Origin of the sequence: Pseudescherichia sp. (assembly GCF_031998825.1) — a bacterium.
Lineage (GTDB): Bacteria > Pseudomonadota > Gammaproteobacteria > Enterobacterales > Enterobacteriaceae > Pseudescherichia.
In genome coordinates this window covers 57672-100005 of the sequence record NZ_DAMACX010000012.1, presented here as the reverse complement: position 1 = coordinate 100005, position 42334 = coordinate 57672, and the positions used below count along the sequence as shown (strand labels likewise).

Genomic DNA, 42334 nt, shown 5'->3' with positions numbered 1-42334 from the left:
TCACCGGTAGTCCCTACCGATACAATCGCCGAGGTTCCGCTGGCGACATGATAATCAATCAGTTTCTTCAGGCTTGACCGGCAGACATTACCTTTTTCATCCATCGGTGTAACAAGCGCGACAATACTTCCCGTGAACATGGGCCATCCTCTGTGCAAACAAGATTCTCAATGGTACGTTTGGTGCTGTAATAAAAGCAAGCGACGCGAGGCGTTCCAGCGGTTGTATGCCGGTTTTTTTTATGCTTTCCTTAGGATTACCGAAACAGTTAGCGAAGCATCTACAGGAAGAACAGGTTTGGCCCCTTCATCACAACATTATCTGGTTATCACCGCGCTAGGTGTCGACAGACCTGGTATCGTAAATACGATCACCCGTCACGTGAGCAGCTGCGGCTGTAATATTGAAGATAGCCGGCTGGCGATGCTCGGGGAAGAGTTCACCTTTATCATGCTGCTTTCCGGTTCCTGGAACGCCATTAACCTGATTGAATCCACGCTGCCAATAAAGGGCGCAGAGCTGGATCTGCTGATCGTCATGAAACGCACCACCGCCCGGCCCGGCGCGGCCCTGCCCGCCACGGTGTGGGTGCAGGTTGAGGTGGCGGACTCCCCGCACCTGATCGAGCGCTTCACCGCCCTGTTCGATGCCCACCAGATGAATATTGCTGAACTGGTCTCCCGTACGCAGCCTGCCCAGGCTGACGCGGCCGCGCAGCTCTTTATTCAAATTACCGCCCACAGCCCGGCGCTGGAAGATGCGGCAAAAATTGAACAAGCTTTCAAAGTACTATGTACAGAATTAAATGCGCAGGGCAGTATAAATGTCGTCAACTATTCCCAGAACGATGAACAGGATGGAGTGAAGTGATGAATCCACTGAAAGCCGGTGATACCGCACCGAAATTTAGCTTGCCGGATCAAGACGGAGAACAAGTTAATTTGGCCGACTTCCAGGGACAGCGTGTATTGGTCTATTTCTACCCGAAAGCCATGACCCCAGGCTGTACCGTCCAGGCCTGCGGCCTACGCGATAACATGGATGACCTGAAGAAAATCGGTGTGGAGGTGCTGGGCATCAGTACCGACAAGCCGGAAAAGCTCTCCCGCTTTGCTGAAAAAGAGCTGCTGAACTTTACGCTACTCTCCGATGAAGACCATCAGGTCTGTGAGCAGTTTGGCATCTGGGGTGAGAAGACGTTTATGGGCAAAACCTACGACGGCATTCACCGCATCAGCTTCTTGATTGGCCCTGACGGGGTCGTTGAACACGTGTTTAACGATTTTAAAACCAGCAACCACCACGATATCGTGCTTGGCTGGCTGCAGGAAAACGCGTAATTTGTTAATGCCCGGCGGCGCTACGCCTGCCGGGCTTATACGCTATTCGTCTACCACCGGCACATCCGGCCAGGCATGCACCACGGCCTTGATCAGCGTGGCGAGCGGGATAGCAAAGAACACGCCCCAGAAGCCCCACAGCCCACCGAAGATCACCACCGACAGAATAATCACCAGCGGATGCAGGTTCACCGCCTCCGAGAAGAGCACCGGCACCAACAGGTTGCCGTCCAGCCCCTGAATGATCAGGTAGACCGCAAAGCAGCTCCAGAACTCCGTTCCCAGGCCAAACTGGAACAGCGCCACGCCGATCACCGGCAGGGTTACCACAAACGCGCCGATGTAGGGGATGAGCACCGAGAAGCCCACCAGCACCGCCAGCAGCAGCGAGTAGTTGAGGCCAAAGAGAATAAAGCCAATCCACGTCGCTACGCCGACGACGATCATCTCCAGCACCTTGCCGCGAATATAGTTGGTGATCTGCTGGTTCATCTCCTCCCACACCTGGCCTGCCAGGCCACGGTTGCGCGGCAGAATACGGCGCACGGCGTTGAGCATCTGCTCTTTGTCCTTCACCAGGAAGAAGACCATCAGCGGGACCAGCACCAGGTAGACCGCCAGGGTCAGCAGCCCCACCAGCGAGGCGACGGAGTACTTCACCACCGAATCACCCAAACTTTGCATACGGGCGCGCATGTTCTCCGCCATGGCATCGATAATGCCCGCGTCCATCAGCGCCGGATAGCGCTCCGGCAGTCTGGCCGCAAAATCAGAGAGCTTGTTGAGCATGCCGGGCATGTCATGAATCAGGTTGATCCCCTGCTGCCAGGCGACGGGCATCACCACGAAGGCCATCAACAGTAGGATACCGACAAACAGCACCAGTACGATGCTGGCGGCGACGGTGCGCGAGCAGCCGATGCGCTCCAGCCGGGCGGTAGGCCACTCCAGCAGGTAGGCCAATACGATAGCGACCAGCAGCGGGGCTAATAAACCGCTAAAAAAGAACAGGATACTAAACCCTGCCAGCAGAATGACCAGCAGCGCAATCGCCTCCGGATCGCTAAAGCGACGGCGATACCACTGCATTAACATTTCGAGCATAACTTACCTTACCTGTAGGTCCCTGGTGGGTTTTCCGGAGGAATTGTATCGAAGTGAAACAAAAAAGACTTCGCTTTTCGACGCTGCCACAGGAAACTAGCGCATCAATTGATTAAGATGTTCATCACGCTCGCCACACAGGATTGAGGTTATGTTCAGGACGTTGAGAAAAACTCTGATTGCCACCCTGATTGCTACCCTGACGCTGGGCCAGGCCGCACCAGCCTTTGCTGATTCCGCGGATACTCTGCCGGATATGGGCACCTCGGCGGGCAGTACGCTGTCGATTGCCCAGGAGCTGCAGATGGGTGACTACTACGTTCGCCAGCTGCGTGGCAGCGCGCCGCTGATTAACGATCCCCTGTTGGTACAGTATGTTAATGGCTTAGGGATGCGCCTTGTCGCCCACGCCAACTCGGTGCGCACGCCGTTCCACTTCTACTTAATCAATAACGACGAAATCAACGCCTTCGCCTTCTTTGGCGGCAACGTGGTGCTGCACTCGGCCCTCTTCCGCTACGCCGATAACGAGAGCCAGCTCGCTTCAGTGATGGCGCACGAAATCTCCCACGTTACCCAGCGCCACCTTGCGCGGGCGATGGAGGATCAGAAAAACAGCGCGCCGCTGACCTGGGCGGGGGCGTTAGGCTCTATTCTGTTGGCGATGGCCAGCCCGCAGGCGGGGATGGCAGCCCTGACCGGTACCCTGGCGGGCACGCGTCAGGGGATGATCTCCTTTACCCAGCAGAACGAGCAGGAGGCGGACCGCATCGGCATTCAGGTGCTGCAGCGCTCGGGGTTCGATCCGCAGGCGATGCCAACCTTCCTCGAAAAGCTGCTGGATCAGGCCCGCTACTCCTCACGGCCACCGGAGATTTTACTCACCCACCCGCTGCCGGAGAGCCGTCTCTCTGACACCCGCAACCGCGCCAACCAGATGCGGTCGGTGGTGGTCCAGTCCTCAGAGGATTTTTACCTGGCGAAGGCGCGTACGCTGGGGATGTACAACAGCGGGCGTAACCAGCTTACCAACGATCTGCTGGATGCCTGGGCCAAGGGCAACGTGCGCGAGCAGCGTGCTGCCCAGTATGGCCGGGCATTGCAGGCGATGGAGGGCGCTAACTACCCCACCGCCAGCCAGGCTTTGCAGCCGCTGCTGAGCGCCGAGCCGGGCAACAGCTGGTATCTCGATTTAGCGACCGATATCGATCTCGGGCAGAAGAAGTTTGATCAGGCGATTAATCGGCTGAAAAATGCCCCGAGGCTAAAAACCGACCCGGTGTTGCAGCTCAACCTGGCCAACGCCTATTTGCAGAGCGGCCAGGCAAGCGAGGCAGAGAAGATCCTCAACCGCTACACCTTTAACTATAAAGATGATACCAACGGCTGGGAGCTGCTGGCCCAGACCGAGGGCACGCTCGGCAACCGCGATCAGGAGCTGGCTGCCCGTGCCGAAGGCCTCGCGCTCAACGGTCAGCTGGACCAGGCCATCACCCTGCTGGGCAGCGCCAGCGCGCAGGTGAAGTTGGGCAGCATGCAGCAGGCGCGCTATGACGCCCGCATCGATCAGCTCCGGCAGATGCAGGAACGCTTTAAGCCCTATACGAAGATGTAATCAGGAGAATGTATGTCCGACGCGGTCACTATCTACCATAACCCCCGCTGCTCGAAGAGCCGTGAGACGTTGAGCCTGCTGAAATCCCACGGCGTCGAGCCGCAGGTGGTGCTCTATCTGGAGACGCCGCCGGATGCGGCCACGCTGCGCGACCTGGTGCAGATGCTCAATTTAAGCAGCGCCCGGGATCTGATGCGCCAGAAAGAGGAGCTCTACCGCACGCTCAACCTGGCGGACAGCGTTCTTTCGGAGGAAGCATTAATTCAGGCGATGGTAGAGAACCCGAAGCTTATTGAGCGCCCTGTCGTGGTGAAGCAAGGCCAGGCGCGTATTGGCCGTCCACCTGAACAGGTGTTAGAGCTTCTGTAGGCCGGATAAGCGTAGCGCCATCCGGCGATTTCAGAGCTTCAGGATCTCCTTCACAAACGGGATCGTCAGCTTGCGCTGGGCGGTAATGGAGGCGCGATCCAGCTGATCCAGCGTCTCAAACAGGGTGCGCATCTCGCGATCCAGCCTTTTTAGCAGAAAACGACACACGTCCTCCGGCAGCTCAAAGCCGCGCTGGCGGGCGCGCAGCTGCAACGCCAGCAGCTTATCCTCATCCGACAGCGGCTGAAGCCGGTAGATCTGCCCCCAGTCGAGGCGCGAAGCAAGATCCGCAAGGTGCAGATTGAGCTGGCGCGGCGGGCGATCGCCGGTGATCAGCAGGCGCGTGCGGCCCGATTCCAGAATGCGGTTGTAGAGATTGAAGATGGCCATCTCCCAGGGATCGTCCCCGGCGATGCACTCGATATTGTCGATGCAGACCAGCGACAGCTGCTCCATACCGTCCAGCACCTCCGGCACAAACCAGGTACGCTTATCGAGTGGCACATAGCCGACGGCGTCTCCGCGCGCGGAGAGTTCAGCGCAGGCGGCATGCAGCAGATGGCTGCGCCCCGCGCCTTCCCGCGACCAGAAGTAGATGTATCCGCTATGATCCTGACGCAGCACGTTTTGTACAGCCGCCAACAGAGAGGGGTTATCACCCGGCCAGAAACTGGCAAAGGTTTCATCGTCGGGAAGATAGAGTGGCAGAGAGAGCTGCGCCGGTGCGTTCAGAGATACCTCAACAGGGCTTACGTTAAACGCAGCGAGTTTAACACAAAACGATGCGCGGTTTGAACCGGGCACGACGCCCGGTTCAATTTCCGGATTAGTGCGGAGTGACGTCGTCCTCTTTGGCGTCAATCACCTCTTCTTCCGGGCGCAGGACGCTGATGAGTTTGAAGATCAGCGCCAGGCCGATGCCGACAATGGTCGCCAGCGCCATGCCCTTCAGCTCTGCTGCACCAATGTGCACCTTCGCCCCGCTGACGCCGATGATCAGGATCACCGAGGTGAGGATCAGGTTCTGCGCTTTGCTGTAGTCCACTTTGGACTCAATCAGCACGCGAATACCGGACGCGCCGATCACGCCGTAGAGCAGCAGCGACACGCCGCCCATCACCGGAACCGGGATGATCTGGATAGCCGCCGCCAGCTTGCCGACGCAGGAGAGCAGAATGGCAATGATCGCCGCCCCGCCGATCACCCAGGTGCTGTAGACGCGGGTAATCGCCATCACGCCGATGTTCTCGCCGTAGGTGGTGTTCGGCGTAGAGCCGAAGAAGCCGGAGATGATAGTGGAGAAGCCGTTGGCAAACATTGAGCGGTGCAGGCCCGGGTCGCGGATCAGGTCGCGCTTGACGATATTGGCCGTGACCACCAGATGACCGACGTGCTCGGCGATGACTACCAGCGCGGCAGGCAGAATGGTGAAGATAGCGAACCACTCAAAGCGCGGGGTGTAGAAGGTCGGCAGAGCAAACCAGTGCGCCTGGGCAATCGGGGTGGTATCTACCACGCCCATGGCGAACGACAGCGCATAGCCCGCCAGCACGCCGATCAGGATCGGGATAATGGCGAGGAAACCACGGAACAGCACCGAGCCAAACACGGTGACTGCCAGCGTCACCAGAGAGATGATCACCGTTTTGCTGTCCGCTGGCTGCCCTTCCGCCGGCAGCAGGCCCGCCATGTTAGCGGCAACGCCCGCCAGCTCCAGGCCGATAACGGCGACGATCGCCCCCATCGCCGCCGGGGGGAACATCACGTCCAGCCAGCCGGTGCCCGCTTTCTTAACGATAAACGACACCAGGCAGAACAGCACGCCGCACATAATAAAACCGCCGAGCGCAACCTCATAACCGAGCGGCAGCAGAAGCAGCACCGGGGAGATAAACGCAAAGCTGGAACCCAGATAGGCAGGAATTTTACCCTTACAGATAAAGAGATAGAGCAGCGTACCGATGCCGTTAAACAGCAGTACGGTAGCCGGGTTAATGTGAAACAGGATTGGCACCAGCACGGTTGCGCCAAACATGGCGAACAGGTGCTGCAAACTAAGCGGGATTGTCTGTAAAAGCGGCGGTCTTTCACTCACCCCGATAGCACGGCGCGTCATAGTGTTTTCCTCTGAGTTGTGTTTTGTATAAGGCGAACTGCGTCTTTTATTCAAAAAAAAGCCGACTATCAAAGTCGGCTCTTTTTCATTTATTCAATTACTTGGTACCAAAAATCTTGTCACCGGCATCGCCGAGACCAGGAATAATGTACCCGTGCTCGTTAAGGCCCTGATCGACCGATGCGGTATAGAGTTCGATATCCGGATGCGCCTTCTCCAGCGCGGCCACGCCTTCCGGCGCAGCGACCAGTACCAGCACCTTGATGCTGGTGCAGCCCGCTTTTTTCAGCAGGTCGATAGTAGCGATCATTGAGCCACCGGTTGCCAGCATCGGGTCAACCACCAGCGCCATACGCTCGTCGATGTTCGATACCAGCTTCTGGAAGTAAGGTACCGGCTCCAGGGTTGTTTCGTCGCGGTAGATACCGACCACGCTGATGCGTGCGCTCGGCACGTGCTCCAGCACCCCTTCCATCATGCCCAGACCGGCGCGCAGGATCGGCACCACGGTAATTTTTTTACCTTTGATCTGCTCTACTTCTACCGGACCGTTCCAGCCCTCAATAGTCACCTTCTCGGTTTCCAGATCGGCGGTCGCTTCATAGGTCAGCAGGCTGCCTACTTCAGAGGCGAGTTCACGAAAGCGTTTGGTGCTGATGTCATGCTCACGCATCAGTCCCAGCTTGTGTTTGACGAGTGGGTGTTTTACTTCCACGATCTTCATACTCTTCTCCTTCCCCAGACAGTTGGCAGCCACAAAAAAAATCGCCGGATTATACCGCTTTTTTTCCGTTGCGCTATAGGTAGAGGGTTGATCCCGATCAATCAGACTGAAAATCAGTATATCGCAACGATCTCTGAGAGCCATGAATAATGGACTCGCAAACGTTTGCCTTGACTGTTAGAATTGCGCCGAATTTTATTTCTATCGCCATGTGGGGATCCAAGCAGTGACCGATAAAACCTCTCTCAGCTACAAAGATGCCGGTGTTGATATTGACGCAGGTAATGCACTGGTTGACCGAATCAAAGGCGTAGTGAAGAAAACCCGCCGCCCGGAAGTGATGGGTGGACTGGGTGGCTTCGGTGCGCTGTGCGCGCTGCCGCAAAAATATCGTGAGCCGGTGCTGGTTTCCGGTACTGACGGCGTGGGCACCAAGCTGCGCCTGGCGATGGACCTCAAGCGTCATGACACTATCGGCATTGACCTGGTGGCCATGTGCGTTAACGACCTGGTGGTTCAGGGCGCTGAGCCGCTCTTCTTCCTCGACTACTACGCCACCGGCAAGCTGGACGTCGACACCGCTGCCAGCGTGATCAACGGCATCGCGGAAGGCTGCCTGCAGTCCGGCTGTGCGCTGGTCGGCGGCGAAACCGCTGAGATGCCGGGCATGTATCACGGCGAAGATTATGACGTCGCAGGCTTCTGCGTGGGCGTGGTGGAGAAATCGGAAATCATTGACGGCTCCAAGGTTGCCGACGGCGACGTGCTGATCGCCCTTGGCTCCAGCGGCCCGCACTCTAACGGCTACTCGCTGGTGCGTAAAATCGTTGAGGTGAGCGGCTGCGATCCAGAAACCACCCAGCTCGACGGTCAGTCACTGGCGGATCACCTCCTGGCCCCGACCCGCATCTACGTGAAGAACATTCTTGAGCTGATTGCCAGCGTTGACGTCCACGCCATCGCCCACCTCACCGGCGGCGGCTTCTGGGAGAACATTCCGCGCGTGCTGCCGGACAACACGCAGGCGGTGATCGACGAGTCCAGCTGGCAGTGGCCTTCCATCTTCAACTGGCTACAGCAGGCGGGCAACGTCAGCCAGCATGAGATGTACCGCACCTTTAACTGCGGCGTCGGTATGGTCATCGCCCTCTCTGCACAGGATGCAGATAAAGCGATCGAACTGATGAACGCGAAAGGTGAAAAGGCATGGAAAATCGGTATGATTAAAGCCTCTGATTCCAGCGAGCGCGTGGTCATCGAATGAAAAACATAGTGGTGCTCATTTCCGGTAACGGAAGCAATCTGCAGGCAATTATCGACGCCTGCTCGCAGAAGAGAATTAACGCCACTATCCGTGCGGTATTCAGTAACAAGGCCGACGCGTTCGGCCTGCAACGCGCGCGTGAGGCCGAGATTGCGGCCCACGCCATCACGGCTGACCAGTTTGCCAGCCGTGAAGCTTTTGACCGTGAGCTGATGATGGAGATCGACGCCTACGCCCCGGATCTGGTGGTGCTGGCGGGCTATATGCGTATTCTCAGCCCTGAGTTTGTCGCCCACTATCAGGGACGCCTGCTGAATATCCACCCCTCCCTGCTGCCGAAATACCCTGGCCTGCATACCCACCGTCAGGCGCTGGCCAACGGCGATGAAGAGCACGGCACCTCCGTGCACTTTGTTACCGACGAGCTGGACGGCGGACCGGTGATCCTGCAAGCCAAAGTGCCGGTATTCCCAGGCGATACTGAAGAGGACGTGACCGATCGCGTCCAGACCCAGGAGCATGCGATCTACCCGCTGGTGGTCAGCTGGTTTATTGATGACCGTCTGGCGATGCGCGACGGTGCCGCGTGGCTCGATGGCGCCCAGCTCCCCCCGCAAGGACACGCCGCCGAGTAGACTATCTGTTGCCGGACTGCCTGCACCGTCCGGCAATAAACGCTGCATTATCAGATTACTGTCATACTTATCTGTCACAATTGGACAAGCTGTGGTAATTCTCACCATAATAAAGGCTGAGATGGATTTGCCACGTCCCGAGATTGAACCGGAGTGTGAGTTGTAATGGGTCAGGAAAAGCTATACATCGAAAAAGAATTAAGCTGGTTAGCGTTTAACGAACGCGTGCTTCAGGAAGCCGCCGACAAGAGTAACCCTCTTATCGAGCGAATGCGTTTCCTGGGCATCTACTCCAACAACCTTGATGAGTTCTACAAGGTGCGCTTTGCTGAGCTAAAGCGCCGGATCATCATCAGCGAAGAGCAAGGCTCCAACGCCCACTCCCGACATCTGCTCGGTAAGATCCAGACCCGCGTATTGAAAGCCGACCAGGAGTTTAACGGCCTGTACAACGATCTGCTGCTGGAGATGGCCCGTAACCAGATCTTCTTGATCAACGAACGCCAGCTCTCCGAGAACCAGCAAACCTGGCTGCGGCACTACTTTAAACACTACCTGCGCCAGCACATCACGCCGATCCTCATCAACCGCGAAACCGACCTGGTGCAGTTCCTGAAGGATGACTACACCTATCTGGCTGTAGAGATCATTCGCGGAGAGACCATTCGCTACGCGTTGCTGGAGATCCCGTCGGATAAGGTGCCGCGCTTCGTCAACCTGCCGCCGGAGACGCCGCGCCGCCGTAAGCCGATGATCCTGCTGGATAACATCCTGCGCTACTGTCTGGATGATATCTTCTACGGTTTCTTTGACTACGATGCGCTGAATGCCTATTCGATGAAGATGACCCGTGACGCCGAGTACGACCTGGTGCACGAGATGGAGTCGAGCCTGATGGAGCTGATGTCATCCAGCCTCAAGCAGCGCCTTACCGCTGAGCCGGTGCGCTTTGTCTACCAACGCGATATGCCGGACGCGATGGTGGAGATGCTGCGTGAGAAGCTGACTATCTCGCGCTATGACTCCATCGTACCGGGCGGCCGCTACCACAACTTTAAAGACTTCATCAGCTTCCCGAACGTAGGCAAAGCCAACCTGGTGAACAAGCCGCTGCCGCGCCTGCGCCACGTCTGGTTCGATAACTTCCGCAACGGCTTCGACGCCATTCGCGAGCGGGACGTGCTGCTCTACTATCCGTATCACACCTTTGAGCACGTGCTGGAGCTGCTGCGTCAGGCCTCGTTTGACCCTAACGTGCTGGCGATCAAGATCAACATCTACCGCGTGGCGAAAGATTCACGCATCATCGATGCGATGATCCACGCCGCGCACAACGGCAAGAAAGTGACCGTGGTGGTGGAACTCCAGGCGCGCTTCGATGAAGAGGCCAACATCCACTGGGCGAAACGCCTGACGGAGGCCGGGGCGCATGTGATCTTCTCCGCGCCGGGGCTGAAAATTCACGCCAAGCTGTTCCTCATCTCGCGTAAAGAGAACGATGAGGTAGTGCGCTACGCCCACATCGGTACCGGTAACTTTAACGAGAAGACCGCCCGGCTCTATACCGACTACTCCCTGCTCACCGCCGACGCGCGCATCACTAACGAGGTGCGCCGGGTGTTTAACTTTATCGAAAACCCCTACCGCCCGGTACACTTCGAGTACCTGCTGGTGTCGCCACAAAACTCGCGCCGTCTGCTGTATGACATGATCGACCGTGAAATCGCCAATGCGCAAAACGGTCAGCCGTCGGGGATCACTCTGAAGCTCAACAACCTGGTGGACAAAGGCCTGGTGGATCGGCTCTATGCCGCATCCGGCTCCGGCGTGCCGGTTAACCTGCTGATACGTGGCATGTGTTCGCTCATCCCGGAGTTGGAAGGTCTGAGCGACAACATCCGGGTGATCAGCATCGTGGACCGCTATCTGGAGCACGATCGCATCTATATTTTCGAAAACGGCGGCGATAAGCAGGTTTACCTCTCGTCTGCCGACTGGATGACGCGTAATATTGATTACCGTATTGAGGTTGCGGCCCCGTTGCTCGATCCGCGCCTTAAGCAACGCGTACTGGATATCATTGAGCTTCTGCTCAGCGACACCGTAAAGGCGCGGTATATCGACAAGGAATTGAGTAATCGCTATGTGCAACGGGGCAACCGCCGCAAGGTTCGCGCGCAGCTGGCGATTTACGACTACATCAAATCACTCGAACAACCAGACTAATCTATGCCGATAAATGACAATACCCCACGCCCGCAGGAGTTTGCTGCGGTCGATCTCGGTTCGAACAGTTTCCACATGGTCATCGCCCGCGTGGTGGATGGTGCCATGCAGATCATTGGCCGCCTGAAGCAACGCGTGCATCTGGCCGACGGCCTGGATGAGAACAGCGTCCTCAGCGAAGAGGCGATTGAGCGCGGGCTGAGCTGCCTGTCGCTGTTTGCCGAACGTCTGCAGGGCTTCGACCCGGCCAACGTCTGCATTGTCGGGACGCACACCCTGCGCCAGGCCGCCAACGCCGCTGATTTCCTCAAGCGTGCGGAGCAGGTGATCCCCTACCCCATTGAGATCATCTCTGGCAACGAAGAGGCCCGGCTGATCTTTATGGGCGTCGAGCACACGCAGCCGGAGAAAGGCCGCAAGCTGGTGATTGATATTGGCGGTGGCTCTACGGAGCTGGTGATCGGCGAAGACTTCCAGCCTATCCTGGTTGAGAGCCGCCGTATGGGCTGCGTCAGCTTCGCGCAAACCTACTTCCCGGGCCGCACCATCAACCGGGAAAACTTCCACCGTGCACGCATGGCGGCGGTGCAGAAGCTGGAGAGCCTCACCTGGCAGTATCGCATTCAGGGCTGGAACGTGGCGCTGGGCGCGTCGGGCAGCATCAAGGCTGCCCATGAAGTGCTGCTGGCGATGGGCGAGAAAGATGGTTTCATCACTCCCGAACGGCTGGATAAGCTAGTAACCGAGGTGCTGAAGCACACCAGCTTTGACGCACTGGATCTGCCTGGCCTTTCCGACGAACGCAAGGCGGTCTTCGTGCCTGGCCTGGCGATCCTGTGCGGCGTGTTTGACGCGCTGGCTATTCGCGAGCTGCGTCTCTCCGACGGCGCACTGCGTGAGGGGGTGCTGTACGAGATGGAGGGTCGCTTCCGCCATCAGGATATCCGCAGCCGCACGGCGCAGAGCCTTGCCAACCAGTACAACATCGACCGGGAGCAGGCTCGGCGCGTGCTGGAGACCACCACTCACATGTACGAGCAGTGGGAAGCGCAGAATCCGAAGCTGGCGAATCCGCAGCTGGCGGCCCTGCTGAAGTGGGCGGCGATGCTGCACGAGGTCGGGCTGAACATCAACCACAGCGGAATGCACCGCCACTCGGCCTATATCCTGCAGAACAGCGATTTGCCAGGCTTTAACCAGGAGCAGCAGTCGATGATGGCTACCCTGGTGCGCTTCCACCGTAAAGGGATCAAGCTCGACGACCTGCCGCGCTTTACTCTGTTCAAGAAGAAGCAGTTCTTACCGTTGATCCAGCTTCTGCGCCTCGGCGTGCTGCTGAACAACCAGCGCCAGGCGACCACTACCCCCCCGACCCTGCGTCTGACCACCGACGATAATCACTGGACCCTTAGCTTCCCTCGCGACTGGTTTACCCAGAACGCGCTAGTGCTGCTGGATCTGGAGAAGGAGCAGGACTACTGGGGAGGCGTCACCGGCTGGCTGCTGAAGATTGAAGAGGAGCACTCCTCGGGCGTCGCGGCCTGATCCGCATCGCCCTGCCCCTCTGACGCTCAGGCACGCTTTAGCAGTGCCTGGGCATCACCCGCCAGCGCCTCAAGCGGCTCGGGTTTGCCAATCAGGAACCCTTGCAGATAGTCGATTCCCAGCGAAACGGCAGCGCTGCGAACCTCCTCGCTTTCGACATACTCCGCTACCACCTGCATCTTTTTCATCCGCGCCAGGTGGCAAATAGAGGCCACGATCTGATAGTCGAGGCTGTTTGAAGTCAGGTTGCGGATAAAGCTGCCGTCGATCTTCAGGATGTCGGCGTTAACGTTTTTAAGCCGCGCATAGCTGGCATAGCCGGTACCAAAATCGTCGATGGCCACCCGGCAGCCCATCTGCTGAAGCTGGCCCAGGGTCTGGTTCGCCTGGTTGATATTGGTCAGCGAGTTGCTCTCGGTCACCTCAAAGATGAGCTGCCAGGCCTCAATGTCATAGCGCTCAAGCAGCTTTGCGACCTCCCGGGCGAAGTTGCTCCGGCAGACGGAGGTCGGCGACAGGTTGATGGAGAAGCGCGCCCCCGGCTCGGTTTGGCGATAGTGCGTCATAAAGCGCAGGGTATGCTCGATAACCCACAGGTCGATACGCGACGCGAGACCAAACTCATGGGCCACCGGCAGGAACGCATCCGGGCCGATAAGCTCGCCGTCGTCGCTGAGCATCCGCAGCAGGATCTCGTGGTAATCATCGCCGCGCACGCCGGCGATCGGCTGGGCCATCAGGCGGAACCGATCCTCCTCCAGCGCCCGTTGCAGGCGGTTCATCATCTCCACCTTACCTTTCAGGCTGCGTTGCAGATTTACCGACCCGCGATGCTGGAGACTCTCCGGGCTTTGGGTCTCAAGAGAGAGATCCGCCGTGGTACTCAGCTCTCCGAGCAGCAGATAGAGATGCGCCACCGGCGAGCGTACGTAGCAGTAGCTCATCCCCACCTGCGGCTGGAGCGGCATGCCATCCCAGGCGAAGCGGAACTGTTTGATTAGTGTATCCAGCTCGGCGATGCGCAGCGCGTGGGATTCGGTATTCAGCCGGATCACGATGTCGTACCCCGACAGATGGTAGACGCACTCGCCGCTGTGCAGGCTCTGCTTCAGCCACTCCGACAGCATCTGCTTGTACTGGATGCGCAGCATCACGCCGTAGTGCCGCCCCAACAGCTCCAGATCGGGAATGCGTAAAAAGCAGAGCACCGACCAGGGGGTATCCGCCAGGGCGCGGTTAAGCGCCCGCAGGTTGGGCATATTGAGCACCGGATCGAGCCACGCCAGGCGGCTGGCCCGCTCGTGCATCACCCGCTGGCGCGTTGCCAGCATCGACATCCAGGTGATGATAAACGAGAACACCAGGTAGCTAGCCGAGAGGATTGTCAGCTGGATATCGTAGCCCGGCGAGAGCGACGTATAGCGGTAGAAGTAGTGAATGCTTACCATCAGGAACGGCGTCCAGACGATAGACATAAAGCGATAGCCATAGCGCATCGATCCCCACAGCATCACCGGGAGCAGCAGCGCCAGCGTATAGTTAGTTCTGAAGATGCTGGAACTTTCATCCCACGGCGAGAGCATCATCATCATTAGCAGCGCGATGACGGCAAACCAGGCGGCCACTTCCAGCCGGGTCACCTTTGGGTCAAAATCCTGACGCAGACGGGAGAGATAGCCCTTCAGATGGCGCGGATGGTGGATCACCCTGATCAGCAGATAGCAGAACGGCGTACCGGTCAGGCCGCTGACCAGCAGCGCCTGATAGTTAATTAGCGTGCGCAGGCTGAACGGCGTCACCCCAGTCAGGGCCTGATAGTTCTCATACAGGCCAAGCCAGGTGATGGTATGAAAAATCAGCAGGAACAGGGAGGCCGGGCAGAAGACCTGCCAGAACATGCGCTGTGCGGTGAGCTGCGCATCGCCGTAGGAGACGTTGTGCCGCCGGGTAACGAAGACGCGATATCCGCCCCAGCTCACCACGACAGGCACCACAAAGTGAAGAATTTTGGTCAAGGTCTCCGGGGCGCTGGTCTCGGGATAGTAGTGCCAGGCCAGGGAGAGAACAATGCCGGGCAGCGCCGCCCACCCGTAGAAGAGCATCAGGCTCAAAAAGAGCGGCAGCGGCAGATAGTAGAGCACCACGCTGCCATCAACGGCCCAGGTAAAGGTATCAACCATGCGGGCCAGAGGCAGCATCAGGAAAGGCAAGACGAGCGGCAGCGCCCACCATTTAGCTTTATAGAGATTATAAATTTTCGTGTAGCTCATCGATGTTCAGTGTAAAACCCAGCGTCTTGAGGGGCGTGTCAGGCAGGGTTCCAGGCCAACCATGAAGATTATAGAGACGGTCAGACTGTGACATTTGTGAAGAGTTTAGTGCCGCAAAAACGGCTGCGATTGACCAGGATCAAGCAACCGTGTGCCTTTCAAAACATCGCACTCTCTTACCAGCGCAATTTTTCGAGAAAATTCATGCGCTTTATCATTATTTCATTATTATGGCTTTAGTAAATGCTTTCTTTGACGAAATTTTACATAACGGCCGATTGATCTGCGCTTCGCTCTGTGCATTAATACACCAATCGCCCGCCCGTCGGGTTAACCCTTAGGAACCTCTTGTGAGTCAGTCACACAGTATGCGAAAACGACAGCGATTTGACAGTCGCATGACCCGTATCGTATTGCTTATCAGCTTTATCTTCTTCTTTGGACGCTTCGTCTACTCCTCTATCGGTGCCTGGTACCATCATCAGGACAAAGCCCAGTCACAGCAGATTAGCCAGCCTATCGACACGACAGCGTCACAACGCTGACGAGCCTAAACACGTATCGCGTTAATGACTTGTATTTACTATGCCTAAAGCTTGAGCTATGCGCGTTCGCACGATCGGCAAAAAATCTGCTGGCGTTGTTCCCCAATTCTCTGGCACAAACGTCCGCAGATAACGATCTCTGAAATCAGAGTCCAGATCGTCGCATTCGCGCAGAAACAGATCGATGTCGTCGATAATGGTATATTGCAAACCTTTGTGTGAAGCTGACAGAAAGGCGGTTATAACCCTATCGCCTGTGTTCACCTCTGGCCTTCCCTAATAAATAACTCGCAATATAAGCAATAGCAAACGATCCGACAAAACCCGCGACCTTCATGGCAATATTATCGAAAACAAATAGAGAATAAAGAGCCATAAAACTCATCGCTACTGTTATAGTTCCTTGTAATGCATGAGTAAAAAACCAACCAAGGAATTTACCTGGCCAACTTACAAATTTCATTATTAATCCTTTTACACACCTCTGGATGATTAGTGATAAATTCAAGATATGGTATAAGCTGATCTTCAACTACAAAGTATACCATATCAAGACCTTCACGCTGCACTTTCCAATAGATGTAGGGATAATGGCTCTTCATCCTACGGCTTGCTAATGCTGCTTCTTCAATTAATCCCTGCCACATCCCGGCACTGAAAGTGAAGCTGGCCCCTAACCCATATAATGTTTTCCATGCATAGGAACCTCTTGCATATTTTATAATTGTTGCTGAGATTATCTGAGAAGCTAGAATTTGCCCGCCAACTCTGCCCGCTAATCTACCAGCATCATATCCAATCTGGTTAAGAACAACTTCTTTACCCTGCGCATCAAGCTTATTGTAGAATTCTGTGATAACGATAGTAATCAGTCGGCGAATCGGCTCTTCGTTTTTAGCTAATGTTTTAATTACTTTGTAAAAACGTTCATTTTCTTTTTCATTACGTAACTTTCGGTCATAACCTAATGAACCCGTGCTAATATAGGTACGCCTTACGCCATAGTAGAAGCTGTTAGGCAATCCTTTAATACTGTTCCAGATACCTTCTGCGATTTTAGATACTTCCATGGTTAAAATCCTTAGCTGCTTATCTAAGGTCAATGATAACTAAAAAAAATTTTAAAATACAAAATTCTCATCAAAGATGAATAACACCTAACTCATTGAAAAAAAATTCATTTCTCTAATAAAAACTTTTAATTACAAATTTACCCTGCTTTTAAAAGGGAGTACACTTCTATTTTTTCTTATTAATTCGATAAACTATAGCATGGATTGAACACAGGTCTACCTCCCCAATCCATCTCATTAATGATACAAAAAACAGATAATTTAATTTAAAATCATTTATCACAAAAATATAATAAATCTGATTAACAAAGGATTGACCAATGAAAAAAAACAGCATTTTAGGGATCGTCATAGCGGCTTTAGCTTTAGGATTTTTCTTTGTTAAAAAATCTATCCCCGTTGAGGTAATGGCCGTGGATGCAACGCCCAACACGGTATTGATTGCGGTGAAAGGGCTGCCCCACTCTGCAAAAAGCAAACTGAGCTGGTGGCTTGATAACAAAAGCCTCTTAATATCAGAGTATAAACTTGATTTTACTGAACCTGATGAGCAACCCAGCGTCTACATCTATGACTTTAGCGATGGCTTTAAAAAAGAAGAGATGAAAGACAGGTTATGCTTTGACAGCGTATCGCCGCCTAATAACTGCATAGATAAAAACATCGATATGGTTATTTCTCAGCTCAGGAACGGAGAGATAAAGCTCGCCGTTGATGATGACGTTTTCATTGAGGATAAAAGCGGCAAGATAGTAAAACAAAGCCCGCGTTAAAGCGGGCTTAGAGTACTTAGAAAATAACAGCGCCTGGCAAGCGGTTACTCCCACTAGATTGTTGATAAGAATATTAACACCTTACTTATCAGTAAGTTATAAAAAATTAGTCACCAACCCCATGTTTAGTACCATACCTGGAGCTAAGGACCCGTCAGCGCTTCCTATCGTGAAACAAAACAAATTAGCCACGACTACAATCGGACGTTGGAAGCATGACTGGGTCTGGGACATTTCAGGCGTGCCCTCGCGATTTGTCGAACGGCACATCAGACCAGTAGCGGGTATTCGACATCTCACCGAACGAGGACACGGAAAGATTTTCTAAGCACCGAACGTCGATAGCCTTTCTGATAGGACGGTAGGCCTGTAACAGACTAGGGCGCGGCAAGATTGATCACGTCCTGAGTGGGGAAGAGACCCGACGCGACGATGGCAGCGTGAGCCTGCGCAGGATAATCCGCAAAAAACACGACTCCCAGATCCTCGCCAGCTCTAGAACAGCAGACATACAGAAGTCGACGGGTGCGTATAATCGTCGTTTCGTTGCCATCCCGGATATTCTGCTCGTCCGTGTCGGAGAGAGGCGTTATTCCGAAATACTTACCGTAATGGAACTGGTTATGGCGACCTTCTTCGTCATCGAGGATCGCGAGGACCCGGTTGAACTCCGCCCCCTTTACCCCCTGATGCGTTTCAAACGGCGACTGCTCCTCGATGTAGCGACGATAGCCCCATAGTTGCCGGATCGGCGTGTGAAGGAGCTTTACCAAAGCGGCATGGTTGCCGCTCTCAGCCGATGGAACCGCAACATCGTATTCGGCCATTGCCGCCAGGATGCGTTCATCCAGTTTAAACATGCCTCCATCTCGCAGGTGTTCGAACGCAGCGAATGCAGGAGTTGCTGAAGACTCTCCGCAGATCTGCGCGAGCGCCTTCACTCGAGTGTCCATATCCTTCAAAATGTCGGGCACGGCGTTCGCCTGCATGTACTCGCGCTGCAAAAAAGGCGCATGGCGACGCAGAAGGCTCATAACCTCGAATTGATCGTCATCGACATTGGCCAGCATCAATGGGGCCAGCAGCTTCAACAAAGGGGCGACAGACCAATGTGTGCCGTCATCGAACCCGTCTTTGAAACCGTCAGACGTTTTGTCGTGGAAGGCTTCGTAAAGGGAACCGAAGCCAAGGCGGTTGGCTGCCATTCGATGGGCAATCACCAAGACCTTTACGTCAGCGTCAGCTTCATCGCTAAGCCAAAGGGGGTCGTTGTTGTGATGGGCTAGCCACTGTCGCGCCTCGGCAAGGCTCTGGGTACGGTCGGCCTTGGACACCACGAGCAGCTTCGCGGAACCTTGGACCGGAACGCGTGCGCCTCCGACCTCTTTCGTTTTGCCTCCGGTCTGAGCAAGACCGTCAGCGCCCGCGCGGATTTGATTGATCACATCGAGGACTGCGACGGGGCAGCGAAAATTTTCAGGCTTCTCAATAAGTTTCCAACCGTCTAGAGGGATTATGACTCCGGCACCGGACATGTAGATTTTTTGCATCGGATCGCCAATGAACCCGAGGCAAAACTTATTACCAAGCAAGGCTGAGATCGCCTTTAATGCCGCAACAACATCCGGATCGGTGTCCTGACTCTCATCGACAAAGATGAAGGGATACTTCTGCCCAACGACCTTGGCGATAACCGGCAAGTCCCGGATCAGCTCGGTCGAAAGCTTGATAACGTCGCCATGCCCCAGAATGCCCTTTGGGTAGTCGCTCCCGACACCGTAGGTGAAGCGCTTCACATCACCGATCGAGAGCTTTTGGGCTCGATACCGCTCTAGATCGGCCTGTTTACGTTCTCGCGTCGGTGCCCGCGTCCTGTTCGTGAAGCCTTCAATCTCAGTTTCAGTGTCGGTGATTTTCTTGTCGAGCCGACGTCCGACCCAGTCTGCGATGTCGCTCTGAAACGGCTTCACGGCCGACCAGAGGAAGCTGTGGATTGTGGACACATGGAACAACTGGTTGTTGCCGACATCCCCCCAAATCTCGCCGACAGCGACTTCTGTGTAAGTAATGCAGGCGATCTTTTTGGACTGCGCTCGCAGAGCGGGGCCTCGTGTTTTGAGAAGATGATCGAGCGCTTTGACGATCGAGGTCGTTTTTCCCGACCCGGCACCTGAAACCATCACGAACCCGGTAGACTCATCATCGTCTAGCAAGTTTCTCAGTTCGATATCAGCCGGCGTATCCGGCTTTCCCGCACGGCTGGTCATTGATCCACCTGAACATCTTGGGGTTGGGCAAGAACTTCATCGACACCGACGACTTCAGCCGTGCCGTCCGTCTCCTCTTCTACTTCTACTTCTACTTCTACTTCTACTTCTACTTCTACTTCTACTTTTACTTCTACTTTTGCTTCTACGATTGTGACGTGCTGCGTCAGCCAATCTAAGCCCTGCTGGATGTAAGTAGGGACGACCCACGTCGCATCGCTGCTAGCCAACAGGCCCAAGGCGAAGTTGGTTTTCTTGAAATGCTGACCTTTGACGCGAGTATGGATTTTCGAAGCGAGGTCGGCCAGCGGCATCGTTCTCGCCTTGCTCCATCTCAGCTTCAGATCGTGGTGCTCTTTCTTCTGGCACCACTCAAGGTTTTCATAGGCGAAGGCCTCTTCGAGGGTTCGGCTCTTCAGCTCAGCAGTCTCCTCTCCCCACTTCACGGTTACAGGGCACTGATACGTTACCATCACATGCGCACCAGAGCCATTCTGCGGCGCTTGCAGCTTACTTTCAGGCGTCGCGACCAGAAGGTCTTCAATCAATATCTTGCCGGGGAGCCACTGGCGAAGGGTCTGGTTTGCCGTCACAGCTCCAGCCGTTCCTGCAGGGCATTTTGAACTTGGCTTCGGCTCATCCCCTCCAGCCGCGGCTTCATCGTCGAGATCATCGTCCTCGTCTTCATCTTCATCTTCACCAGCTTCATTATCGCCTTGGGCAACGGCGTCTGCAGCCTTCTTAGGCTTGGGCGGGTACACGCTGTCGAGGTCCGTCACGATCAGGGTCGGCAAACCGAGAAACTCAATCAGCTTCTGGAAACGAAAGGCGAAAGCACCACCAACCTCAAGAATGCTGAGATAAGCCGCGTTCAGCTTCTTAGCACCGTGACCAATCATCAATGGAAGTACGAGGCGCTCGACGTTACCCTCAACAAGGATTGCGCCGTCAGCAAAGAAGAGGTCGCAATGCATCAGCTTCATATATCGCTGGAGGAAATCCCGGTCGTCCTTGTTACTCTCGTAGAATGCTGAGAGGTTGAAAACAGAAGAGCATTGCTTGGAACCGATTTCGGCCGAACGGCGGAAATAGCGGATCGGTTTGAAGCCCCGCTCGTACAAGATGTGCGGGGAATGCGTCGTGATCACGAACTGCGTGTCGAAACCATCCGCCCCTTCGGGCGGGATGAGTTCGGTGAGCTTGCGAACGAAGGCTTGCTGGAGTTGCGCGTGCATGTGCGCCTCCGGCTCCTCGATAAACATCAGGTGGATTGGCTGGCGTTTTCCTTCCTCACCTTCCTCTGTGACCGACCACGCTGCGTGGAGGTCGAGGAGTTCGACGCCCATGTAGATAAGGTTTTTAAAACCCAACCCGTTGTAACTGTCTGGGAGAGACAGGGCTTCTACGCCACCGGTCGCTTCTTCGAGCAGGTAATGAACTTTGGCCTGTTGATCGCCCATCAGTCGATCTAGACGTAGGGCTGCGCGGATCTCCAATGCAGGATTGGAAAGGCCGGGATACCCGAGCTTGCGCAGCGATATGAACGTGTCCTTGAACACGTCCGAAAAATGCTTCGTCAATTGTTCTTCAGAGAGCGCCAACGCGCGCAGGGCGTTGTGGTCGTCTTCGCGCTTGCTCTGGTTGCGAGTGTAGAAACGGCTCAGCCGCTTGGACAAGTCCTCGGTTCGAGCTTGTGCGTTACCGTCGCTCAGGTGTCGTTGAGCGCTCAGGAAGTCCACCTTAATCAGCGAATTGATAATTGAGTGCCCCGTTCGCTCGGCATCTCCCAAGATCTCTCTCGGCGTGTATGTCTCGTCAGCGTTAGCAGGGGATAGCGACGCTTCGTCGAGAATGAAATAGCGCAGGCCGTATTCATTCTTCAACGCGCGCGCGAGGTAGTCGCGCATGTTGCGAGGCCAAGGCTTATAATCTGCGCCATGCTCAGCCTTAGTCTGGGCGAACTTCGCAGCCTCGGTCGCCATCTTCCGGTAGCTAACCAGCGTTTGCGCCGCATCCTTCACGGCAAACTCAATCCGGACACCGACGAGTGCACCTTCCCATGCGGCTCTGGGCAGGAGATCCACGACCCGGTAGAGATTGTCCGGATCAACGCTTATCCACACGTCAAGAGCTATTGCCGGAAATTCGTGGGCTTGCTCAGCCACATCTTCCGCCGGGAAATTTTCAAAGGCCGGCCAGCAATCTGCGCTGAAATCATTGACAGTGAACTTGTCCTTAGAGCCTGACAAGAACAGGTCTACTGCGTGAGTTGCTGATGTCTTTCCGCTATTGTTAGCTCCAACAAAGATGGTCAGGTCGTTCGCAAACTCGATACGAGCATCTTTCAACCTACGAAAATTCTTAAACGCCAGAGAGTGAAGATGCATATAATTTGCCCCCGCCTGAATATGCAACATCTTGTTATTATGGAAAGACTCATTATCGCTTAATCTGCACCATAGCATATGACCAACCGTAAAGGGAGTTGATTCAAGAGCAATCCTGGCATTATATCCATATCAAAAGACGGGGCGAAATGTGAGATTGGCGGTTGTGAATGGAAAGCGCGTAAAGGCTCAACCAAGGCTCAAGGGAACCTGCCTGAGCTGTGGCGGCGGCATGGCCGCCAAATGTAGGTGCGTAATTGCAAGTGACTTGACTACCCGTTTGCATTTTACTTGACCATCGCCAACAAAAATGCGGCCAGGTTGACAGGCAGCTATGAGCGAGGAGCGGAAGTTAGTACTTATCTACCGTCAATCAAAAAAGATTACGAAAGCAATAGCTATTGAGTTCTAACCAATACTACAGCACGTGGAGTTGACGGCCCAACTATCCTGGAGGGTTCTTCTCGTGTCAATTCAAACCCTTCGACCAACTCATTTGGTAGATCAGAGTCAGGGTGCATTTCCTGGAGTGACGATAATATACTTCCCAACCAAATTCGCATTTCTGTGGATCCAGTCGAATGATACAAAACCTGCTGAAGAGGTGTCCCTATCAAGCCCAACTCAAGTGACTTTCCAAAGGTATACATACAGCAAGTTGCAGTTATTTCATCATAATGGCCAATTTTGCGAACTTGTCCTAATTGAGTTTTCCACTGGAGTGTACCTGACGGCTTATAGTTGTTTTTCAAGGGACTAAGTTCGTTCGCAACAAAGTAAGCAAAATCAAACTCCTTACCTTTAGGATAAAAAACTCCAAATGTACCCACTGATGGTAGTAGGGCGCTAGAAAGTAGATCGGCGGGGAGATTAATTTTTGCTGTAGTAGTACTTATTGAAGGTCGATTTGATAGCAAGTCCCACTGCTCTAAATTTGCACGAAATTTGTATGGTGCAAACACTGCTGGAGCACACTGTAATGGGTTAGAAGAGACCTTTGCTTGATTAAAAGTAACGCGCGCTTCTCTAGGGTTTCCCGCTGGGTAATGGATGATCATCACGTCACATAATTCACAGCGTGGGACTGGTCGCCCTGAACCTCGATTAGCACTAAATTTCACTTGGTAACGATTGCCATGATATTCTTGCGCCAGTGCATTTGAACCTAGTGAATTGAAAGCGCGGATGAATGCACGGAACAGTGCTATTTCACCACGAGCACCCAATGACTCTATGCGAAAGGCATTCTGAAGAGTTAATCCAATCATTAAATTCGTAGCCTCCTTATTTATGAAATTCTTAAAGATAGTGATAATACTAATCAGTGAGTCATTAAATGTTAACTACTTTTTCGCTCATTTTAATCTTACTTCTTAGGTATCATTACATTTTTCCTGTAACACTTTCGTTTTTTCATAGCGTCGAAGAAAATCGACTAATAAGAACCCTTAAATGAAATCCAAAAAAGGAATCACTCATTTAATACGCTTAATTGAAGAATGTCCGCTTCTGGCACACAGTCGACGTAGCGTAACCATCAGCTATTTCTACGTCTCAGATCCGAGTTGTAGCGTGTCCCCGACATCCCGGCCACGCAGAGGCTTCCGGCATTGCTCAAACTCTAGCCGCGAGGCATTCTTCCCACGCGTAGCCGATCCGCTGTTTCATTGACACAATCGAAGCATTAAAAACTTGACGAAAGTATTCACTCGCCACGGGGCTTCAGAAGGCCTCACATGAAAATTTTTAACGTGTCCAGAAAGCCACCGTTTTGTGGAGAGATTTTGAAAAACCTCCAGTTCCTAACGAAAACTTTACTCTGAGGAAAGGCTTCGCAAAATGTTCGAATTTAGTGACAAGTGGGGGGGAAGACATGCTCCCCTTTGGTTACTTACGACGTTGTTCTGGGCGCTCTTGCAGCACCTGCAAATTGCACCAGAAGTCCTCATCAGTCCCGAATATGTCAGCAAGAACCCGAGCCTCATCATCTGTAAGACGACGCAAACCACAGATAATATCGTCAATATACTGCTTGCAGATACCCATAGCCTCCGCCAGTTCATCATGAGACATGTTTAGCGGTTTTAAGAATTCTTCTGCCAGCATTTCTCCCACGGTCACAGGCCCGGCGGTATCTGATTTTGTGTAGTATGCAAAAATCTCAGAACGCCCCTGCTCATACGTCAGCTCGCCTGAAATAATACGTGCCTTAACGGACTCGTACAGTGGCGTACCACTGGGGTCCATTCCTTCAAGTCTCAGGGAAGCCTCTGCTTTGCGGAAGCCCTCAATGCGTAACCGTGTATAGGGAGTCCTGGACATGTTTTTCCTTTGAGTTGCAGAAGTAAAGTTCACTCAGTGAAAGCGTCAGCTCGCACTTCCCCGTAAACTGACGCGCGAGATTTAAGATTTACTATTGCCAGATAAGCTATCTCCAGCAAAATCATCATGTTCGCGGTTATCCCGACGAGTAGCTGTTTGTTTACGTATATGTGTCGCAACTCCCCTCCAATAGTTTGTTGGGCTCGGGAAGAGTTGCTACTTCGCTTCATTGCCTGGTACTCAGCAGCCCCGTTAGCCATACTGCTTCCCATATGACTTGCCATGCGGCCAGAGCGAGAGAATGATGCAGCAAAACCTTCGCTTCCCCACTGGAACTACTTTTACCAGATGGTTGCTCTCCCGACGTGTCTATAGAACCGGTATCCTCCTCATCGCCAAATCCGCCGCCTGAACCACCGGCAGACCGGGATTCTTCGGTCATTGCCGTTTGTGCTGATTCGAATGCAGCTTTTAATGCTAAGGCCCCACCTCTGACTTGAGCTGTAGCGCTCATTGCCATCATTCCAGCGCCACTAATTGCAGTAGCAGCAGCCCTGGTAATCATAGCCGCCCCAAACCCACCAATCCCTTGTAAAGACGCTCCTCCTACAACACCAGATAACCGTATAGACAACTTATTCGTCAATACTAATAGTATAATTGACGCCAGAAGCAAAAAAGTAAGACTATTAAGATCAGGGACATCACTACCAAAACGATTATCGCGAATATTATCATAGTGGTGGGTATCATTGGCGACCAAATTGATGCGGCTGAACTGACTTTGGTTAATATCACAAACACCATATCAACTATGCTTGATGGTGAAATACCATTACTTATTCCTAACGCGTTTGCTGCAAGTTGTCTCATTGATTTAGTTATGGACTGCTATATGGCTGGGCCATTGATTAAAAGATAATAAAAAAAAACCAAAAAACTCATTTAGCTATCTGTTTTTAATTGAGTTATAAAAAATAGCATAACTGAACCGAAATTTATCACATGGTACTTTTTTAAGCCTGAATTCTAAACCAGAGAGTACCATCAAAAATCCCATTGAAAAAACCGTGCTTCCCGTGGCTAACAGCTGCCAGAAAGTGCCAGATACAAAAACAAAAAAGCCCGCAGTTACGCGGGCTTAGAGGTACTTTACTGCTTTTACGTGCAGGCTGTTGCCAAACGCTAAATCATTCCCACTCAATCGTAGCCGGTGGCTTCCCGCTGATATCATAAACTACACGCGAGATCCCATTCACCTCATTAATAATCCGGTTAGAGACGCGCCCCAGGAAGTCGTACGGCAGGTGCGCCCAGTGTGCGGTCATAAAGTCGATGGTCTCAACTGCACGCAGGGAGACAACCCAGTCGTACTTACGGCCATCGCCCATTACGCCTACGGAGCGTACCGGCAGGAACACGGTGAAGGCTTGGCTCACTTTGTTATACAGGTCAGCTTTACGCAGCTCTTCAATGAAGATAGCGTCAGCGCGACGCAGCAGGTCGCAGTACTCTTTCTTCACTTCGCCCAGAACACGGACGCCCAGACCCGGACCCGGGAACGGGTGACGGTAGAGCATATCGTACGGCAGGCCCAGCTCGAGACCAATCTTACGCACTTCGTCTTTAAACAGCTCACGCAGCGGTTCAACCAAGCCCATCTTCATCTCTTTCGGCAGGCCGCCCACGTTGTGGTGAGATTTGATGACGTGTGCTTTACCGGTCGCGGACGCAGCGGACTCGATGACGTCAGGGTAGATAGTGCCCTGCGCCAGCCACTTAACGTCTTCCAGCTTCAGCGCCTCTTCGTCGAATACTTCAACGAATACGCGGCCGATGATTTTACGTTTCGCTTCCGGATCGTTCTCACCGGCCAGCGCGTCGAGGAAGCGCTGCTCGCCTTCAACGTGAACAATGTTGAGACCGAAGTGGTCGCCAAACATGTCCATTACCTGCTCGGCTTCGTTCAGGCGTAGCAGGCCGTTGTCCACGAATACGCAGGTCAGGCGATCGCCAATGGCGCGGTGCAGCAGCATCGCGGTAACGGAGGAGTCTACGCCGCCGGAGAGACCAAGGATCACCTTGTCATTGCCAACCTGCTGGCGGATACGCTCAATGGCGTCCTCGATAATTTTAGCCGGGGTCCACAGCGCTTCGCACTCGCAGATGTCGCGCACAAAGCGCTCCAGCATACGCAGGCCCTGACGGGTGTGGGTCACTTCCGGGTGGAACTGCACGCCGTAGAAGCGCTTCTCTTCGTTAGCCATAATGGCAAACGGGCAGGTCTCGGTGCTGGCAACGGTCACAAAGTCTTCCGGGATAGCGGTAACTTTGTCGCCGTGGCTCATCCACACGTCCAGCAGCGGGTTGCCCTCTGCGCTCAGGGAGTCCTCAATGCCACGCACCAGCGCGCTCTGAGTTTTTACTTCAACCTGGGCGTAGCCAAACTCACGTTCGTTGGAGCCTTCAACGTGGCCGCCAAGCTGCATCGCCATCGTTTGCATACCGTAGCAAACGCCGAATACCGGTACGCCTGCCTCAAATACATACTGCGGCGCACGCGGGCTGTTGTGTTCAGTGGTGCTCTCCGGGCCGCCGGACAGGATGATCCCGTTCGGGTTGAACTCACGGATTTGGGCTTCGGTGACGTCCCAGGCCCACAGCTCACAGTAGACGCCCAGCTCACGCACACGGCGGGCAACAAGCTGAGTGTACTGCGAACCAAAGTCGAGGATAAGAATGCGATGCTTATGAATATTGTCGGTCATTGACGATTGTTCCGAGGCAGAAACAGATAGAGAAGATAAGTGCCGGGCAGCGTTAACCTACCCGGCCTACAAATTAAATCAGGAACCCATGCGGTAGTTCGGGGACTCTTTGGTGATCGTCACGTCGTGAACGTGGCTCTCCTGAATGCCCGCCCCGCTGATGCGTACAAATTCAGCCTGCGTACGCAGCGCGTCGATAGTACCACAGCCGGTCAGACCCATACAGGAGCGCAGGCCGCCCATCTGCTGGTGAATGATCTCTTTGAGGTAACCTTTGTACGCCACGCGGCCTTCGATACCTTCCGGCACCAGCTTGTCAGCAGCGTTATCGGTCTGGAAGTAGCGATCGGAGGAGCCTTTGGACATCGCGCCCAGCGAGCCCATGCCACGGTAGGATTTGTAAGAGCGGCCCTGGAAGAGTTCGATCTCGCCCGGGGACTCTTCTGTACCGGCCAGCATGGAGCCAACCATTACCGCCGCCGCGCCTGCGGCAATCGCTTTAGCGATATCGCCGGAGAAGCGGATACCGCCATCGGCGATAACCGGAATGCCAGTGCCTTCAAGGGCTGCAACCGCGTCGGAAACCGCGGTGATCTGCGGAACGCCCACGCCGGTAACGATACGGGTAGTACAGATAGAGCCTGGGCCGATACCCACTTTCACCGCGCTGACGCCAGCGTCGGCCAGGGCACGTGCGCCTGCACCGGTAGCCACGTTGCCGCCAACGATCTGCAGGTCAGGATATTTAGCACGGGTCTCACGAATACGCTGCAGCACGCCTTCGGAGTGGCCGTGGGAGGAGTCGATCAGCAGCACGTCAACGCCCGCGGCAACCAGCGCATCAACGCGCTCTTCGTTGCCCGCGCCCGCGCCTACCGCAGCACCCACGCGCAGACGGCCATGCTCGTCTTTACAGGCGTTCGGTTTACGTTCGGCTTTCTGGAAATCTTTTACGGTGATCATGCCGCGCAGGTGGAAGCTCTCGTCTACGACCAGCGCCTTCTCAACGCGTTTTTCATGCATTTTGGCAAACACGGCGTCGCGGGCTTCACCTTCACGCACGGTGACCAGACGCTCTTTCGGCGTCATATAAACGCTTACCGGCTGGCTCAGGTCAGTAACAAAGCGCACGTCACGACCGGTGATGATGCCCACCAGCTCGTAGTCAGCGGTCACGACCGGGTAACCGGCAAAGCCGTTGCGCTCGGTCAGCTCTTTCACTTCACGCAGGGTGGTGGTCGGCAGCACGGTCTGCGGATCGGTTACCACGCCGGACTCATGTTTCTTCACGCGGCGTACTTCTTCCGCCTGGCGTTCGATGGACATGTTTTTATGGATAAAACCGATGCCCCCTTCCTGCGCCAGGGCGATAGCCAGGCGTGCTTCCGTCACGGTGTCCATTGCTGCGGAGAGCATAGGAATATTCAGGCGAATGGTTTTGGTAAGCTGGGTGCTGAGGTCGGCAGTATTCGGCAGAACGGTAGAATGAGCGGGAACGAGGAGGACGTCGTCAAACGTCAGGGCTTCTTTAGCGATACGTAGCATGGGCAATATCTCTGACCGGGTGGTTAAATATTGCCGTGGCATTATACAGAGCGTAACCGATTGCATCTACACTTTTTTCGAAAAATAGTTGCGATTGCGGCCCATCGGGTTACTATCGATTAATTAACCTTCTGATTTAAAATTTGATCTGGCTCACATGTCATCGATGCAATCCCCCGCAATTTTTACCGTTAGCCGCCTGAATCAGACGGTGCGCCTGCTGCTGGAACGAGAAGTTGGCCAGGTCTGGATCAGCGGTGAGATCTCAAACTTTACCCAGCCTGCTTCCGGTCACTGGTACTTCACGCTGAAGGATGATACTGCCCAGGTGCGCTGCGCGATGTTCCGCAACAGCAACCGTCGGGTGACCTTCCGTCCCCAGCACGGCCAGCAGATCCTGGTGCGCGCCAGCATTACGCTCTACGAGCCGCGCGGCGAATATCAGATCATTGTCGAGAGCATGCAGCCGGCAGGCGAAGGCCTGTTACAGCAGAAGTATGAGCAGCTAAAGGCCAAGCTGGCGGCAGAGGGACTGTTCGATCAGCAGAGCAAGCAGCCGCTCCCCTCCCCCGCTCACTGCGTGGGGGTGATCACCTCGAAAACCGGGGCCGCGCTGCACGATATTCTGCACGTGCTTAAACGTCGCGATCCCTCCCTGCCGGTGGTGATCTACCCTACCGCCGTACAAGGTGAAGACGCACCGGGACAGATCGTTCGCGCTATCGAGCTGGCGAACAGCCGTCAGGAGTGTGACGTGCTGATCGTCGGGCGCGGCGGCGGCTCGCTGGAGGATCTCTGGAGCTTCAACGACGAGCGCGTGGCGCGGGCGATTTTCACCAGCCGCATCCCCATCGTCAGCGCCGTCGGCCATGAAACCGACGTCACCATCGCCGATTTTGTGGCTGACCTGCGTGCGCCGACGCCGTCCGCCGCCGCAGAGATGGTCAGCCGCAACCAGCTTGAACTGCTGCGTCAGCTGCAAAGCGGCCAGCAGCGGCTGGAGATGGCGATGGATTACTATCTCGCGAATCGCACCCGTCGCTTTACCCAGCTGGAGCACCGCCTGCAACAGCAGCACCCGCAGCTGCGGCTGGCGCGTCAGCAAACCGTGCTTGAGCGCCTGCGCCAGCGGATAACCTACGCAATGGATAATCAGCTTAAGCGTTCAGGCCAGCGCCAGCAGCGGATGACCCAACGTCTGAACCAGCACTCTCCGCAGCCACGTATTCATCGCGCCCAGAACCGGGTGCAGCAGCTGGAGTACCGTCTGGCCCAGTTGATGAGCGCCAGACTCAGCGCTACCCGGGAACGCTTCGGTAATACGGTCACGCATCTGGAAGCGGTGAGCCCCCTCTCTACGCTGGCTCGCGGCTACAGCGTGACCACCGCAAAAGACGGCAACGTGTTGAAGCAGACCAAACAGGTGAAGGCCGGGGATCTCCTCACTACCCGCCTGGCTGATGGCTGGGTAGAAAGCGAAGTGAAAGGCGTGACCGTTGCTAAAAAAACCCGGGCACGCAAAAAACCTGACGCTAGCTAGCTCGCCTGATGCTTGCCGTCAGGCGTAACGGCAAGCATCACCCAGGACAGGCCAGAAAAAACAGCCAGTGCGCCAGCCGCACCGATGGTGCCATAGAGCTGTCCAAAGAGAACCGAGCCTGCTACCTGCCCAGCGGCCAGCATCAGAAAAGCAATACTGACGCCAGCCGCCGGTGAAGGTTGGGCAATAGCAGCGCCCTGTACCAGCAGCACGCCGGACAAAATGACATATCCTGCGCCACTCATCGCCACCACCGGAAAAAGCCACCCGCTAAAACCGTGGCTCACGGCCAGCGCGGCTAAAGACGCTGCCATAAAGAACTGCGATCCCCAGTAAACGCCCCGCATGCCGATACGTCTCGCTGCGGTACCGGTAAACACGGCAATAACGCCAGCCCCACCGCTCACCAGCCACAGGACGTTTGTCATCGCGCTATCCACGTTGGTGTGACGGTGAAGTAACTCAGGTCCGAAGCTCCACCATGCCGCGCTGGCAATGCCGCTAACAAAAGCAATAACCAACAGCCGAAACATGCCCGGCTTACGAAAGAGGATGCCCCAGCGCAGCGCTCCCTCTGTCGATGTAGACGCACTTTTAGGAAGAGTACGCCATGCCGCGATCAGGCATACCAGCGCCAGTAAAGCGAACGCTATACAAGCCACGCGCCATCCGCCCGGCATGAAAAACAGGATAGGGACAGAGAGGATGATGCCTCCGCTGGTCCCGGCATTAATCACCGTATTTACCTGCGTCTGCCGCTCAGGGGGAACCCTGTCGTTCACGGCTCCGGCAAGAGATGGGGAGGCCAGTCCAGAGCTAAGACCCGCAATAAACAGGCCGATCGCCAGCCAGAGCGGTGCCGCCGATAAGGCCAGGATAAGTAACCCGGCGGCGGCCACAATGGCGGCCAGCATGGCCGGGACGCGTGGACCGAAGTGGCTGGTCAAAGAGGAGGCGATGAAGACGGATAAGCAATATGCTACGTAGCTGCAGGCGGCAATTAACCCGGCAACCTCGGGCGTGAAAGGGATCTCCTGCCGAATATCGGGCAGCATGATCCCCCATGAAAATCTCGCCATCCCATAGGTTACGGCGATCAAAGCAAAGCCGGTTATTCCCAGCGCCACGTCTCTTTTCATTACGTTTCTCTTTTTATGAGTCGTTAAAAAACGTAAGTGCAAAGAGCCGATTGCGCAAATTTTGTGATTAGGCGTCAGACCTGACGAACTCGACGCGCTTTTTAGAGATCAGCCCGTGGCCGTGCTGGCAGAAGTAGTCCACGGCACCGCAGGCTTTGAGCACTTCTAATGGCTGATGGCAATCGGGGCAATGGGCTTCTAACGCCACATCCAGATTACAGTTTTCGCAATGTGCATGGGTGCCAACAAGTTCCATCGGCTTATCGCAGTTCGGACAGGTGAGTTGCATAACGCCTCCAGGTGTAGAGCAGTTAGCTCAGCGTTGGGGTTTAAAACTATGTCCCGTATAGGATATCACTTTCTACAACCTGTGATTCTGTAATCAGTAAGGTGCAGCATCAAGATGGATCCTAACGCTGTAGCCTACATTCCTGAAGGAATAGACATTTCCGCGAACGCGTAAATAGATCTGCCCATCTTTCACTTCTGCGTTAGCCTTATAGTCGTCAGCGATCATAATAGGCTCCACATCTTTTACATGCGCCATGAAATCATCAGGACTCTTCCTGGCATCATAGAGATAGTAACGGTATGTATCCTTTGAAAGTGAACTGGACGCCGCCTGGGTGATATACAGGGTCAGCTCATCGTTTACATTCATATTACCTTTCAGCTGTTCATATACGGTAAACAAATCGCGGAATTGATACGCCCAGAACCCAAAGATAAGCAAAATAAAGACAGCCCCTGTACGCCAGTTAAAACCCACACCTTCTCGCATAGTCGATCCCTGCTCGTATCCACGTTTGATCAACCGGATCATCACCATATGAGTCAACACTGTGGTATTTAGCAAATTCTACCGGGTCGCTTGTTCCAGCGACTATCTGCGCAGCGCCAGCCCCACGCAATAACACCCCGTTAGGGATACCTGCTGCCGCGCCGATAGCACCATAATGAAAGTTGCCGAAGTTAGCGTATTTCCTGTTGCCTTGCTTGTAATCCCATGGACCATGATTACGAACCATCATAAAAAACCATGTATAGGTCATTAGGTTAGCTCCACCATGGAACCGCGCAATCATCATATGACTTATAACGTCCACTCCGGGTGGCGAAAACGAAGATATATCATAAGGCGGTATGTAAGTTGGGATACGCATAATTAACGCTCAGCCCAACTGTCTGCGAATTGCAAATTGCCGTCGCAGTATTTCCAGATAATCTTATCGTAGCGTAGCTCCACCAACTCAAGATGGTTGTGCCTCTCTTTGGATGGGTCTTTAATGTCATGCATCAGCGGAGACACGGAGACAACCTTCACATTATACAACGTTATATTGTAATACTCCGCTTCCTGCCCAGCATAGTTGATTGCGTAGAACTTGAACTCTGCAGATTTTAGCGTTTGTCCAGTCGCCACAGCTTTCATCAGATATAGGGAAGATGAATCTATCTCTTTTTGAAATAATACCGGGGCATGCTGGCGGGTGCCTGTCACTTTTCCGGTAAAAGCATCGGTAGGCAAACGCAAGTTATGAGTAAAGCCAGTTACTTCAATACTGCCTTCCCGATCCTTTATGTCAGCAGACCCTTTGATATCTGCACCACCATCGTCTTTAAGCCATAAATAAATTGGAATAGCCATATCTAAAATATCCATATAGTTTAAAAGGGAAACTGAAATCACATGCTATATATAAGGATATTTCAAATGATGATGAGTGTGTTACTGGTTGTTAATTGTCCAAAAATGGAGTTGTGCTTCATTTTGAGTTTTACGGATACGAAAAAGCCCGCAGGATGCGGGCTGAATGGTAGTAATATGCGACACGATGTTACCGGAGCATAGCGCCTGCCCCGGTAACGTTGAGGTATTACCCGGCGTTAGTGGCCGGTTTAGCCTGCGCATTTTCCAGCATGCGACGGACCGGAATAATCAGAACGATCAGCACTGCGGCGCAGATCAGGAGGGCAACGGAGCAACGGGCGAAGAGATCCGGCAGCATATCAAGCTGGTCGGCCTTCACGTGACCGCCAATCAGGCCTGCCGCCAGGTTACCCAGTGCGCTTGCGCAGAACCACAGCCCCATCATCTGACCGCGCATCCTTTCCGGTGCCAGCAGGGTCATAGTTGCCAGACCAATCGGGCTGAGGCACAGCTCGCCGAGCGTCAGCATCAGAATGCTGCCCACCAGCCAGAACGGAGAGACGCCTGCCCCGCCGCTGTTCAGTACGTTCTGTGCCGCCAGCATCATCAGGCCAAAGCCTGCCGCCGCAAAGAGAATACCGATCACGAACTTGGTAATGCTGCTCGGGCGAATGTTCATGCTCGCCAGCTTCGGCCACGCCCAGCTGAATACCGGGGCCAGCAGAATGATGAACAGGGCGTTGATTGACTGGAACCACACGGCAGGGATTTCGAAATCACCGATCATGCGATTCGTATAGTCATTGGCGAACAGGTTGAACGAAGTCGGCTTCTGCTCAAACGCAGACCAGAAGAACGCCGCGGAGACCAGCAGGATAAAGCAGACCAGTAGTCGAGCGCGCTCTTTACGGTTCAGGCCAGCAAAGACAAACAGGTAGACGAAGTAGAGCGCTACCGATGCCGCAATCACGTAGACCAGCATGCTGGCGACCGCGACCGGGTTGATGACAATCACACCTTGGGCGATCAGCGTCACGACCACCGCCACCCCGAGTGCCAGCGCCAGCAGCCACATCCCCACGCCCTTTCTCTTTACTACCGGGCTATTCCAGGTGGAGTCCAGACCCACTTCGCTGTCGTAGCGTTTCATGGCCGGAACGGCAAACACGCGGAAGATAATCAACGCCACCAGCATCCCGATGCCGCCGATACCGAAGCCCCAGTGCCAGCCGTGGCTTTTAATCAGCCAACCCGAGATCAGCGGCGCAATGAAGGAGCCCATATTGATGCCCATGTAGAACAGCGAGAAACCGCCGTCGCGACGTGCATCGCCTTTCTTATACAGTGTGCCGACCATGACCGAGATACAGGTCTTGAACAGACCAGAGCCGAGCACGATGAACATCAGGCCAATAAAGAACAGGTTGTCGCCCATAAAGGCGGAGAGCGCAATCGACAGGTGGCCGAGGGCAATCAGGATCGAGCCATACCAGACCGCGCGCTGCTGGCCAAGCCAGTTATCTGCCAGCCAGCCACCCGGCAGCGCGGCAAGATACATAGTACCGGCAAAGATACCGACAATCGCGGAGGCGTTCTCACGTGCCAGCCCCATCCCGCCGTCATACACGGTGGCCGCCATAAACAGGATCAGCAGCGGACGAATGCCGTAAAACGAGAAACGCTCCCACATCTCGGTGAAGAACAGCGAGCCGAGCGGATAAGGATGGCCGAAGAACGTTCGGCTCTCTTGGTGATTAACAGAGGATTGCATATTTCTCCCGAAAGGTATGTCGTTGTGCAGGCAAACGCCGCGATATACGCCGATCAGTTACGTATCTGACCGATTATTTTACATGCGGCGAAGAGTTATATAACCATTTGATAATCTGGCGCTAGTTTTGTCTAGTACCAACCCCGGGACTTTAAGATGAAAACTCGACGTTTGTCTACTTTCTTAGATTTTAAGTTGGGCAGGAACGAATAGTGTTTGACACAGCGCAGGAAAATTTATGCTTTGAACAGACGTAAAACGCGTATTAGCTGGCAGGATAGAGTTGATGATCGGGATCGAGCCATACAATGTGGAATACATCACCGATGAAAAAGCCATGTACGCGCCCGTGTACATTACGTGACACCGCAAACTGATAGGGGGTATAGCTCTGAAACTGCTCGTTCAGGTGTGCAAATCCGTCAGGTTCAGAAGTCCTTACCCAATCTATACAATGCGATTTGAGTGCTGCGTTACGATTGGTGGTGAACTCCAACAATGTAAGGCTGGATATACCCTGAAGCCGCTCAATCACCTTACAGAAATAGGCAGCACTCTGCTTTGCAAAGCCAAACTTAGCATGGGCTGAATCAATATATTGAAAAGAGAAGCTTAAAGCCGCTCGGGCGTTTTATGGTTTTCTAACAACAATCCTGTCGCCTGAAGAGGGGATCTTTCCCGCTTTAATCCTCCCTCTGCTCACTGTTAAGCTTCCATCATGCTGCGATAAAACTCAGCGGTCTCTTTTTTATCCAGAACATGAGTACAAACGGCGCTGACGGCTAAATCTCCTCGAGCGCTAATCCACGGTTGCTCCTGATGCGTTAGCTGCTCCAGCTCATAAGCGGTATAGCCGCCGAACACCTGATAAATCTCATTCAGATGTTCAACGATGTTAACAGGAAGGTCCGGAAGCGCTATTTCAGCAGTGATAGGTTGCCATTTGTAGTCGGCAAAACGGGCATATAAATCTCTGGCTACCGGGCCATGTACCCAGGCTTCAAACCGTTCAGGCACTAATTCAGCCCCATCGTTCAAAGCCATGTACCAGGCATCGGCATAGTAAACCATTTTCTGCAGCTTAAGCGGCGTTATGACATCTCCGTGCTCTTGAGCAAAGCACAGCAGATAGTCCGCTACACTGTTTAGGGTTGTCACCGCCATGATTGCATCTCCTTTTGTAAGTCATTGATGACACATAGTTATTAGCTGCAACGATCGCATACTCGCAAAAATATCGCGAGTGAAACAGTGCTATCTCACCACCCAAAACCTTTATCTGCGAGCCAGGCCGAAAAATAAAAAAGCCCGCAATATGCGGGCTTAAAGATAGCGTTACGCTCAGGCCTGTTACTTGCCTTTCTTAATATGCTTGATCAAACGCTTACGCTTACGCATCTGGTTCGGGGTCAGGGTGTTGCGCTTGTTAGCGAACGGGTTATCCCCCTCTTTGAACTGGATACGGATCGGCGTACCCATGACGTCCAGCGATTTGCGGAAGTAGTTCATCAGGTAGCGCTTGTAGGAGTCCGGCAGGTCTTTCACCTGGTTGCCGTGGATCACCACGATTGGCGGGTTGTAACCACCGGCGTGGGCGTATTTCAGCTTCACACGGCGACCACGTACCAGCGGCGGCTGGTGATCTTCCGCAGCCATGTTCATGATGCGGGTCAGCATCGCGGTGCTCTGGCGGCGGGTCGAGCTGTCGTAAGCTTCACGCACGGATTCAAACAGGTTACCGACGCCGCTGCCGTGCAGGGCAGAGATAAAGTGCACGCGAGCAAAGTCGATGAAGCCCAGACGGAAATCGAGGGTCTCTTTAACCTGCTCTCTCACTTCATTGCTCAGACCGTCCCACTTGTTAACGACGATGACCAGCGAGCGGCCACTGTTGAGGATAAAGCCCAGCAGGGAGAGATCCTGATCGGAGATGCCTTCCCGGGCGTCGATCACCAGCATCACCACGTTGGCGTCTTCAATCGCCTGCAGGGTTTTGATTACCGAGAACTTCTCTACGGTATCGGTGATCTTGCCGCGCTTACGCACGCCTGCGGTATCAATCAGCACGTATTCGCGCTCGTCGCGCTGCATCGGGATGTAGATGCTGTCGCGGGTGGTGCCCGGCATGTCGTACACCACCACGCGATCTTCACCAAGAATGCGGTTGGTCAGGGTAGATTTACCGACGTTAGGACGACCAACGATAGCCAGCTTGATCGGCAGATCCAGCGGGTTAAAGTCATCTTCCGGCTCTTCAACTTCTTCACCGTTCTGCTCGGCTTCGAACTGCGCCCAGTAGGCCGCGTCTTCGTCCACCTCTTCCTCTTCACGCGGATCGATTTCCTGCATCCACGGTACCAGCACGTGCTCCAGCAGGCTGGTCACGCCGCGCCCGTGAGAGGCGGCAATCGGGTGGATCTCGCCCAGACCGAGGGAGTAGAAATCAAGGACTGCCTGATCGGGATCGAGGCCGTCGGTTTTGTTGGCGACCAGGAAGGTCGGTTTCTCACGCGAGCGCAGGTGCTTGGCAATGGCTTCATCGGCTGGCATCAGGCCAGCACGGGCATCCACCATAAACAGCACCACGTCTGCCTCTTCAATCGCCAGCAGAGACTGCTCGGCCATGCGGGTTTCAACGCCGTCTTCCGTACCGTCAATACCGCCGGTATCGATACAGATAAACTCGCGACCCTCGACTTCAGCCCGACCGTACTTACGGTCGCGCGTCAGCCCCGGGAAGTCCGCTACCAGCGCATCACGAGTACGCGTTAAGCGGTTAAAAAGGGTGGATTTGCCAACGTTCGGGCGTCCGACAAGCGCGACCACAGGAATCATGTTTAAAGCCTCATTCAAAAAATCATTGTCAACGCCGCCAATTCGCGCCGCTGGTAAATCAGTAAAAATTAAAAACAGTAAAACGGCCCCTGAAACAGGAGCCGTTTTTCAACGCCAACGACCGCCGTAATTAACGCGTAATCGCGTAGAGCGTACCGTCTTTCGCCTGGATCAGCAGTTTGCCATCGGCCACAACCGGCTCGGTCAGCAGACCGGAGCTGTCAACTTTCTGCTGCGCCACGAAACGTCCGTCTTCCGGATTGATCCAGTGCATGTAGCCTTCGCTATCACCCACTACGATGGATCCATTATACAACGCCGGAGAGGTCAGGTTACGGTGCAGCAGGTCGCTTTGTGTCCAGAGCGTGACGCCACCGTCAGTCGTCAGGGCCAATACGCGATCGTTCTGGTCAACCAGGTAGATGCGGTTGCCATCAACGATGAAATCATTCACCGAACCCAGCTCGCGTTTCCACATAATCTGGCCGCTGCGCAGATCCAGCGCGGTCAGGTTACCGTTGTAGGCCAGGGTATAGACCACGCCGTTCACCACTACCGGGGTGGTATCAACGTCGCTCAGACGGTCGATCTCCGTTGCGCCAGTGGCCTGGGAGATACGCTGCTGCCAAATCATCTGGCCCTCTTTCAGCATAACCGCGCTGACGCGACCGTTATCACCGCCGACAATCGCCGCACCAAAGGCCGGAGCCGGGGCAGACTCACCGCGCAGCGACAGGGCTGGCATGTCGAGGTTAACGGTCCACTTAACCAGACCATCGCTCTCGTTCAACGCCTGCAGCTGTCCGTTGCTGGTATGGATCAGCACCAGGCCGTCGCTCACTACCGGACGGGAGAGCACTTCCCCGGCGGCGGTGGTCTGCCAGGCCTGGGAGCCATCGTTGGTGTTCAGGGCATAAACCTGCGCCTTTTCACTGCCAACGTAGACGTGGCCGCCAGCCACCGTCAGGCCGCCGGAGAGCAGCGCTGGACGGGTAGAGAACCAGCCGCTCTTCTCGGCCAGGCTGATAGACCACACCTCTTTCCCATCATCTGCGTTGATGGCTTTCACCATCCCATGACGATCGGCAGCGTAAACCACGCTGTCAGCAAACGCCGGGTGCAGGTTAGAGTAGAAATCGCCAATGCCGTTGCCGACAGAGGTGCTCCACGCGGTAGACGGGTCAAACTGATTTTCAACCGTCGGCAGCGGAGACATTTTGACAACGTCTTCTTCGCCATTAAACAGAGAACAGCCACTCAGCAAGGTGACCGAAAGCAGCCCTGGCAGAAGTAATTTACGCAATTGCATCGGGTCCCTCTCAGATGGACAAATTATTGATTTTCATCTGCAACATTTCACTCAGCGCTGGCGAAGCGTCGCTTTTCGCGCCCGTTTCCCAGGCGCTGCGAGCACCTTGTTTATCGCCCTTGCTGAGCAGGGCTTCGCCGCGCAGATCGGCTACGATGGCCGTCCAGCCTTCACCCTTAATGGACTCCAGGGTTTTCAGCGCCGCATCGGCCTGCTTCAGCTGTACCTGAACACGCGCCAGGCGCAGGTTGATCACCGCTTTCAGATTCTCATCGCTGGCGGCAGCCAGACCCTGCTGCAGCTGCGCTGCGGCTTTATCCAGCTGGTTGCTCTCGACAAACTGCTGGGCCAGCTCAAGGGAGGCAAAGGCACCATAGGTGTTTTTGGTATCAGCAGCAAACTTCTCTGCGGCCGCCAGCGTCTCTGGCTTATCCGCCCGCAGCGCCGAGACGGCATTTTCATAGGCATACGATGATTCACGCACGGAATCATCCTGATGGCTCGCCCAGTAGCGCCAGCCTACCAGCGCGCCAACGCCTAAAATAACCCCAACGGCCAGCGCTTTGCCATTCTCGGCAAAGAAGCGTTTAATCGCATCAACCTGGTCGTGCTCGTTCTCGTAGATTTCCACGCAGTCCTTCTCCTAAACGATAATTCCCCGGGGAGATTAACCCAGTAGTGTGCGCAAATGCGCGGCAACGCTATCCTGCGCTACGGTCGTCTGCTCACCAGAGCGTAAATCTTTCACCACCACGTTACCGTCAGCCACTTCCGACTCACCCAGCACCAGCGCGACGCGAGCCCCCCACTTGTCGGCACGGGCAAGCTGTTTCTTGAAGTTGCCGCCGCCGTGGTTGGTCATCAATTTTACCTCAGGCACAGCATCGCGAACCCGCTCAGCCAGCTGCAGCGCAGCGGCCTGCGTGTCCGTACCCGACGCGACCAGGTATATATCGACAACGGGATCGGCATTAAATTCCGGATTAACTGCCTGAACTAACAAAACAAGTCGCTCGAGGCCCATCGCAAAGCCAACCGCTGGCGTTGCGCGTCCGCCGAGCTGCTCAACCAGGCCGTCGTAGCGGCCGCCTGCGCAGACCGTGCCCTGCGAGCCGAGGCTGGTAGTCACCCACTCAAAGACGGTGCGGTTGTAGTAGTCGAGGCCGCGCACCAGGCGCTGGTTTACGGTATAGGCAATGCCTGCCGCGTCCAGCAGTTTACACAGACCGGCAAAGTGCTCGCGAGAATCGTCGTCCAGGTAGTCACCCAGCGCCGGAGCGTCGTTTAACAGCTGCTGCACGTCCGGGTTCTTTGAGTCCAGCACGCGCAGCGGGTTGCTGTACATGCGGCGCTTGCAGTCTTCGTCGAGCTTATCTTTGTGCTGCTCAAGGAACGCGACCAGCGCATCGCGGTAGTTGGCACGCGCCTCCAGCGAGCCGATGGAGTTCAGCTCCAGGCTAACGTGATCGGCGATGCCCAGCGCACGCCACCAGCGGGCGGTGAGCAGGATCAGCTCGGCGTCGATATCCGGGCCCTGCAGGCCAAAGACTTCGCAGCCCAGCTGATGGAACTGGCGGTAGCGCCCTTTCTGCGGACGCTCGTAGCGGAACATCGGCCCGACGTACCACAGACGCTGCTCCTGATTGTACAGGAGACCATGTTCGATGCCGGCGCGTACGCAGCCCGCCGTACCTTCCGGACGCAGCGTCAGGCTATCGCCGTTGCGGTCGTCAAAGGTATACATCTCTTTTTCAACCACGTCGGTCACTTCACCGATGGCGCGTTTGAATAACGGGGTCTGCTCTACAATCGGCAAGCGGATTTCACTGTAACCGTAGCTGCCGAGCACGTTCTTAAGTGTGCCTTCAATGCGCTGCCAGATGGCGGTGTCGCCTGGCAGGTAATCGTTCATGCCGCGAATGGCTTGAATATTCTTTGCCACGTTTATTCTCTTTATAAATATAAAAATGAACCCTCAGGGCAAACCCGAACGTGCGGGCCCTGCGGGTTCAATCATACACGGGAAGCCAGCCGCTTCCCAGCTACGTTATTTTTCCAGCTGCTGAACGTCAATGCGGCGGGCTTCATCAAGCATGGAGGCCTTGGCGCGGATGCGGGCTTCCAGCTGGGCGATCATGTCGCCGTTGTCCAGCCGGTCTTTGCGCACGCCGTCTTCGTACAGGCCGCTCTTCTTGTTGCCGCCGGTTACGCCGAGGGTGGAGACCAGCGCTTCGCCCGGTCCATTCACCACGCAGCCGATGATGGAGACGTCCATCGGGGTGATGATATCTTCCAGGCGCTGCTCAAGGGCATTCACCGTGCCGATAACGTCAAACTCCTGACGGGAGCAGGTTGGGCAGGCGATAAAGTTAATGCCACGGGAGCGGATGCGCAGGGACTTGAGGATATCGAAACCGACTTTGATCTCTTCAACCGGATCTGCCGCCAGTGAGATACGCAGCGTGTCGCCGATCCCTTCCGAGAGCAGCAGTCCGAGACCAATGGCTGACTTCACCGAGCCTGCACGTGCGCCACCGGCTTCGGTGATCCCGAGGTGCAGGGGCTGATCGATCTGCTTCGCCAGCAGGCGGTAGGATTCAACGGCGAGGAAGACGTCGGACGCTTTGACGCTCACTTTGAACTGGTCGAAGTTGAGACGATCCAGATGATCCACATGGCGCATGGCGGACTCCAGCAGCGCCTGCGGCGTCGGCTCACCATACTTCTCCTGCAGATCCTTCTCCAGCGATCCGGCGTTAACGCCGATGCGGATCGGAATGTTTTTGTCTCGTGCGCAGTCAACAACGGTGCGAATACGCTCTTCGTTACCGATGTTGCCCGGGTTGATACGTAGGCAGTCGACGCCGTACTCCGCCACCTTCAGCGCAATACGGTAGTCAAAGTGGATATCCGCGACCAGCGGAACGCTAACCTGCTGTTTGATGAGCTTAAAGGCTTCCGCCGCGTCCATGGTCGGCACGGAGACACGGACGATATCCGCGCCAACGCGCTCAAGGGCTTTGATCTGGTTGACCGTCGCTTCCACATCCGTGGTGCGCGTATTGGTCATTGACTGAACGGCGATAGGAGCGCCATCGCCGATAGGTACATTCCCCACGTAGATGCGTTTCGATTTTCTACGCTGAATAGGGGCCTGGTTATGCATTGAAAACTCTCCCGCGTTGCCCGTCAGTTACTGAG

The 42334-nt window shown here is 54.7% G+C and carries 39 protein-coding genes and 1 pseudogene (1 of these 40 running past the window's edge); 11 read left to right on the top strand and 29 right to left on the bottom strand.

Features of this window, described 5'->3' with window-relative positions; all coding sequences use genetic code 11:
* The coding region (locus RTP97_RS08310) for a dihydrodipicolinate synthase family protein (RefSeq protein ID WP_312412560.1) at positions 1-140 on the bottom strand (140 nt) is incomplete at its 3' end.
* A 157-nt stretch (positions 141-297) separates the two neighbouring features.
* On the opposite strand from RTP97_RS08310, the gene RTP97_RS08305 reads away from it, so the two are divergent.
* Both RTP97_RS08305 and bcp read left to right on the top strand, forming a co-directional pair.
* Positions 298-870 (top strand): glycine cleavage system transcriptional repressor, encoded by a 573-nt coding sequence (locus tag RTP97_RS08305; protein WP_312412551.1) that lies wholly within the window; start codon positions 298-300, stop codon positions 868-870.
* Complete coding sequence (bcp, locus tag RTP97_RS08300; RefSeq protein WP_312412550.1) at positions 870-1340, top strand: thioredoxin-dependent thiol peroxidase; 471 nt, start codon at positions 870-872, stop codon at positions 1338-1340. The genes RTP97_RS08305 and bcp overlap by 1 nt, the downstream gene beginning before the upstream one ends.
* A 42-nt stretch (positions 1341-1382) precedes the next feature.
* On the opposite strand, the gene RTP97_RS08295 is transcribed toward bcp, so the two are convergent.
* Positions 1383-2444 carry an AI-2E family transporter gene (locus RTP97_RS08295; protein ID WP_312412547.1) on the bottom strand — a complete coding sequence of 354 codons (1062 nt, stop codon included), beginning with the start codon at positions 2442-2444 and terminating at the stop codon, positions 1383-1385.
* A gap of 151 nt (positions 2445-2595) precedes the next feature.
* Between RTP97_RS08295 and bepA the strand changes: the two genes are divergently transcribed.
* Both bepA and arsC read left to right on the top strand, forming a co-directional pair.
* A complete protein-coding gene (gene bepA / locus RTP97_RS08290; protein ID WP_312412544.1) occupies positions 2596-4059 on the top strand; it encodes a beta-barrel assembly-enhancing protease in 1464 nt (487 codons plus the stop codon).
* A gap of 12 nt (positions 4060-4071) precedes the next feature.
* Positions 4072-4428: an arsenate reductase (glutaredoxin) gene (gene arsC / locus RTP97_RS08285; RefSeq protein WP_312412542.1), complete on the top strand. Its 357-nt coding sequence runs from the start codon at positions 4072-4074 to the stop codon at positions 4426-4428.
* A 30-nt stretch (positions 4429-4458) separates the two neighbouring features.
* Here the strand turns inward: arsC and RTP97_RS08280 are convergent, their stop codons facing one another.
* The 3 genes from RTP97_RS08280 to upp form a co-directional block, all read right to left on the bottom strand.
* Positions 4459-5160, bottom strand: a complete 702-nt coding sequence (locus tag RTP97_RS08280) for a DnaA inactivator Hda (protein WP_103818889.1) — start codon at positions 5158-5160, stop codon at positions 4459-4461.
* A gap of 94 nt (positions 5161-5254) precedes the next feature.
* Complete coding sequence (uraA, locus tag RTP97_RS08275; RefSeq protein WP_312412541.1) at positions 5255-6544, bottom strand: uracil permease; 1290 nt, start codon at positions 6542-6544, stop codon at positions 5255-5257.
* Between the two features lie 97 nt (positions 6545-6641).
* Positions 6642-7268, bottom strand: coding sequence for a uracil phosphoribosyltransferase (gene upp, locus RTP97_RS08270; RefSeq protein ID WP_312412540.1), 627 nt, complete (start codon positions 7266-7268; stop codon positions 6642-6644).
* Between the two features lie 226 nt (positions 7269-7494).
* Between upp and purM the strand changes: the two genes are divergently transcribed.
* The 4 genes from purM (at position 7495) to ppx (ending at position 12938) form a co-directional block, all read left to right on the top strand.
* Positions 7495-8532, top strand: coding sequence for a phosphoribosylformylglycinamidine cyclo-ligase (gene purM / locus RTP97_RS08265; RefSeq protein WP_312412538.1), 1038 nt, complete (start codon positions 7495-7497; stop codon positions 8530-8532).
* Positions 8529-9167: a phosphoribosylglycinamide formyltransferase gene (purN, locus tag RTP97_RS08260; RefSeq protein WP_312412537.1), complete on the top strand. Its 639-nt coding sequence runs from the start codon at positions 8529-8531 to the stop codon at positions 9165-9167. The genes purM and purN overlap by 4 nt, the downstream gene beginning before the upstream one ends.
* Positions 9168-9332: 165 nt before the next feature.
* Positions 9333-11393 (top strand): polyphosphate kinase 1, encoded by a 2061-nt coding sequence (gene ppk1 / locus RTP97_RS08255; protein WP_312412536.1) that lies wholly within the window; start codon positions 9333-9335, stop codon positions 11391-11393.
* Positions 11394-11396: 3 nt separating this feature from the next.
* Positions 11397-12938, top strand: coding sequence for an exopolyphosphatase (gene ppx / locus RTP97_RS08250; RefSeq protein WP_312412533.1), 1542 nt, complete (start codon positions 11397-11399; stop codon positions 12936-12938).
* Positions 12939-12964: 26 nt separating this feature from the next.
* Here ppx and RTP97_RS08245 read toward each other — a convergent pair whose 3' ends face one another.
* The gene (locus tag RTP97_RS08245; protein WP_312412530.1) at positions 12965-15208 is read right to left on the bottom strand and encodes an EAL domain-containing protein; all 2244 of its coding nucleotides are present in this window, start codon (positions 15206-15208) and stop codon (positions 12965-12967) included.
* A gap of 350 nt (positions 15209-15558) precedes the next feature.
* Between RTP97_RS08245 and RTP97_RS08240 the strand changes: the two genes are divergently transcribed.
* A complete protein-coding gene (locus RTP97_RS08240; protein WP_312212667.1) occupies positions 15559-15753 on the top strand; it encodes a YfgG family protein in 195 nt (64 codons plus the stop codon).
* Positions 15754-15774: 21 nt separating this feature from the next.
* Here RTP97_RS08240 and RTP97_RS08235 read toward each other — a convergent pair whose 3' ends face one another.
* The 3 genes from RTP97_RS08235 to RTP97_RS08225 are packed head-to-tail and all read right to left on the bottom strand — an operon-like array spanning position 15775 to position 16823.
* Positions 15775-16017: a contact-dependent growth inhibition system immunity protein gene (locus RTP97_RS08235; protein ID WP_312412528.1), complete on the bottom strand. Its 243-nt coding sequence runs from the start codon at positions 16015-16017 to the stop codon at positions 15775-15777.
* Entirely contained in the window at positions 16001-16216 is a 216-nt protein-coding gene (locus RTP97_RS08230) for a hypothetical protein (RefSeq protein ID WP_312412527.1), read from the bottom strand. The genes RTP97_RS08235 and RTP97_RS08230 overlap by 17 nt, the downstream gene beginning before the upstream one ends.
* Positions 16191-16823 carry a hypothetical protein gene (locus RTP97_RS08225; protein WP_312412526.1) on the bottom strand — a complete coding sequence of 211 codons (633 nt, stop codon included), beginning with the start codon at positions 16821-16823 and terminating at the stop codon, positions 16191-16193. Before RTP97_RS08225 ends, RTP97_RS08230 begins: the two co-directional genes overlap by 26 nt.
* Before the next feature lie 323 nt (positions 16824-17146).
* Here RTP97_RS08225 and RTP97_RS08220 point away from each other — a divergent pair, with 323 nt between their 5' ends.
* Positions 17147-17599, top strand: a complete 453-nt coding sequence (locus RTP97_RS08220; RefSeq protein ID WP_312412524.1) for a DUF943 family protein — start codon at positions 17147-17149, stop codon at positions 17597-17599.
* Between the two features lie 377 nt (positions 17600-17976).
* Here the strand turns inward: RTP97_RS08220 and RTP97_RS08215 are convergent, their stop codons facing one another.
* The 7 genes and pseudogenes from RTP97_RS08215 to guaB all read right to left on the bottom strand — a co-directional run bounded on the left by RTP97_RS08215 (position 17977) and on the right by guaB (position 28888).
* Positions 17977-19866 (bottom strand): UvrD-helicase domain-containing protein, encoded by a 1890-nt coding sequence (locus tag RTP97_RS08215; RefSeq protein WP_312412522.1) that lies wholly within the window; start codon positions 19864-19866, stop codon positions 17977-17979.
* The gene (locus RTP97_RS08210; RefSeq protein ID WP_312412520.1) at positions 19863-22253 is read right to left on the bottom strand and encodes an ATP-dependent endonuclease; all 2391 of its coding nucleotides are present in this window, start codon (positions 22251-22253) and stop codon (positions 19863-19865) included. The genes RTP97_RS08215 and RTP97_RS08210 overlap by 4 nt, the downstream gene beginning before the upstream one ends.
* 398 nt (positions 22254-22651) lie before the next feature.
* Positions 22652-23521 (bottom strand): hypothetical protein, encoded by an 870-nt coding sequence (locus RTP97_RS08205; protein WP_312412518.1) that lies wholly within the window; start codon positions 23519-23521, stop codon positions 22652-22654.
* A 619-nt stretch (positions 23522-24140) separates the two neighbouring features.
* The gene (locus tag RTP97_RS08200; protein ID WP_312412516.1) at positions 24141-24575 is read right to left on the bottom strand and encodes a HigA family addiction module antitoxin; all 435 of its coding nucleotides are present in this window, start codon (positions 24573-24575) and stop codon (positions 24141-24143) included.
* Between the two features lie 81 nt (positions 24576-24656).
* A pseudogene (locus RTP97_RS08195) lies at positions 24657-25520 on the bottom strand (hypothetical protein); the annotation flags it as partial.
* Positions 25521-25765: 245 nt separating this feature from the next.
* Positions 25766-27343 carry a glutamine-hydrolyzing GMP synthase gene (gene guaA, locus RTP97_RS08190; RefSeq protein WP_312412513.1) on the bottom strand — a complete coding sequence of 526 codons (1578 nt, stop codon included), beginning with the start codon at positions 27341-27343 and terminating at the stop codon, positions 25766-25768.
* A 78-nt stretch (positions 27344-27421) separates the two neighbouring features.
* Entirely contained in the window at positions 27422-28888 is a 1467-nt protein-coding gene (gene guaB / locus RTP97_RS08185; RefSeq protein ID WP_312212685.1) for an IMP dehydrogenase, read from the bottom strand.
* 157 nt (positions 28889-29045) lie between these two features.
* On the opposite strand from guaB, the gene xseA reads away from it, so the two are divergent.
* Positions 29046-30428 (top strand): exodeoxyribonuclease VII large subunit, encoded by a 1383-nt coding sequence (gene xseA, locus RTP97_RS08180; RefSeq protein WP_312412510.1) that lies wholly within the window; start codon positions 29046-29048, stop codon positions 30426-30428.
* Here xseA and RTP97_RS08175 read toward each other — a convergent pair.
* The 13 genes from RTP97_RS08175 to rodZ form a co-directional block, all read right to left on the bottom strand.
* Positions 30425-31567, bottom strand: a complete 1143-nt coding sequence (locus RTP97_RS08175) for an MFS transporter (RefSeq protein WP_312412507.1) — start codon at positions 31565-31567, stop codon at positions 30425-30427. The two genes, xseA and RTP97_RS08175, sit on opposite strands and share 4 nt — an antisense overlap.
* Before the next feature lie 67 nt (positions 31568-31634).
* Positions 31635-31856 carry a zinc ribbon domain-containing protein gene (locus tag RTP97_RS08170; protein ID WP_312412505.1) on the bottom strand — a complete coding sequence of 74 codons (222 nt, stop codon included), beginning with the start codon at positions 31854-31856 and terminating at the stop codon, positions 31635-31637.
* A gap of 93 nt (positions 31857-31949) precedes the next feature.
* Complete coding sequence (locus RTP97_RS08165; RefSeq protein ID WP_312412503.1) at positions 31950-32348, bottom strand: hypothetical protein; 399 nt, start codon at positions 32346-32348, stop codon at positions 31950-31952.
* Entirely contained in the window at positions 32326-32619 is a 294-nt protein-coding gene (locus RTP97_RS08160; protein WP_312412500.1) for a polymorphic toxin type 44 domain-containing protein, read from the bottom strand. Before RTP97_RS08160 ends, RTP97_RS08165 begins: the two co-directional genes overlap by 23 nt.
* Positions 32620-32732: 113 nt before the next feature.
* Positions 32733-33215 (bottom strand): type VI secretion system tube protein TssD, encoded by a 483-nt coding sequence (locus RTP97_RS08155; RefSeq protein WP_312412498.1) that lies wholly within the window; start codon positions 33213-33215, stop codon positions 32733-32735.
* A gap of 229 nt (positions 33216-33444) precedes the next feature.
* Positions 33445-34989 (bottom strand): peptide MFS transporter, encoded by a 1545-nt coding sequence (locus tag RTP97_RS08150; protein WP_312412495.1) that lies wholly within the window; start codon positions 34987-34989, stop codon positions 33445-33447.
* Between the two features lie 705 nt (positions 34990-35694).
* Positions 35695-36153 (bottom strand): Panacea domain-containing protein, encoded by a 459-nt coding sequence (locus RTP97_RS08145; RefSeq protein WP_312412493.1) that lies wholly within the window; start codon positions 36151-36153, stop codon positions 35695-35697.
* Between the two features lie 186 nt (positions 36154-36339).
* Positions 36340-37824: a ribosome biogenesis GTPase Der gene (der, locus tag RTP97_RS08140; RefSeq protein WP_103818871.1), complete on the bottom strand. Its 1485-nt coding sequence runs from the start codon at positions 37822-37824 to the stop codon at positions 36340-36342.
* Positions 37825-37954: 130 nt separating this feature from the next.
* Positions 37955-39133: an outer membrane protein assembly factor BamB gene (bamB, locus tag RTP97_RS08135; protein ID WP_312412491.1), complete on the bottom strand. Its 1179-nt coding sequence runs from the start codon at positions 39131-39133 to the stop codon at positions 37955-37957.
* A gap of 10 nt (positions 39134-39143) precedes the next feature.
* Positions 39144-39764, bottom strand: a complete 621-nt coding sequence (locus RTP97_RS08130; protein ID WP_312212695.1) for a YfgM family protein — start codon at positions 39762-39764, stop codon at positions 39144-39146.
* Positions 39765-39800: 36 nt separating this feature from the next.
* Positions 39801-41075, bottom strand: coding sequence for a histidine--tRNA ligase (gene hisS / locus RTP97_RS08125; RefSeq protein ID WP_312412490.1), 1275 nt, complete (start codon positions 41073-41075; stop codon positions 39801-39803).
* Positions 41076-41180: 105 nt separating this feature from the next.
* Positions 41181-42299, bottom strand: coding sequence for a flavodoxin-dependent (E)-4-hydroxy-3-methylbut-2-enyl-diphosphate synthase (gene ispG, locus RTP97_RS08120; RefSeq protein ID WP_312229603.1), 1119 nt, complete (start codon positions 42297-42299; stop codon positions 41181-41183).
* Between the two features lie 27 nt (positions 42300-42326).
* A protein-coding gene (gene rodZ, locus RTP97_RS08115; protein WP_312412489.1) for a cytoskeleton protein RodZ crosses the window boundary here: on the bottom strand, positions 42327-42334 show its 3' end. The gene runs 1006 nt beyond the window's last position; 8 of the gene's 1014 nt are visible here — the last part of the coding sequence; the start codon falls outside the window, past its right edge; it ends in the stop codon at positions 42327-42329.

Excerpts from the sequence above, each read along its gene's own strand:
- RTP97_RS08150 (WP_312412495.1), bottom strand. The coding sequence starts at position 34,989 with ATGCAATCCTCTGTTAATCACCAAGAGAGCCGAACGTTCTTCGGCCAT.
- bcp (WP_312412550.1), top strand. The coding sequence starts at position 870 with ATGAATCCACTGAAAGCCGGTGATACCGCACCGAAATTTAGCTTGCCG.
- RTP97_RS08165 (WP_312412503.1), bottom strand. The coding sequence starts at position 32,348 with ATGCGAGAAGGTGTGGGTTTTAACTGGCGTACAGGGGCTGTCTTTATT.
- RTP97_RS08155 (WP_312412498.1), bottom strand. The coding sequence starts at position 33,215 with ATGGCTATTCCAATTTATTTATGGCTTAAAGACGATGGTGGTGCAGAT.
- ppk1 (WP_312412536.1), top strand. The coding sequence starts at position 9,333 with ATGGGTCAGGAAAAGCTATACATCGAAAAAGAATTAAGCTGGTTAGCG.
- RTP97_RS08145 (WP_312412493.1), bottom strand. The coding sequence starts at position 36,153 with ATGGCGGTGACAACCCTAAACAGTGTAGCGGACTATCTGCTGTGCTTT.
- RTP97_RS08175 (WP_312412507.1), bottom strand. The coding sequence starts at position 31,567 with ATGAAAAGAGACGTGGCGCTGGGAATAACCGGCTTTGCTTTGATCGCC.
- ispG (WP_312229603.1), bottom strand. The coding sequence starts at position 42,299 with ATGCATAACCAGGCCCCTATTCAGCGTAGAAAATCGAAACGCATCTAC.
- arsC (WP_312412542.1), top strand. The coding sequence starts at position 4,072 with ATGTCCGACGCGGTCACTATCTACCATAACCCCCGCTGCTCGAAGAGC.
- RTP97_RS08160 (WP_312412500.1), bottom strand. The coding sequence starts at position 32,619 with ATGACCTATACATGGTTTTTTATGATGGTTCGTAATCATGGTCCATGG.
- purN (WP_312412537.1), top strand. The coding sequence starts at position 8,529 with ATGAAAAACATAGTGGTGCTCATTTCCGGTAACGGAAGCAATCTGCAG.
- RTP97_RS08230 (WP_312412527.1), bottom strand. The coding sequence starts at position 16,216 with ATGAAATTTGTAAGTTGGCCAGGTAAATTCCTTGGTTGGTTTTTTACT.
- upp (WP_312412540.1), bottom strand. The coding sequence starts at position 7,268 with ATGAAGATCGTGGAAGTAAAACACCCACTCGTCAAACACAAGCTGGGA.
- der (WP_103818871.1), bottom strand. The coding sequence starts at position 37,824 with ATGATTCCTGTGGTCGCGCTTGTCGGACGCCCGAACGTTGGCAAATCC.
- RTP97_RS08205 (WP_312412518.1), bottom strand. The coding sequence starts at position 23,521 with ATGATTGGATTAACTCTTCAGAATGCCTTTCGCATAGAGTCATTGGGT.
- RTP97_RS08200 (WP_312412516.1), bottom strand. The coding sequence starts at position 24,575 with ATGTCCAGGACTCCCTATACACGGTTACGCATTGAGGGCTTCCGCAAA.
- RTP97_RS08245 (WP_312412530.1), bottom strand. The coding sequence starts at position 15,208 with ATGAGCTACACGAAAATTTATAATCTCTATAAAGCTAAATGGTGGGCG.
- xseA (WP_312412510.1), top strand. The coding sequence starts at position 29,046 with ATGTCATCGATGCAATCCCCCGCAATTTTTACCGTTAGCCGCCTGAAT.
- guaB (WP_312212685.1), bottom strand. The coding sequence starts at position 28,888 with ATGCTACGTATCGCTAAAGAAGCCCTGACGTTTGACGACGTCCTCCTC.
- RTP97_RS08215 (WP_312412522.1), bottom strand. The coding sequence starts at position 19,866 with ATGACCAGCCGTGCGGGAAAGCCGGATACGCCGGCTGATATCGAACTG.
- ppx (WP_312412533.1), top strand. The coding sequence starts at position 11,397 with ATGCCGATAAATGACAATACCCCACGCCCGCAGGAGTTTGCTGCGGTC.
- bamB (WP_312412491.1), bottom strand. The coding sequence starts at position 39,133 with ATGCAATTGCGTAAATTACTTCTGCCAGGGCTGCTTTCGGTCACCTTG.
- RTP97_RS08170 (WP_312412505.1), bottom strand. The coding sequence starts at position 31,856 with ATGCAACTCACCTGTCCGAACTGCGATAAGCCGATGGAACTTGTTGGC.
- bepA (WP_312412544.1), top strand. The coding sequence starts at position 2,596 with ATGTTCAGGACGTTGAGAAAAACTCTGATTGCCACCCTGATTGCTACC.
- RTP97_RS08210 (WP_312412520.1), bottom strand. The coding sequence starts at position 22,253 with ATGCATCTTCACTCTCTGGCGTTTAAGAATTTTCGTAGGTTGAAAGAT.
- RTP97_RS08295 (WP_312412547.1), bottom strand. The coding sequence starts at position 2,444 with ATGCTCGAAATGTTAATGCAGTGGTATCGCCGTCGCTTTAGCGATCCG.
- RTP97_RS08220 (WP_312412524.1), top strand. The coding sequence starts at position 17,147 with ATGAAAAAAAACAGCATTTTAGGGATCGTCATAGCGGCTTTAGCTTTA.
- RTP97_RS08225 (WP_312412526.1), bottom strand. The coding sequence starts at position 16,823 with ATGGAAGTATCTAAAATCGCAGAAGGTATCTGGAACAGTATTAAAGGA.
- uraA (WP_312412541.1), bottom strand. The coding sequence starts at position 6,544 with ATGACGCGCCGTGCTATCGGGGTGAGTGAAAGACCGCCGCTTTTACAG.
- guaA (WP_312412513.1), bottom strand. The coding sequence starts at position 27,343 with ATGACCGACAATATTCATAAGCATCGCATTCTTATCCTCGACTTTGGT.